We start from the raw sequence: 57671 nt of genomic DNA on the forward strand, positions 1-57671 counted from the left end.
GGAATTATTTTTTAAGAAAAACAATTTACCGGGCATTCACCCGCCAATCCTAGGGAATCCAAGCCTTTCCACGCCATCCGAGTGCGTTAACGAAATCATAATTCACCCCGGGTATCTGAAATTTTATAACATTAGCACGTGACGAAAGTAAATCATAAAATAATTTTATCTTTGCATTCATGAAGGAAGATAATCAGACTATTTTAGACGTTTTCAAAAAAAATAGGGAAAACGGGATGAAAATGTTATTCAAACGTTACTATTCTTCATTAGTCGTTTATGCCCAAGGCAAAATAAAAGACAGGGGAACAGCTGAAGACCTCGTGCAAAATTTTTATTTACGCTTATGGGAAAATGATTATCTAAAATATACCAACCCGACGACATTGGAATCGTATCTTTATTCTTCTATCCGGAATGCTTGTTACACCTATGGACACCAAAAAGATATATTGAGAGACAGTATTGATTACGAGGGGATTGACGTTGCCATCGAGACGGCTGAAACAATAAATCAAAAAATGGTTGAACAGGTGGAGATCGTCATTCAAAAATTACCGAAACAAACTCAAGAGGTCGTGAGGTGTATCTTGATGCGCAACATGAAATACCAAGAAACGGCGAACGAATTAAATATTTCGCTAAACACGGTCAAAACATTATTGAAAAACGGCATGCGTTTTCTAAGAGAGGAATTGAGGAAAAATCAGGAAATGTTGCTTCTATTCATGTTATGGCAAAACACGAATGCTCTACCTGACTCATTGCAAAATAACCTGTTAGCAGATTAAAAATCTATTATTCGAATATTATTTTCATTTTTTTTCAAAAAAAATATTTTTTGATTCACCCGTTTTTACTTTTCCCCAGTCTTCTTTATGAAGCAGGTTCATAAAAATAACATTATGGATATAGAAGATTTGATTTACCGTATTTTAGCAGGAGAAGCGACAGAAGAGGAGCGTGACGAAGTAAAGAAGTGGCTGGCCGAAAACGAGGAACATCGAGCATTGTACAGGGATATCGAGCGGACATGGTACAAATGTGAATATGCCGGATACTGGCAGGAGGAGACAGAAGCTACATGGATGACGTTGAAAACGAAACATCAATCCCGTCAATACAAAAAATGGCTCTGGAGAGGAGGAAGCGTAGCCGCCGCAGTACTTCTCTTATTGGGAATGAGTATATTATTACTTGATGACAAAGAAGAAGAAAAAACAATTGTAGCACAAGTCAAGCAAGCCCCAGATTCCGGAACAGTATTATTGCTTTCTACCGGAGAAAAAATCATATTAGAAGAAAAAACCGACACGATCTGGGTTAACGGTACCGATATTCAAACAAAAGGCAGAACCGTAAGCCGCGGGCAACAGGCGAAAGCTGCAAACTCCGGCGAATTGGTGTACAACGAATTAATCGTACCGATAGGCGGAGCCAATCGGTTATATCTTCCGGACGGTACAATGGTATATCTCAATGCTTCGTCACGTCTGAAATTTCCGATTCAATTTACCGGAGAAAAAAGGGAAGTGATACTAGAGGGGGAAGGATATTTTGAAGTTGCACCTGATACCCATAAACCATTCGTGGTACACACCCCGACAGTGGATGTCAAGGTATTGGGAACCTGTTTCAACATCATGGCATACGCGACCGATCCCCGGACGGAAGTAACCCTGGTTTCAGGGAAAGTAGATGTGAATACAGGGGTATACCGGGAAGTATTACAACCGGCACAGCAATTCGTGCTGGATAATGCCAGCCAACAACACGAGGTGAAAGAGGTAGATGTATCTACCTACATCGGCTGGAAAGAGGGGGTGTTAAATTTCAAGGCCATGCCGTTGGAAGAATTGTGCAAGCGTCTGGGTCGCTGGTATAATATCGGATTCCAATTTACCCGGGAGGACATGAAACACTTGAAGTTCACGGGAGCTGTCAGGAAAGACTATGATATCGGGTATATCCTGACCATGCTAGAGGCAATGACGGACGTGACTTTCAAACAAGAAGGGGATCAAGTTATAGTGAATAAGAAATAATAAAAATATCCCTCGGGGAAATTAATACCGGATGATGTATTGGATCCACGATTCCGGCATCGTTTCTCCCCGGGAACATTGATTAATTAATTACAAATGTATGAAAAAGAAAGATGTTTTATGGCTTATTTCTTTGAAAAATAAGCCGAGAGGAAAATTATTTTGTTTTTCGTTTCTAGTTACGCTGTGCTTGTTTTCGACAAACGTGACGGCCCAGCAAAAAATCACGATGAATTTGGGTAAAACAACTTTAGGTGTTGTTTTGGAAGAAATTCAAAAACAGACGGGTAAAACGGTGTTATTCAACGACGACCGCATCAACTTGAAACACGAAGTAACCGTGAACGTAAAGGACAGCAGCCTGGAAGATCTACTCAGGCAAGTATTGGAAGGAAGCGGTATGACTTTTTGGCTGCTGGATGATAATATCGTGCTCGTACCCAAACCCAAAGAGGCTAAAAAAATTCAGTTTGTCACGATTTCCGGGCTGGTTGTAGACCAAGAGGGTATACCAATACCGGGGGTGACCATCATGGCGAAAGGAACCTCGCAGGGGGCAAGCTCTCGTGTCGACGGGACATTCAGTTTTAACGTCGAGAATAAAGACTCCCTTGTAATATGTGCCTCGTTCGTGGGAATGAAAAAAAAGGAGATTCCTTATACCGGTCAATCCCACTTGAAAATTATTCTCGAAGAAGATGTCGAAAAACTGGAAGAGGTGGTTGTAACCGGTTATCAAACCATATCCAAGGAACGGAGCACGGGAGCTTTTGACGTGGTGAAAAGCGAGATCATCAGCAAATCGCACGCGTCGGATCTATCCACGGCCTTGCAAGGAGCTACCGCCGGATTGCATGGAACGGAAAATGAAGACGGGAGCGTTGACTATACCGTACGAGGCATATCGTCACTTTACGCTAATGTCCAACCCTTGGTAGTGGTCGATGGATTCCCGGTCACCAACGGTTTCAAGGATATTAACCCGAATGACGTGGAGTCGGTGACCGTGTTGAAAGATGCCGCCGCCGCATCCATCTGGGGAGCCCGCGCCGCAAACGGGGTGATCGTGGTGACAACTCGTCAAGGCAAGCATGAAACATTTACCGTGGAAGTAAACGCCATGGTTAATATAGGGCGTAAACTGGATTTATCTACCGCACTGACAACTGCATCCTCGGAAGATCAGGTGTATTACGAACGCCTGGCCATGGAAAAAGGTTGGCTCATGCCCACACCTGATGCATTGCCGAATCTATCCTACCCGACAAGTCTGGCCAAAGAGTATATCTATGACTACATGAACAATCTCATTTCAGAGGATAAAATGAACGCGGGATTAGAGAATTTGGCAAAACAGAATAACCGGAAACAAATCAAAAAATACCTGTTGCAACAACCGATCACGCAACAATATAACGTTAGTATCTCCAATTCGACGAAGCATGCTAGGAATTATTTTTCCGCCATGTACGAAAACGTGAAAGGGAGTCTAATCCGGAATAAGACAGAACGTTGGCGGGTCAATTTCAACACCACCTCTTCCGTTTTCAACTGGCTGGATTTCTCCGCAGGAATAAACGTACATTATTCGAATGCCGATTATAGCGGTCCTACCCTGTCGGAAATCAACTCTCTTTCCCCTTACGAGATGATCGTGAACGAGGATGGCAGTTACGCCACACAACTAATGAAAAATCGAAAACAACTGGAGAAAATAGGAGAAGGAGTCTTGCCGTATGACGACTGGAGTTACAACATTCTACGCGAAGCAAGAGCCCGTGATTACTTGACGGAAACACTGAATACTCGTTTACAGGCAAGCTTGGTGGTAAAATTCTTTCCCGGGGTAAGTTTCGACACGAAGTTTCAGTACGAACTGAATCGCTCGGATCACGATCAGTTGGACTCGGAGGACAGTTATTTTGTCCGGAACACGGTGAACACTTACGTTTCTTACGATCAGACAAACAACGTGGTAAACGCACAATTCATACCCCAAGGGGCTATTTATCGCTCCTCATCGGATAAAATAAAAAATTATACATGGAGAAACCAGTTGAATATCGACCGAGAAATAAGTGACGAACACCAGATCAACGCCATCTTGGGATTTGAACTTTCGCAATTCAAAACAAAAAGTTGTACTGATCCCTATATTTACGGTTTTGATCCCGAAAAGAATATCGCTACCCCTCTTCCTTTCGGGGGATACTCGGGAAACAAAAACGGTCAATCCGTGACAATAACCGATATTTCTGGTAACGGCGTAACAAATTTACAAGGAATGGTTCCCATTTATAATGACTTGAACGAACGTTTTGTTTCCGTTTACGGGAATATCAGCTACACCTATGACCACCGTTTCAGCCTGACGGCTAGCATCCGCAGCGATGCCTCCAACCTGATCACGGACAAGGCTTCTTACCGCTGGGCTCCACTCTGGTCAGTAGGAGGATCGTGGAACCTCCATCGCGAACAATTCATGTATTCCACCGGAGATTGGCTTGACCGTCTGATCGTGCGTTTAACCTACGGGTTCAACGGTAATGTCGAAAAGAGTACTTCCCCCGTAACCCTAGTATCATCCAACCCGGAACCTTCAAAAATAACAAATTTACCCACCACTTCGGTCGTGAACCGAGGCAATCCGAATTTACGCTGGGAGAAAACCTCTACCATAAACGGGGGTATTGATTTTTCATTCTTCTCGAACCGGTTATTCGGAAGTATCGACTGGTACAGCAAACTGGGACGGGATTTAATCGGTGAAGTCCTGTTACCCTCGGTACTGGGAGCAACTTCTCAGAAAATGAATAGCGCGAAAATGTCAAACAAGGGTATCGAAATGGTTTTAGGAACCGACGTGTTCGTCTCTCCAAAAATCAAGTTCACGACAAACATCACGTATGCATACAACAAAAACGAGGTAAAAAAGCTTAATAACAAGATATATAACGCTTCTTTTATCACTAGCGGGGGCTTCGTTGCCCACTATCCCGCACAATCAATATGGGCGGTGAAATACTTGGGTATGGAAGACGGCATCGCTTACGTCGAAGGCACCAACGGACGCAGAGTATCAATGGATAATCATGAACTGATATACAGCGGAAACGCCCTAGAGTATTTACAATACATGGGACCGGCTATTGATCCGCACACGTTGGGTTGGAACCTGAATTTCAGCGGGTACGGATTCAATCTTTCTTTCCTGATATTGGGCAAATTCGGGGGCTTCTTCCGTGCACCCTATTTTAATGATTATATCGACAGTAACGGGAAATATATCGCGAACCGGTTTATCCGCGAGGTGATCAACGGTAGTGACAGGATGCCTTCTTTCCAACCTGCCAACCGGGCACTGAACTCCTACTGGGGCACCAGTGGCGGGTATACCCCGATACTGAATACATTAGTGGAGAGTTCGTCGTCTATCAAATTTAAAGAGATCTCGCTGGAATATAACATGCCCGCCCGGCTGGTGCATAAAATAGGTTTGAAAGGGATGAAACTGTACGGGCAAGTACGAGATCTAGGATGTATATGGACGCGCAATCGTTACGGTTATGATCCGGAATGGCTTCCCGGCACGATGAAACCTTCGACTTCTTTCAAGTTTGGTTTAAACGTCGTTTTGTAAATTAATTTAAAGAAGTTATGAAATCAATTTTTACATACTTGTGTTTATTAGGAGGAGCTTTGTTTTGCAACTCTTGCGAGGATTATTTGTCGGAATTACCGGCCAAAGGAGCGAATCAGCCAGTGAAAAATATAGATCAATTAATCGGTCTGTTGAACAACCCGAAAGTGCACGAATTTGACGCAACCGGTTCTTTCATGACGGACGATACCGGCCTCACTCCGGAATTCTACGATGAAGCTTACACATACTTCAGCGATACCGAGCCGTTCTATTATTACACGTTTGACACGGACAAACTCGCCTCGTTGGCAAGTGATGCGTTATGGACCTCCCTCTACGCGAGCATCTATGATGCCAATCTCATCCTGGAAAATGTTGACGAAGTAGAGGGTACCCCCGATATAAAAGAGCAGATCAAAGCGGAAGCTCATTTCCTGAGAGCCTACTCCTACTGGAGATTGGCCAACCAATACTGTTTGCCTTATTGCGAGAAAAACCTGAGCGAACAAGGATTACCTTTACGCAAAACGACCTACATGGAAGAAGCGATCTCACGCGCTTCCCTGGAAGAGACCTATCGTTTTATCGACAAGGATTTAACAGAAGCGTTGAAAATAAAGATCACAACAACCGATCAACCTTGGCGGGCAAGCCTGCCGACGATCCAGGCTTTTCTATCTCGTTACTACCTGTTCCGAGGCGAATACGAAAAAGCGGTTTCGGCAGCAACCGAAGCGTTGAAAAATTCGGGAAGAGTACAGTTAAAAGATTACAATACAATTTCCGCGGGGATGTCGTTTATACCGGGATTCCTAGAATTCCCGGAGATGGGTAACTACTCGGAAAATCAAGTTGTCATGTGGCAGGAATTTTTCTACGCTAAAACCAGTCTTAACACGAAATTCTGGTATGTACCGAGCGATGAACTGATAGCCTGCTATGACCCGGTCAATGATTTGCGCCGTCGAAAACTGTTTACCTATAATAGCATGCTTCTATTACCGGAAACGGCTAACGGGATTTTTTTAGGATACAATTTTTTCTACTGGCTAACGCCTCAAATTCCCAGCGGCGTAACGATTCAGGAAGTGATGCTGAATAAAGCCGAAGCACTATTACGTCAGGCAAATCCGGACAAGAGCGAAGCCTTGGAATTGTTATATGACTTGCGGAGAAAACGCTATGATGCCACTTCCGGGGACAATGTCATCCGGGTTGAAGCAGCAACAAACGATGAGGCCCTAAGAAAGGTGCTGGAGGAAAGACGCCGGGAGTTGCCTTTTACACACCGCTGGTTTGATATTCGCCGTTTCTCCGTAAACGAAATCGAGTGGGACGACGTGGAGATCACACGTTCGTTTTACGAGATCGTAGACGGAGCCGTGAATAAATCGCGCAAGGCAACTTACATCTTACCCGCAGGCAGTCGGCGTTATGCCATGCCTATCAACGAGAACGACATATCGGCCTCTCACGGAACAATCAAACAAAATGAATTTTAAAAAAGAAACACATGAGAACAATTAGTATATTAATAATCGTGTTTGCCTTTTTCTCTTGCACAGGGCAAACGAACAAGGGATGGACACTGAACGGCAATCTGGAAGACGTGAAAGAAGGATGGGTTTCCGTGAGCGAATTTAATGGAGACTGGACGATCGTGGACAGCACGAGGATTCAGGACGGGAAATTTCAATTCAAGAATGAATCGATAGATGAAATCAAACAATATTACCTACGCTTTAAAGATCCGGATTTCAAAGAAATATACGTGAAAAATATTCTACCGGTATTCGTTGAAAAAGGAACAGTGGAATTTACCGGAAATATTGAAAAGAATAAATTCACCCTATCCGGAACACCCAACAACGAGGCTTTGAACGACTATAACAGGGTATTTCACACGATATCCAACAGTTTATACAATCTTCTGTACGTGGATGATTCCTGGCGAAAAGATACCATACATGGGCCATATATCGCTCAAGGGAAATACATGATGCTGGCTGAAATCATGCCCAAGTTCCGTTACATTTTTGCCGAAAAATACAAGAACCTGGATTTTAGCCTTGCGATTTATCAGGAAATTTGCATGATGGACCCCAACCTGAAACCCAGCAAAGTGGATTCACTGTTAAGCCTAGTTCCGAGCTCTTTACATTCCTCGCCTTTCTACAGGGACCTTAAAATAAAAGCGGAGAAAATACGTACTCTCGGACAAGGTGCTGTCGCCCCGGATTTTCAATTACCGACTCCCGACGGGCAACAAGTAACCTTATCATCCTATCGGGGCAAATATTTACTATTGGTATTTTGGGCGTCTTGGTGTGGACCATGCCGGGAAGAGATCCCTCACCTGATGGATATACACGAGAAATATCATGCCGATGGCTTGGATATTTTGAGCGTGTCGGTAGACAATAAAAAAGAAGCCTGGGAAAAAGCTCTCGCGGAATCAAATATGCCCTGGACACAGGTTTCCGATTTGAAGGGACTGAAAAGTGCCGTGGCAAAACTTTACGGGGTACAAGGTGTACCCGCAGTTTGGTTGATCAATGCGGATGGAAAAATCGTGGCACACAACATTCGTGGAGAGCAATTGGATACGATGCTAAAAGAGATTTTTGGCCACGAATAAACGGAAATACAGAAATGCAGAATGAGGCTCTTTCGAAGCCTCATTCCCATTTCTAACAAATCTAGTTATTTCAAATAACCTTGGTTACTTTTTTCTTCATAATGACATTCACCTCGGGCAACATTACCGGACCGTAAATTGCATCCTTGCTCTCTACCTTCTGACCGTGAACAACCTTAACATCTGTTCCCATTTTCTCTTGTTCTGCTAACGCGCACACGATTCTCTCTGCCTTACAATGGCTCAAACTACGTCCGCCTAAAAATAACGTGAAAGCGGCAATGCAAATTATTATAATATATTTCATCATCTTATTTATACTTTAAAAATTAAACTAACTATTTTCTTTAACTCTTGTTGTTGTCCTTTATCGACAATACAAAAGTACGACACTTCCGGCCGCTGGTAAAATTATTCCCGTTAGATTTTAGTTGTCAGAAGGTTAAATATATGTTAGGTAAAAAAAGGAGAATTATTTTTTAAGAAAAAACAAATCCCCATGCATTCACCCGCCCATCCTGAGAAATCCAAGCCATTCCACGATTACCGAGTGCGTTAACGAAATCATAATTCACCCCGGGAATCTAAAATTTTATAACAAATCGGGATTGATAAATTATCCTTAAAGGGATACATTTTATCGTTTTAAGGACACCATAATTTAATAGAAAAAATTACACCTGTCTTACAGAGTAAATACATCCAAACGCTTGGTATAAACTACATTTTTTAGTGCCTGTTGCCCTACTTTTAGGCCACATCCAGGCGACCTAGCCGCCACTTAGCCGCCACCTAACCGCCACCTAACCGCCATTTTAGTAGGTGATAAGCTTTTTTAACGCTTACAAGAAATCGGTATCCTGGATTATAAAAGGAATTATTAACAGATTATTCCAATACCACGAGACAGTTTATCCCTTATTCATCTCCTGTTTATCTCCCGTTTTACACCTTCCGTCCCCGGTGAAATACATATTACATTTTACCACAACAAAACAGCGTGTAGCAAATGCCGATTCTAGCCATTCGCTACACGCTGTAATATCTATCCTCGCACCGTGTTTATTTACACGGGCATCTGTTATCGTACTTCCGAACCCGGTTTCACTTCCTTGTCAGGAGTCACGAAAGAGAGAGAACCATCGGCATTCTCGGCCATCAGGATCATTCCCTGTGACACGATACCTTTCAGGGGTTTCGGTTCGAGGTTTACCAACACGCTGACCTGACGTCCGATCACCTCTTCCGGCGTGTAATGCTCGGCGATACCCGAAACAATGGTACGCTCGTCAATACCTGTATCAACGGTCAGTTTCATTAATTTTTTCGTTTTAGCCACTTTCTCGGCAGCAATGATCTTACCCACGCGAATATCCATTTTCATGAAATCCTCGTACTGGATATTCTCCTTGGCGGGAGCGGCTTTCACGGACGCAAGCTCGTTCGCTTTCTTGGTTGCCAGTAATTTATCAACCTGTGCTTGTATCGTGGCATCCTCGATCTTCTCGAACAACAAGCCGGCTTCACCCAATTCATGCCCGGCAGCAATCACGTGGTCACCCAATTTCGCCCAGTCGATCACGTCAATATTCATAAATTCACGTAATTTTTGGGAAGAGAAGGGCATGAACGGTTCCATTAACGTGGAAAGATTCGCGGAAATCTGCAAACAGATATTCAGTATCGTCTTCACCCGTCCCTCGTCGGTCTTGATCACTTTCCAAGGTTCGGTATCAGCCAAATATTTATTCCCCAAACGAGCCAGATTCATGGCCTCTTTCAAAGCATCTCGGAAATGGAAAGTATCCAAGCTTTTCTCTACCCGCTCGACAATCTGTGGGATTTCAGCCAAAACTTCCTTGTCGTAATCGGTCAATTCACCTCGTTCCGGTACCCGGTTGGCAAAATATTTTTGCGTCAACACCAATGTACGGTTGATGAAATTGCCATATATAGCCACCAATTCACTATTATTGCGGGTCTGGAAATCTTTCCAAGTAAAATCATTATCCTTGGTTTCTGGAGCGTTTGCCGTCAACACGTAGCGTAATACGTCCTGTTTACCGGGGAATTCCACCAAATACTCGTGCAACCATACCGCCCAATTGCGGGAAGTGGAAATTTTATCCCCTTCGAGGTTCAAGAATTCGTTCGCTGGCACGTTGTCCGGAACGATATACGATCCCTCGGCTTTCAACATGGCCGGGAAGATGATGCAATGGAACACGATATTGTCTTTCCCAATAAAGTGAATCATCCGGGTTTCGGGATCTTTCCAGTATTTTTCCCACTCGGGGGTCAGGTCCTTGGTCGCGGAGATATACCCGATAGGGGCATCGAACCAGACGTAAAGTACTTTCCCCTCGGCTCCCTCGATCGGCACGGGTACCCCCCAATCCAGATCACGAGTCACCGCGCGGGGCTGCAACCCGTTGTCCAACCACGATTTACATTGCCCATAAACGTTCGGTTTCCATTCTTTATGTTCTTCCAGGATCCATTCCTTCAACCAGCCTTCGTACTGATCCAACGGCAGATACCAGTGTTTTGTCTCTTTCAGTTCCGGTTTGTTACCCGTGATAGCCGATACCGGATTGATCAGGTCGGTAGCGTTCAAACTCGTACCACAAGCCTCGCACTGATCCCCGTATGCCCGTTCGTTCCCGCAATGAGGACACGTACCGATGATATAACGGTCAGCAAGGAACTGCCCGGCTTTCTCGTCATAAAACTGCATCGAGGTTTTCTCGATAAATTTCCCCGCATCATACAATTTTTTGAAGAAAGCGGAAGATAATTCATGATGCGTCTTCGAGCTTGTCCGGGAATAGATATCAAACGAAATTCCCAGTTCCTCGAAAGAATCCTTGATAATCTTGTGATAACGATCGACAATATCTTGCGGGGTCACACCCTCTTTTTGCGCCTTAATCGTGATCGGCACCCCGTGTTCATCCGATCCCCCGATAAATGCCACATCCTCACCCTTTTTTCTCAGATATCTCACGTAAATATCGGCAGGCACGTAAACACCCGCCAAATGACCGATATGCACGGGTCCATTCGCGTAAGGCAAAGCCGTGGTAATCAAATTTCTCTTGAACTTACTCATATATCCAGTTTATAAACTTTATCAACTTTATGAATTACAGGGTGCAAAGTTAGAAAAATATTAACGATCTCCATTTTCAAAATCCCAAATTATTACATTTTCAAATTAAAACGTTACCTTCGTACAATAATAAAAAACTTCGCTGTTATGTTACGACCGATATACCTGCAACCGGGAGATAAAGTGGCATTGATCTCTCCCTCAGGCATTGCAACAAAAGAACAACTGGACGCAGCCTGTTCGCTCCTGACCTCGTGGGAGCTTGAACCCGTCCCCGGGCAACATGTTCTTTCCGAGCACGGGAGACTGGCCGGCACGGATGAAGAACGACTGCAAGATTTACAAACAGCTTTGGACGCCGAGGACACCCGGGCGATCTGGTGCATGGCAGGAGACTACGGCATGTTGCGCATCGTGGAAGAGGCGGATTATTCCAAGTTTCAAGGAAACCCCAAATGGGTGATCGGCATGAATGACATCACGGTGTTGCACTCCAAACTCCATTCACTCGGTATCGAGAGTTTACACGCGTTCATGCCCTCCGGCTCCCCGCGTTTCACTCCGGAAGTTGCCAGTCAGTTACGGAATTTCCTTTTCGGCATTATCTCCTCGTATGCCGTTCCCGCACACCCGTACAATCGCCCGGGAATAGCGGAAGCGGAAATGATCGGGGGTATGCTCCAATGGGTTCACAACTTGCATGACACTTGTATCGAACGTAATACCCGCGGGACGATTCTTTTCATCGAGGACCCGTCTAACGACTTGTACGAGATCGACAAGAGCGTGAAATGCATGAAATACGCCGGAAAATTCCAACACCTGGCGGGATTGATCGTCGGGGAATTCGGACAGGATGCCGCCCCGGAATTCAAAGAGGAAGTGTACAGCTTGATCCACAACGCCGTGGAAGATTACACGTATCCCGTGTGCTTCGGGCTTCCGGCCGGACACGTGCGGAATAATTTTCCCCTGATCCTAGGCGCAAACGTGGAACTGGTGGTTCATACCAAGGGAGCGGAACTACGATTCCCGTGATCACGTACAAGTCATGAATAAAACGTTATTGGTAATACTATTTTTAATACAAACTTCAATGAACAACCTTGTTTATCCGGCCAAGCTGGACACACTATACCAGGCAATTGATCATCGCCAGTCACAAAACGGGCAACCGTTAATCGGCATCTCCGCCAACTTTGAAAACGGGAATTCCTGTATCGAACACTCTTACGTGATCTCGATCCTGCAAGCGGGAGCCATTCCCGTGTTACTCCCCGTACATAATGATATCGAAACTCTTCGGAATACCGTAGAGCAACTTGACGGACTGATGCTTACCGGAGGCGGGGATATCAATCCCCTGTACGGGAATGAAGAACCTCTTCCCCCACTCGGAGGTATTGATGCCGCTCGGGATCAATTCGACTTCACGCTGGTCAAACTGGCTGCCGATCGACAAATTCCCATTTTCGGAATCTGCCGTGGACACCAGATTATTAACATGGCTTTCGGGGGAACCAATTATCAGGATATTTATTCCCAGAACGAACAACAATTGCTGAAACACAGTCAATCCATCAGTCGGGAATACGGTTCTCACACGGTGAACGTGGAAAAAAACACCGTGCTTCACTCCGTACTTGGCACGGATTCCCTGATCGTGAATTCCTTCCACCACCAGGCGATCAAGGAAGTAGCTCCCGGATTCCGGGTAAGCGCCACTTCTCCCGACGGGATCGTGGAAGCCATGGAAGGTATGCCCGGCCACCGCATATTCAGCGTGCAATGGCACCCGGAGAAAATGGCTGTGCGCCCCGACGAACAGATGATGAAGCTATTCCATTATTTTGTCGACGAGGCCGCCCTGTTCAAGAAAGCGAAGGAAATTCACCGCTATAGCCTGATCATAGATTCCCATTGCGACACACCGATGAAATTCACCGAAGGCTTCAATTTCGGACAACGCCACGAGGATGTCAAGGTCGATCTCCCGAAGATGCAGGAAGGACGGGAAGATGCCGTTTTCATGGTCGCCTATCTTCACCAAGAAGCCCGGGATGAAGCATCTTCACAAGCCGCAACACAAAAGGCCGTGGATATTCTATTCCAGATCACGGAACAAGTTAAACTCAACGGATCACAGGTCGGGATTGCTTACAACGCGGATGATCTGATATACCTGAAAAATGCCGGAAAAAAGGCGATCTTTCTCGCTATCGAGAACGGTTACGCCATAGGTAAAGACCTCGGGAATCTCTCCATGTTTAAAGATATAGGGATCAACTACATCACCTTATGTCACAACGGTAGTAACGACATCTGCGATTCGGCTAAAGGAGAAGCCGAACATGACGGATTAAGTCCTTTCGGCCGGGAAGTCGTGAAAGAAATGAACCGTCTGGGGATTGTTATCGACATATCGCATGCCAGCGAAAAAACGGTACAGGATGTGCTGGAACTTAGCAACGCACCGATTATAGCCTCGCACTCTTCCGCTCGGGCTCTATGTGATCACCCGAGAAATCTCACGGACCAACAGATCCAAGCCATCGCGGCCAAGGGGGGAGTCGTGCAAGTCTGTCTCTACAACTGGTTCCTCAGTAAACAACCTAACCCGACGATCCTGGACGCCGTGGCTCACATCAACCATATCGTGCAACTTGTCGGCATTGACCACGTGGGGATAGGCACCGACTTTGACGGTGACGACACCGAAAAACTAATCGGTTGCCGGGCTGCCAACGAGGTGATTAACCTCACGGTCGAACTTCTCCGGCAAGGCTACACGGCAGAGGAGTTGCACAAACTATGGGGAGATAATTTGTTGAGGGTATTGAACACGGTGCAAAACGCTTAATATTTTAATCCTCCAGCTTTTCCCATTTCACGGCATCAGCAACCACAGCAATAAAGTCCCGTCCCAACTCATCATAATCAGAGAGGGTGACGGAGACTTCTCCCTCGGGGAGATCGAATTCCCCTAGAGAGACCCATCCCACCCACTGTCTAGGCTGAAAGAATCGGTCCAAATCAACACTGATCTGTTCCTTACCATTTACAGATTCTACAGTGTAATGATAAATCACACCATTCTGCACCCCGAGTTGCCTTAGTCCATCAATATTATACCTTGATACTCTCGCTAATACCCGGTATTTCCCTCCCATTTTCAATTCAGTACGCCAAGTTGCCGTGTAATCCCCTTTACCAAAACCTTTAAAATAACCACTACGCACAGAATCTCCATAATAAAAAATATCAACGGAAGGAGTCCAACGTGATGGGGTCGATCCCATAATAGCCCTAGGTTTAAGCGGTTTTTCAAACCACTTCTGGAACCATGTACGATTAGCATCCTTTATACTAAATCCCTCATCTTTGTCATCCACGATTATTTCTCCATCAGCCAAGTCGAACTCGGAAGGATCTATATCCCGCCATATACAATCTACCGCTTCCATTCCCTTGATTTCTTCCTCATGCCGAATCACATCAAAATTAAACAATCGAGGTTCGTTAGCCGAAAGTCCGGTATAAAACGCACTACTCGCAAAATTCTTTATTACTTCAACGACCAAATAAAACGATTTAGCCTCTCCCGGTTCTAAATAACACGAGTAATGTTTCAGAACTTCTTCTTCTCCCAATACTCCCCTGAAATTTACAGAAACCACCCCTCCCGTTTTTCCCTTATTCATCACCTTGCCTTTTAATTCAATCCATTCCGTAGGATTAAAAAAATCCTCCATCTTATGTATTTCTACTATTCCTGCCGGATAATGATTCTCGCACAAATCCTTTACTTTAAAAAACTGACGATGTTCCGTATACAACCAATCATCTAATATTTCTTTTAAACACAACTCTTTCCCCAAATATGAGCTCATTTCCTGCTCAAAAACATCCATACTAACCAATCCTTGCAAAGGATGTAAAACATCGGTTAAAGCAACAAAAAAAGTATCCAAGGGGATTCTTTCAGAGATTCGATCAACCAATTCCAGTTCTTTCAATAAATAAGAATTATAAAGAATATCTTGACGCATTCGATTATCCCGAAAAAGTGCATACAGACTTTTTCCCGACAAACACTCATAAGGTAATCTACTATCCCTACGGTGCTGTTCCATCGGAGGAAAATAAGAAACCGATTCTATATACTGTCCCCTGTTTAACGCTACTCGGTCAAACAAATACCCCACGAACGGGTACTCCTCCGATTGAATCCAGACTCCGGACTCTTCCAATAATCCAAAAACTCGAAAAGGATTCAATCGCCTAGAAGCGTAAGGAGAGGTTACAGATCGCCCCATCCCTAACAGAGGATGGAGATTAAACGATATTTTGTAAGGAGAATTAAAACATCCCATTAAACAATCAAATATATATTCAGACTTAGCCATCTTGCGTGTTTCGTCTTTAAATCCGTTCGCCACTAAACCGAACCCTTTTTCTTGAAGAAACACCATACCCGGCTCTACCATTCCTGTTAATATCTTCCCTTGCCATGCATCTGTGGTAAACGAGAGAGGTACTTCCATAAAGAACAGTGTTCGAGTATCTTTTTCGTACCAATCCCGATCTGTCCAACCATAAGGCTTGTTCGGGTAAATCCATCTTGACAAATAAGCATGAATACCGTTTCCACGAACGCCTCCCACTTCCCGAAGCGGATTCCCACGAGTTTTAAACGTGTAAAAACGCATATTCAAGTCCGGTATCCGTTGTTCATGTAATTCGTAATTTCCTCCACATAATGATATGCCGGATAAAGGATTAGAAGGTTTAAAAAAACAAGAGTCTTTCCGGCGTTCAGCTTTTCCCTGCGAACACAAAACCTTTTGTCCAGCGTGAAGTACGGTCAACTGAAAGCGAGTAAAATCCCGTCCCGTGTAAGCAGGTATCTCAGGATTTACAGGGGGAATTGCCACGGGATACCAAGCACAAGCCGGGGTCAGCAATATATAATCATCCCCCACGAAAGCACTTCGCCGTCCGGTAGGGAAAAAATAATTTCCCTGAAAAGAATCCTCGTAGATACTGTCACTTAAATGCAAATCCGAGAACCGTTCATCAATCCGACCACGATATCGCACCTGTAAACGCACTGAATCTTTTTCTCCTAAAGCGTAATCTATTTCAACGACCTGACCTGCACGATGAAAAGGGATCTCTTTCCCTGCCACCAATAATGTCTCTATGTGCAATCCCGGGTTTAAAAACAAAATCAATTTATCTAAAACTTTGCAATTGGGATTGTATAGTGTCAAATCACTACAAGAGGAAAGTATATCCCCTGTTTGTTGCAATACAATTTCATGCCGAGAGACCCGAGAACATGTTTCACTCCAATAATGGCGAAAGCTATCCCGATAAACAGAACGTATTTCCCGAACCGATAAATAACTCTTTTCTATCGCATACATACTGACAAATGCCGACAAGATCAATAAAAATCCCACCAAAGAATAAACTTTCACCCGGGAAGAGGAATTGGGGATTCGTCTCATTCCCCAGACACTTAACAACAAACACCCAAAACCTAACAAAAAATAACAACTGCGATGCAACAAGTAGTTACTCAATCCCACATGTCCCGTTACATCCGAGAATAAATTAGGTAAACCACCCCCTAAAAAATCAAAAGTCCCGTGCCATTTGTAAGGTAACCAGACTATAGACAAGACCCATAATCCCAATAAAAAAATCAGAACAAAAAAACGACAGCGGATCAGTCGTGCCAAACACAAGCTCAATCCCGTCATAAACAGAAAAGAAGGAATACTTAAAGTCAACACATAAAACAAATAAAACCCGAATCTATACGGGGCGACACATCCCATATGTACAAAAAGGAGACACGACAATATTACAACAATATTCACAGATACAAACAATACCAGATTTCCCAATATCTTACTCCACGTATATATCATATTACCCAATGGACGAACAAAGATACATTCCATTTCCCCCCTCACTTGTTCTCGACGAGGGAAATCCGTCATCATCAATATAACGAACAACGATTGTACCACACTAAACAAGTAAGCGTTCATCAACGGTACGGAACAAGGCAGGGCACTTGCCTCCCAACTAGTATTATAATTTTGCCAGTATACATGACATAGCGTGATTCCCACCAAGGAAACGACAACAAATAATTGAAATTCCCAACGCCGACTTTGTTGTTTCACCTCATAAAGGGTAACACACGCTATATCATGAAAACACATAATAAATATTTTTATCCTATTAACAAATCGAATAATCTTTCCTTGAATAAAAAACGAAGTTCTCTAAATACTTCCAATTACACGCAATCTCCTCATTTAAATACACAAATGCCTCCGCACTTCTTACAATTAAATTAATAATCCACATTTCTATACGCCCATCCAACCGTTGTATACAAAACCGATAAGGACCTGCTTGTTCCCTCTGAACATCTATCAGTACATACCTACCAATTGTTGTAAGATCCGTTATTCCTAATAATGGATCTTCTACCCAGACTTTTACAATTTTATCTTCTCCACTTCCATCCCAAAAAATACCTACAAGATCAAAACTAACCGTTTCTCCTTCTGTAGCATATATAGCAGATGATTGGGCCATAGACATGGAGATATTTCCCACAAACAATAACAAAAAAAATCCAACAATAGTCAACACCTTTTTCATGATCGTAAAATTTAAATTAGTAAATAAAATAACAAACCCCGATATTATTTTACAATAATAAATAATAAATAGAACAAAAGCAACTCTATTTTATCATATTTTTATAAAATAAAAGTAGGTCTATTTTTTGTTTTACAGAATAACAAAATTCTCTCTTTTAATTACAAATTCTTATCTTTGCTCTTTAATAATTTCTTTCACTAATAAAAAATGAATTTTGAGGTAATTCACAATATACTAGCTTCTCATTTACCTGGAAGACAAGCTCATCTACGCATGTCCCCTTCGCCCGTTCTACTTGAAAATCAAAATATTCACAACCACCTTCCTGTCAAAAGTGCAGTTATGATGCTCCTTATCCCTTACCAAGAGGGGATTGCTATTCCTTTCATCAAGCGAACAAATGTGGGGAAATACCACGGGGGACAAATCGCTCTGCCAGGAGGAAAGATGGAAACAAGCGATAAAGACAGCCGGGAAACTGCTTTACGGGAATGCAACGAAGAAATTGGAGTATCACCCGATAAAGTAACCATTTTAGGGAGGCTAAGTGATGTATACATTCCATTAAGTAACTTTAATATAACTCCTTTTGTTGGAACTATCCCGGAAATACCTAATTTTGTACTCTCAAAAAATGAGGTCGAGAAAGTGATTATCATCCCGTTAAACGATTTGCTTGACAACCGGAATAAGACGAGTCAAACATTATACAGGCTGGATCAGAAAATCGTAGCCCCGGGTTACAAGATCGGGGACAATTTCATCTGGGGAGCCACGGCCATGATGATCGCGGAATTGGAAGCATTGATTAAAAACGAGTTATAACGATTGATCGGAATGAAGAACAGATTCTGGATACATACTCTTCTCCTGCTACTTGCCTGCACGGCCTGTAATTTTTCCTCAACGCGGGAAAAGTACAAAATGCTAGCCGATGAAGTATGGGAACGGGATAGTAATTACAGATTCGAGTTCGACATCACGCAACCCGGTCGTTACCTCATGAGTACCTGCGTCCGCCACACGACCGACTACAAACAACGAAATATCAGTTGTTACCTGACGATTTCTTACCGGGGTTCGGAGTTAAACTCCATTAACACGGATGTCCTCATGGCCGATGAAAACGGGCAATGGATCGGGCAAGGACTTGGAGGACTGAAAACTGTCGTCCAGCCAATCAAGGAGATATTCCATTTCGATTCCACGGGCATTTACACCGTGGAAGTCAGGCACCGGATGAAAGATAAACAACTGAAAGGTATTAAGAACATTGGAATAAAAATAACACATGGCGAAAAATAAACTGGCAAAGTTTGCCGAAATGAAAATATTGACAAACGTTTTTCAACCCACCCACGAGGAGGTATTCCGCACGGATTACAAGCTCAAAGGGAAATGGGGAGAACAGGTTTTCGGCAACCATCACCCGATCGTTCTAGAGGTAGGATGTGGAAAAGGCGAGTACTCCGTGGGCCTGGGAGAACTCTACCCGGAAAAGAACTTTATCGGGCTTGACATCAAAGGTGCCCGTATGTGGACAGGTGCAAAAGCGGCCTTGGAAAAAGGAATGCAAAACGTGATATTCCTACGCACTCATGCCGAGGTATTGGAGTCGATTTTCGCTCCCGGAGAGATTTCCGAGATTTGGATCACGTTCCCCGACCCGCAAATGGCAAAAGCCCGCAAACGCCTCACGGGAACCCGCTTCCTTTCCCTCTACAAAAAATTAATGAAAGAGAACGGGCTTATTCACTTGAAAACGGACAGTCCTTTTCTTTACCAATACACGGCCGAGTTGATTAAACGAAACCAACTCCCGGTAAATGTAAACACGGACGATCTTTACGGTTCGGGAATAGAAGACAAGATTCTAGGTATCAAAACATTCTACGAACAACAATGGTTGTCCCGCGGAAAAACGATCAAGTACCTGCAATTTTCCCTTGCCGGATCAGACCAACTCGTAGAACCCGACATCGACATCGAGAAGGATGATTATCACAGCGAAGCACGTTTCATGGCGAAACAATTGAAAATTGAAAATGAAAAGCGGCATGGACTTGAACGATAAGGAACAACTTGCAACTTGCAAACCTGTAACCTGTAACTCGCCGAAGGCGAATCCCCGGGTATTAATGGCCATGAGCGGTGGCATCGACAGTACGGTAGCAGCCATGTTACTACAAGATCAGGGGTACGAATTGGTTGGGGTCACTTACCGGGTGTATGACCAGATCTCGCAGGCCTGCATGGAGAAAGAGAAGGGATGTTGCAGCGTGAACGCCATTTTCGAGGCAAAGCACATGGCCCAACAAATGGGATTCGAACACCATATCCTTGATATACGCCAAGATTTTAAAGATTTAGTGATTCGGAATTTCATCGACGAATACTTGCAAGGACACACGCCCAATCCTTGTGTACTTTGCAATTCCACCATCAAATGGGGAAAATTGATCGAAATGGCAGACGAACTGGGATGTGATTACATCGCCACCGGGCATTACGCCCGTATCGGTCAACAAGACGGACGCTATTTCTTGCGCAAGGGAGTAGACGAGACCAAAGACCAGACTTATTTCCTGTGGACTTTAACACAAGAAAACTTGGCCCGGACCCTATTCCCCCTGGGAGAATTGACAAAAAACGAAGTCAGGCAAATCGCCCTCGCCAAAGGGCACGAGAAGTTATCCAAGAAAACCGAAAGTCAGGAAATATGTTTTATCCCCGATAACGACTATCGTACCTTCTTAGCCGAAAACGTGGAGAATTTCGCCACGACATACGGTCCCGGTCTATTCGTCGACACATCCGGCAAGCGCTTGGGCGAACACCGGGGTTTTCCGAATTACACGATCGGGCAACGCAAAGGATTAGGAATTGCCCTCGGACATCCCATGTTCGTGGTAGCCATCGACCCGACAAAGAACGAGGTCGTGCTGGGAACCCGCGAAGAACTGACAGGCTCGATGTTCCGGGCAAAAGATATCAACTTAATGAAATACGCCACCCTACCCGACGGCTTCGAAGTTAACGCCAAAATCCGTTATCGTAACCGGGGTGCGCAAGCCTCCGTCTATCACGAAGGCGACCTGTTGCGAGTAGAATTCCACGAGGGCATGGATTCAATCACCCCGGGCCAAAGTGCCGTTCTTTACGAAGGTTCAGATGTTGTAGGAGGAGGAATTATCATTTAGCTTATAGCAACCATATTTTAAATATCACCCTTTTCCCTATCATCATCCGGAAATTTAACAACGTGAAAAGGTGCTACCAATTGCAACATTGGAACACCCTTTTTATATCTTTGTGAAATGCAAACTAATAAAGAAAAATAACCGCATCTATGGTGTAGTTATTGATGCATTATCAATAATTAAACAGAAACGCAATGACAAAAGAAGAAGCATATATTTTATTAAGTTTCCATTCTTGTAGAAACAATGATATAGAAAATGAGAAATGGGAAAATGGATTTCTTGGTTCACTTCGTCCATTTCAAGGGAAACTATATGAGTGTAATTTTATTGAGATAATGGAATGTCTTAAAGTTCTTGCGGATGATTTTATGAAGCCAACAATCAATCAAGCCCTATTAAGCGATGTGTATAGCATTATACATTTAGGCAGGAGATGGATTGACAGAGCTGATTTTGTTACACAAGAGCAGCAAAAGCAAATCATAAAATGGGTTGATATGATACAAGATTGTTTCTACTACCTATTAGAAGGAGATGTTGATACTGCGTTTCTTGAATATGAATATAAAATTGATAACAAGGAAAGCTAACCCCTAAACGGTGTTCCTTTCCAACCCATTAGTAACTATTAAAGCATATCCATATTATCACAAAAAAATAAGCCCAGCATCCCCTTCAACAAGGATATACCGGGCTTACGCTCCGTATACTTGCGAATAGCGAGGTTGATTATCTACTCAATTTATATTCTATAATCTTTGTCAAAACCTCCCGAAGCGTTCCCCCCATCGCCCGTACCATCTTCGGCACGAAACTGTTGGAGGTCATTCCCGGCGTGGTATTCACTTCAAGCATGAAAATCTCGTCATCCCGCACGATATAATCCACCCGGATAATCCCGTCGCACCGCAGGATATCGTATATCATGGAAGACAACGTCTTGATCCGATTCGTCAACTCGGGAGAAATCCGGGCAGGGATAATCTCATCGGACATCTTGGGATCATACTTTGCCTCGAAATCAAAAAACTCTTTCTTCGGGATCACCTCGGCGATCGGCATGGCAAAATTCATATCCCCGGCTTTCACCACCCCACAAGTCAATTCCGTACCGTTGATAAACGTCTCGATCAGCACCTCGTGACAAAGGGCAAAAGCCTTCTGAAGAGCCTCTTCCAGTTGGGCAGCCTCTTTTACCTTTGTCACCCCGAAACTCGATCCCTCGGCATTCGGCTTCACGAAACACGGTAACCCTACCTCTTCGATAATCTCGTTCACGTCATATTCCATTCCTCGTATCAGCATCACGGCATTCGCCACGTTCACCCCATAACTCTTCAAGTAAGTATTACATGTGTGCTTGTCAAAAGTCAACGCGGAAGCCAACACGTTGCATCCCCCGTACGGGACCCCCATCATATCAAGGTATCCCTGCAACAACCCGTTCTCGCCAGGGTTCCCGTGTATTGTGATGTAAGCGAAATCAAACATGATCTTCTCGCCGTCACGGGTAAAGGAGAAATCATTCTTGTCAACAGGATATTTCTCGTCCCCGATTTCAACATGCCAATCCCGTCCTTTCAAAATAAGAAGATATTTATTGTAGCGTGTCTCGTCTACCTGATCGTATATATTTTTTCCTGATTGCATGGACACCCCGTACTCGGAAGAGTTCCCACCGGCTATAATCGCAACATTTTTCATTTTCTTGTATTCTACATTAAATATGTCTAAATAACACCTGCGCGAATATAAATAATTACCACCATATTATTTCGCCTCTTCAAAAATATTCACGCCTATATCTCACGGGACAATATCACTCTTCTTGCCTCCCCGAAAAGATGACTCAATCCCATTAATTCCCGAAATACACCCCTTATTCCGGCCCAACAACAGATCAGTCAAAAAACATCCCTATATTGCCGAAAAGTCAAAAACAAACTCCATTTAGTTTTATTCCCAAATTTGTTTCTAAATCCCCCTTTTTTGTCCTATTTTTGCCAATACAAGAAGTGTATGAACATGCCAGCATATCGCATGCAGACAAAACAAAGGGACAAATGAATGAAAGTGAAGCAATTACCCACGAGGACGACAATTTATCGCCCGAGGAGGAAATATCCCAACTAATAGATAAACAATACCTGTTCACGGAAAGTATATACGCGCACTTACCGATAGGGATAGAAATCTATGACTCGAAAGGAGTCCTGCGTGCGATAAACGATCACGCCTTGCGCATGTACGGGGTTGATGACCGGAATTCGGTGATAAACCATGTAAATCTCTACAACAGTCCCTACGTTAATGCAGAATTATTGGGGAAAATACAGCGAGGGGAGGAAATTGCCTTGGAATTTGAATACGATTTCGACAAAATAAACAGCAAGGCATACTTCACTACTCACAACCAGAACACCATGATTTACGGAGTCCAGATCGTTGCCATACGCAACAAGAAGGGAACCTTGATCGGGCACATATTGCTTGCCAATGACGTGACGAACATGAAAGAAACGGAATTTCGCACGGAAGAAAGCAAGAAAAATCTGGAAATGGCCATGGATGCCTCCAACATGTCTTCCTGGGTATATGATGTACATAAAAAAGAACTCAGTCCGTTGTATGGCACCCCGATCGTGAAAGCCCCCATGACACTAGAAACCTTACTGGAAAACGTACACCCGCAAGACCGTACTCCCTTGCAACAACAGTTCTCACAATTAGTCGATAAAGAAATCCAACTGGGTCAAATCACGATTCGTTACTATAACGAACAAGAGCAACAGTACCGTTACTACGAGAGCAGGATGCGCTTATCTTCCGAACATCTGGGAAAATTATTGATCATCGGAACAGAACTGGACGTGACGAAAAAAATCCAGATGGCAAAAGAAGCACAGGACTTGATCGCAAAACGAGAACTGGCCATGCGGGTCAGCAACATCGTCCACTGGGATTTTGACGTGCGGACTCAAAAATTCAAAGCCTACAATGACCCGATCAACGATTACGTCAGTGACAAACTCGTGACCGTCGAAGAATACATGAACACCATACATCCCGAAGACCGTTCCGCCTCTTACGATGCCATACAATCTATGCTATCGGGGAGCGATATCACGATTGACTTCACCTGTCGCTTGCAAACGAAACACGATGATTCATGGCAATACAATAATATCATCGGCGTTCCTTTCGAGAGGGACGAAGAGGGAAATATCATACGATTCACAGGATTCAGGCAAAATATCTCCAAACTTCACAAGTTGAACGAGGAACTTGAGGAAAGAAATTACAAAATGCAACTCACGTTCAAAACAGTCGGGATGTCCTACTGGGATTTTGACGCACCAAACAGACTGTTTCGGGCATTCAATGACCCGGTAAATGATTTCGATCCGGAAAAAAACATCACTCCCGAAGAATACCTGAACACGGCTCACCCCGATGACCTAGATTGTATCCACAAGAATCTGAATCACATGATCGAGGGTACCGATAAAGATTTCAACTTCAAATACCGTTCCAAGACCAAATGGGATAAAGACTGGCAAACATGGCTGGTTACCGGTATCCAGGTCGAAAGAAACAAAAAAGGACGTGTTATCCGGTATACCGGAATCAAATACAACAACACGGAATGGGAAAATGTCACCCGTGAACTGAAAGAGTTAAAAGAGAAAGCGGAACTTTCCGACAAGCTTAAATCAGCCTTTCTGGCCAATATGAGCCACGAAATTCGTACCCCGTTGAACGCGATTGTCGGTTTCTCAGAACTTATGGCAAGTTGCGATGACCCGGACGAGAAGAACGAGTATCTGGGCATCATTCAATCCAATAATGAATTACTGTTACGCCTGATCAATGATATTCTCGACCTCTCCAAAATCGAGGCAGGTATCCTCGAACGCAAACGGGAGAAATTCAACATGCCAAAAATTGCCAACGAACTGTATGCCATGATTCTACAAAAGATCACCAACCCGGATATCGAGTTCCGATTGGACAACTCCGGTCCGGACTGCTGCGTATTTTTGGATCGAAACCGCTTGAAACAAGTATGGATGAATTTCCTTACCAACGCGGTAAAATGCACGAAATCAGGATATATAAAAATGGGATATTCTATTGAAAGAGAGGGCATCCGCATATACGTAGAAGATTCCGGAGTCGGCATTCCCAAAGAACTACAAAACAGATTATTCGGTCGCTTCCAAAAACTCAATGAATTCGCACAAGGAACGGGACTCGGACTAGCTATTTCCAAGGCGATCATCGAAGGTGCGGGAGGAGAAATCGGATGTACTTCAGTTCCCGGCTCCGGGTCAACTTTCTGGGCATGGATTCCCTGCGAAATGCACCTGCACGAAGAGATCGCGGCAACCATACCACAAACCCCGAAACAACAAATATCCCTGAATGGGATCAACGAAAAGGACCTAAAAATTCTACTTGCCGAAGATAATGACAGTAACTATTTATTAGTACAACATATTCTCAAAAACTACGACCTCACGCGGGTGTTAACCGGTGCGGATGCCGTCAACAAAATTCGTGACGAGCATTTCGACATCGTTCTCATGGACATGAAAATGCCCGTCATGGGAGGATTGGAAGCAACTCGTAAAATTCGGGAATTCGACACGGCAATCCCGATCATCGCCCTTACGGCTAACGCATTCGATACCGACAAGATCAGCGCAATTGATGCAGGATGTAACGCATTCCTGACCAAACCTTTAAAGAAAAGCGAATTACTAGAAATCTTCGCCACGAAATGGTAAGTAACATGTAAATAAGAGGAGAGTGTTCTCTAAAATACCAAAAAGAGCGTGCAAATTGACGAAACCTTTATATTTTTGCAAGCTTAAAAAATGATAACATGGCAAAAGTAAACGATCTCACGCAAGGAAGTATCAGTCAAGGAATATGGAGCATGGCTATTCCCTTGATTACCGCCTCTTTCGTCCAAATGGCTTATAGCATGACCGACATGATCTGGCTGGGGCATCTGGGTAGCGAAAGCGTGGCTGCCGTGGGTGTTGCAGGCTTTTTCACGTGGTTAGGCAACGCTCTTTCGTTTATCAGCAAAGTGGGAGCCGAAGTCACGATCTCGCAATCCCTCGGCGCGCGTGCCGGGAAAAGAGCCCGGGCGTATGCCAACCAATCTGCCATGTTGTCATCAATCATCGCTTTGGGATACGCCTGCTTTATTTTCGTGGCCGCCCCCATGCTAGTCGGGTTATTCCACCTTGAAGACAAAATATCGGAATTAGCCGTCATGTACATGCGTCTGATCACCCCCGGACTGTTCTTCACATTCAACAACAATACGTACAGCGGGCTATACAACGGACAGGGCAACAGCAAAACGCCCCTAAAGATCGTGGCTACCGGACTTGTGTTTAACATCATCCTCGACCCGTTACTGATATATGGTTACAGTTTCGTTCCAGCCATGGGAAGCGCGGGAGCTGCTATCGCCACCACGTTTTCCCAACTTGTCGTATTCACGATTTTCATTTGGAACCTTTATTTCCGTAATTCATCCATCGGAAAACTATATTTTATCACCCGTCTAAGGACTCGTTTCGTAAAACACATCTGCTCGCTCGGTTTACCCGTGAGCATGCAAAGCGCCCTATTTGCCATGTTCTCGCTAACACTGGCAACCGTGGCCGCCCAATGGGGACACATCGGAGTGGCCGTACAAAGCGTGGGGGCACAGATAGAGGCCATTACCTGGATGACGGCAGCCGGATTCTCGACAGCCCTAGCTGCCTTTACCGGGCAGAACTTCGGGGCTCGCAACCTATCTCGTATCCGCCTGGGATACCACTACACGCTGAAACTCGCCGGGGGTATAGCTCTTATCGCTTGTCTAGCCTTCCTCTTCCTCAGCAAAGAGATTTTCAGCGTGTTCATCAACGAACCGCAAACCCTAACCGCCGGAAGCGCATACCTGAAAATTCTCGCTATTTCACAAATATTCTCGGCTATCGAACAGGTGACCGCCGGGGCCTTTAACGGCTGCGGACGCACCACCCCTCCCGCTATCGTGGGGATTATCCTCACGGGGGCACGTATCCCGCTGGCCTATTACCTGGTAACCTTCCCGTCACTCGGACTAAACGGAATCTGGTGGAGTATCTCCCTTTCCAGCGTACTGAAAGGTATCGTGCTGGCTATCTGGTATCAATCTTTCCAGAAACGTCTTCAAAGCGGGCTATACAAACCTGTCGGAATCATTGGAAAAATGCATGCCGTGGCCAGTCGCCTCTGGCAGCAATTTAATTGAAATCTGAAAGCAAAAAACAAGTATCAGTAAAAATCTCTTTCCATTCCCGAAAAAATAATATTGATTCATTACAGAATTTTTTCTGTAATTTTTCGGCATAAAGATTGTTGATGTAAAAAATAAGGCTTACATTTGACGGCGTAAAAAAGCAACAAATCGCCTTAAAAGGAACGTATAACAATAAAAAAATTACAGAAATGAAAGTAACAGTTGTAGGAGCAGGAAACGTTGGTGCTACATGCGCTAATTGCATCGCTGAAAAAGACATCGTGAATGAAGTTGTCCTTCTGGACATCAAAGAAGGTGTTGCTGAAGGGAAATCATTGGATATGTGGCAAACCGCCCCGATCAATCTTTATGACACCCGCATTAAAGGCGTGACCAACGATTACGAAGCTACCAATAATTCAGAAGTTGTGGTAATCACTTCCGGTCTTCCTCGTAAACCGGGTATGAGCCGTGATGACTTAATTGCAACAAATGCCGGCATTGTAAAATCAGTAACCGAAAATATTATCAAACATTCTCCGAACGCCAAGATCATCATCGTATCCAACCCGCTCGACGTAATGTGCTACTGCGCTTACTTGACCGCCAAGATTGATTCCAGCCGTGTATTCGGTATGGCAGGTATCCTGGATACCGCTCGTTACAGAGCTTTCCTGGCTGAGGCATTGAATGTTTCCCCGAAAGACATCCAAGCTCTATTATTAGGTGGACACGGAGACACGATGGTTCCGCTTCCAAGATATACCACGGTTTCAGGTATTCCGGTAACGGACTTGATTGACGAGGCAACTTTACACGCTATCATCGAAAGAACAAAAGTGGGAGGTGGAGAACTCGTTAAATTAATGGGTACTTCAGCATGGTACGCCCCGGGTGCAGCTGCAGCCCAAATGGTAGAGGCTATCGTATGCAACCACAGAAGAGTATTCCCGGTATGCGCTTTATTGAACGGAGAATACGGAATGAACAACATCTATCTGGGAGTTCCGGTAATCTTAGGCAAGAACGGTATCGAGAAAATCATCGAGGTTAAACTTGACAAGGACGAAAAAGAATTACTGGCTCAATCAGCAAAAGCTGTAAAATCAGTAATGGACGTACTTGATAACATGAATTTATTTTAACTAACAATAGTACTTCACGATCATTCTGTTAGAAAACCGTTCCGGGGCGCCGGAACGGTTTTTACTTTTATAAAAGGACCTCTCCCTCATCAACTTGAGTTAACCAATCCTTTTCAAACAGAAATAAGTTTAAACAGCACATGTTCAAGCGACATTCGTCACGAACAAAGACGAGTCAACTCGTCTTTGTCTTGTCTTTATCTTGTCTATGTCTCGCCTTTAATGCCTGATCACGGCCTTAAAACTACCTGAACACGATTCATTCACACAAACACGACTTACCATCCCGGATTCTGTTCCAACTTGGCGTCGATATTAGCATCAATCGCTTTCTGCGGGATCGGGAATAATTTCCACTCGATCTTTCCCGTGTACACCGGGTAATCTGCGATATAGTAAGCATGAGCCCGCAGCTGATCTTCCAACACGGAACCCTGCATACGCAGCAACGTACACCACCTTCTCTCCTCCAAGAATAATTCTCTCGCCCGCTCGTCAAGAATAAAAGCCAAGGATATATCCCCTTCTGTAGCCAGACGAGTACATTGGGCACGTTTACGCAACTGGTTAATATCATTTGCCGCATTTCCCGGATCACCCATCCGGAAATAAGCCTCCGCCCGGAGCAAGTAAGTCTCGGACAAACGGCAAGCGTATTCATCCCGGAACGTGTTGGTGCGATTCCCCCCGAATACCAAATCCTCGTAGCCCCAATCATCCACGGGTGCGAATTTCGTCCAGATCGGGTAGCAGTGATCCATGTTCGCCTCATCAAGCATATCCTTCGTCACCAACTTACCATACATGCTATGTTTAGTATCAATACACACTAATTCCCGTCGGATATTCGCTTTGGAATTACGCATGTCATTCGCGAAATCACCCGCCCAGATACCCTCGATCATATACTCGGTCGGGGCATTAAAGGATACTCCCCGTCCTCCCACGTAAGCGCAAAGATTACCACCGGGATACACTTTCTCGTCAATATTCGTGTTCCAAGGCCCGTATCCCGCATTGGCTTCCGCATACTCGCTCTTCCAACGCATTTCTCTCATCACGGGTGAAAAACTCCCGGCGTAAGGCAAGAAATGATTTCCTCCGAAATCGTGCCACACGTTCACATCATTCTGCAACGTCCACAAGGCCTCCGTGTTCCCTTCCGCACGATCCAGATTTCCCCGCTGGAAAAGATCAAAAAACACATCCCCGTCCGGGTAATAAGCCTCGACCCCGTTCACTGTTTCGCCTCCCGGTTGCGATCTAGTACCAAACCGTTCCATCATCAAAGAATGAAGCTCGGTCACTTTCGTCGCGCACGTAACGGCTTGTCGCAACAACTCCCTGTCATCCCCCAACTCGGTAGCCAAAGCCAGATAAGCCTCGGCCAGAAAATGATAAGCCGCCCCTTTACCCACGTACCCGGCCTCACCCGAATAGTCCGGCAGGGTATCCGCCGCATTCGTCAAATCCTCTATCGCAAAACGATAAGTCTCCTCCCGGCTCATCCGGGTAAAATCATACCGGGGTTCCTGATAAAACTTTGTCACCAACGGGACTCCACCAAACACCTCGGCTAAAGTCAGGTAAGCAAATCCCCGGAAGAAATGCGCCTGAGCCCGGACTTCCGCCCGGTCATTCTCGCTATCCCAGTTCAATTCCTTAACTTCCGTTCCCTCCAACGTCTGATTGGCATAACTCACCAACTGGTAATAAGCCTCGTAAATCTTATTCACCTCGCTCTTGTCCGTGGACCACGAGGAGAAATTCGACAACCCGTTACCGCTTGAACGCCAATTCGGGGTATCAAACAAATCGGCTCCCGCCCCTTTCAGGAAAACATCATTCTGTAACCAATAACGGGCGTGAGCATACATATTCGTCACGCAAGCTTTCACCTGATCCACGGTTTTGAAAGCGTCTTCCGCCGTGTAAAACGTATCGGGATGCTCTTCCAGAAAAAGATCGTCATTACACCCGGAAAGTCCCATTGTCAAGGCGGCAAAAACCACCGCAATATATCTTCTAGTCTTTATCATCGCTTTACAAATTTAAAATGTCAAGTTAACACCGAATGAATACATGGCTGCCAAGGGATAACCGTAACTTCCTCCCAGAGTTTGTTTGATTTCCGGATCACCCCCGACCCAATTGGTTATCGTGAATACATTCTTGGCCGCAAAAAAAACTTTCAACCCGCTTATCGCCAAACGACTTAACCAATCCTGATGAAAGGTGTACGAAAGACTTAAATCCTGCAAACGCACGAAACCATAACTCTGTAACGGGGTGAAACGACTATCGGCATAATCCACGCGGGGATACTTGTTACTCTTGTTCTCGGGGGTCCACCAACCGTGATCCAAATTATTGTCCCACACGGTTCCGGTGGCTGTCTGATAGGCATACGTGTTCTGACTCATCCCGTAACCGTTACCCCCGAAAACCCCGGTAAACAAGAAATAAAGTTCCCAATCTTTATATTTTAAAGTACTACTTAAACTCATGCGGAAATTCTCCTTGTTATATCCCAGTATAGTCCGGTCATCCGCCGTGATCTTTCCATCGGTACTCCCGTCCAGATTGGCAAACTTCACGTCACCGGGAGCGGCATTATTAGCCTCGATATATTCCGTGTCCTCTTCCTGCACGATACCAATTGACTTGTACCCGTAGATCGCACCCAACGACTTCCCGATAAACAAACTGTTGGAGATATCATCTTTCCCGTCACCGTACAAATCTTTCAATTTATTCCGGTTCATATAAAAAGTAACCGACGTCGTCCAATCCCATCCTCGTCTCATCACATTACGCGTGGTCAGCGTTGCCTCCAGTCCCCAGTTATTGATCTGTCCCATCGTTGCTTTCATTGATGTCAACCCGTTATTCATCACGGGTAACAAACGATCGAATATCTGATCGGTCGTCTTCGAGAAATAACCGTCGAACTCCAAATATATCCGGCTACCGAGCAATCCAAGGTCAAACCCGTAATTGAACGCCTCGGTGGTCTCCCACCCCAGATCGGGATTCCCCAATTTATCATACCGCTGTCCCCAACTGATCGTTGATTCGTTTCCGAAAGGATAACCGATACCTCCCTGCTGCCCCAGTTTGATCTGCGACAAAGTCATGTACGGGTCCAACGACTGGTTCCCGTTCTTCCCCCACGATCCTTTCAGTTTCAAATAATCAATAAACGACACCCGCTCCATGAAACGTTCGTTCGACACAGTCCAAGCCACCCCGACCGCGGGGAATATCCCCCATTTCGAATTCACGCCAAATACCGACGAACCATCCCGACGGACAGAAACACTCAAATGATACGTCTCATTATAATTATAGCTGATTCGACCGAGATAACCGATATTATTATGCTTTTTCTTATCTATATTCGTTATTTTCTGCGTCTTCGCGTACACCAGACCGTCTGCCCCCAACACAGTATTTCCCTGATCCGAAAAATCACTTCCCGTCATCTTCCGGTAGTCATACAATTTGGAATCTCTCGTGTACACATATGTTGCATCAATAAAATGCTTACCGAACTGCCGGTTGAAGTTCACGATATGGTCCATCACCCAATACGTATTCTTCGTACGGGCACTATAACCGTTCGCCTTACTCAGAAACCCGGACAAGGCAGACGCGGAATACCGATCTTCGGAAGTTCCTTCGGCCACGAAATATCCCTCGTGTTCGAAATAATCCCGCTCTACATTTTCCCATGAATAAGCCGCATTCAGCCGATAACTCAACCCTTTCAACCACGGGCATTTCACCAGCACATGCCCCTTCATCAAAGTTGTAGCGTAGGTATCATGGTCATCCACCGTGCCACTATTCACCAACCACAAGGGATTCGTTAACCCACCACCAAGTTCCCTAGGGTATTTCTCCAACTCCCCGTTCGGACGCTTGGCCCGACCGTAAGGAGTCAGACGCAAAGCCTGTACCAGATTGTAAGTCGTCGGCCCCGAATAATCATTATACGTGTAATTCATTTGTGCCCCCACTTGCAACCAAGAGGCAACATCACTCTGCAAACGGAGTGACAAGGCTTCCCGTTTATAATCGTCACCGATAATCACGCCCTCCTGATCCACGTGCGACGCGGATAAAAAATAATTCAGGTTTTTTGATGCCCCGGAAACCGAAGCCGAATAACTCTGCATCAACCCGACACGACTGATATAATCCAACCAATCGGTAGTCACTCCGTTCTTATAATTCTCCAGCTCGAAACCACTCATCCACGAAGAAGGATCAGCATCTTCAGCCAACTTCTGAGAAGCATTGATCTTTTTGATATAGTCTTCCGGGCTCAACAAATCGGGACGATTAGCCATTTCTGACAACGTCCAGGATGCATTAAAACTCAGAACAGGTTTTCCCATTTTCCCTTGCTTCGTGGTGATCATCACGACTCCATTCGCGGCCTGAGAACCGTAAGCAGCCAGAGAAGTAGCATCCTTCAACACGCTCATACTTTCGATGATATTAGGATCTATATCCCGCAAGCTTCCCATAAAGATCACGCCATCCATAACAATCAAGGGATTGGAACTCGTACCCTTGATCGATTTCTGTCCCCGAACCTGCATGGACGGGGCTTGTCCCGCTCCTTGTTGTTGGGACACGGTAATTCCCGTCACTGTTCCCCGCAACGCATCCATTGAATTCGTGTTCGGCAACAAAGCCAACGGGGATTCCGCCGTGTTGATCACGCTCACCGAACCCGTGAAATTCTTCCGGGCCACGGAACCATATCCCACGACAACCACTTCATCCAACTCCTCGTTTTCCACTTGCAGCCGGACATTCCGTACCCCCTCTCTCTTCAGAACAATCTCCCGGGTCACGTAACCGATAAAAGATACTTGAATAGTGGCTCCCGCTTTCACCGTTATCTTGTAATTCCCCAAGGTATCCGTCACGTTACCATTTGTAGTACCTTTTTCAAGAACCAAGGCTCCAATGACCGGCTCTCCCTGCTCGTCGATCACCCGACCGGATATCTTCCACTCCGCAACACGTGTCGAATCCGCTTCCCCGGCAACACTTTTAAAAACGCTTCCTACCAGACATAGGCAGCCAAGTAGCAATATCCTGCACACTTTAGCTCCCTTCTTTGTTGAAAAATCAAAATCATTCATCTTTATACTATTTACCAATGTATTATTCTCTTGCAAGAACTCACGCCTTTCTCTTGGCTCGCAAGAAATACACCAAAACAAACATCACTTAATACCCTACTGATTTTCAATATCAAAATTTAACCCTAACCGAAACACGCCTCTGAAAATCGTGGAATTTTTACACACTTCAAGCAACAAAATTCCACACTCCACAAGTCCTCCACGACCTTTTCCCGGCAAGAACAACAAACACGAAATAAAATAATTTCCATTTTTATTGATTAATTAAAAAATAGACTTTAACTTTGCATCACAAAGAACTTTTAGACTATGGAAAATAAAGAAGCGCTCAACACATTGCACGACATCAAGAATCTCATGGAAAAATCCACGAAATTCCTGTCTATTAGCGGCATTTCATCTATCCTAGTGGGCCTGTACGCCTGTATTGGAACAAGTTTGGCTTACTTCATACTAGAAAAACAGACGTTTCCCGACACGTTCCTCCACATACCATTATTAAACGTTGCGACCTCCTATCAACTCACGTTAATCTGCCTGATCGCTTTAGGAGTTTTAGCCCTTTCGCTCCTCACGGCTGTCACGATGAGTTACCGCAAAGCGAAAAAGGTCAGCAGGAATATCTTCAAAGACAAATCCGTGTATCGTTTGCTCTGGAATTTCTTTCTCCCGTTATTGACCGGGGGGATTCTTTGTTTCTCTTTAATATGGCACCAACATTACGGGTTAACCTCCTCGATCATGCTTATATTCTACGGCTTATCCCTTGTCAATTGCTCCAAGTACACGTACTCGGACATTCGTTACCTGGGATATGCTGAAATACTGTTAGGACTGATTGATAGTTTCGTGGTCACCCATGCCCTCTTGTTCTGGGTCATCGGGTTCGGACTGCTTCACATCGTGGCAGGCATATACTTTTATTATAAAGTGGAACGTCAACAAGACTAGCAACAAGTAGCTCACGATCCATGAAAGAATTCCTCGAAAATATAAACAAGGCTTTTGAAAGCAAGGCGCGACTGGGAATCATGTCGATATTGATCGTTAACGAATCGGTAGACTTCGTCACGCTCAAAAACTTGCTTGATCTCACGGACGGGAATCTTGCCAGCCACACCAGGAGCCTTGAAGAACTCGGGTACATCCAATGCCAGAAACAATTCATCGGACGTCGCCCGAACACGACCTTCTCCGTTACCCCCAAGGGTCGGGAAGCCTTCACGAAGCACCTCAATGCCCTCGAAGAATTTTTAAAGAATCAGAATCTCTAATTATTTTTTTACCCTTTACACTTTGAAATACAAAGTTCTTTTTAAAATGCAACTTAATACAAGATATCATGAATGAACAAACAGCAACACCGCAAAAAGAGAACAATTCCCGGAAAGGTCTTAATAAACAAGACACGCTAGTTCTCAAAATTATCCTTATCGCATTTTTAATCGCTCTCTCTTTTATTCCCATGAGCATGATCCGAGGGCTGATTTCCGAAAGAGAACAGACAGCTAACGAGGCTGCCAAAGAAGTACAACAGAAATGGAGCGGTTCGCAAACGCTTGTCGGCCCCGTCTTAACCATCCCTTACAAATATCAGGATGAAAAAGGAGAAACCCAGAACGGCTACATCAATTACCTGCCCGAAAACCTCCATATTTCCGGCAACATTAACACCCAAGAGCTAAAACGAGGATTATATGAAATCGTGGTATACAACTCCACCCTGGAACTCAAGGGGACATTCTCGATCAAAGATTTAATAGGAAACGATATCCCGATAAACAATCTTTTATTCGAGCAGACCACCCTCAACATCGGGCTCAGTGACTTACGCGGGATCAACGAACAGGCCACCCTGGAATGGAACGGGCAGAAAATAGACTTCACTCCCGGCGTGGATTCCCACAGTATTGTCTCTTCGGGCATATCCACCAAAATCACTCCCCAACAGCTATTAACAAATGATTCGGTCGTGCACTTTATCGTGAAACTCAAACTAAAAGGTTCTGAATCCATGCAGTTCGCACCACTCGGAAAAACAACCCGAATACAACTCACCTCTAATTGCAAAACTCCCAGTTTTACCGGGGCCTTCTTACCCTCGGAACGGGAAGTTTCCAACGACGGTTTTTCAAGTCAATGGGAGATATTGGAATTTAACCGGAATTACTCTCAAATCATAAAAGGAACACACCGCCAAATAAACACGCCAGACGGTTACACCATACTCGACTCCGGCCTCCGGTATGCGAGTGAAGCCATCGCGCAATCCAGTTTTGGCGTAAACCTCTTGTTCCCGGTCGATCAATACCAAAAATCCATGCGATCCGCTAAATACGCGTTTCTTATTATTATCCTTACTTTCGTGGTCAGTTTCTTTGTCGAAATTTTCCAAAAGAAAAACATCCACCCCGTGCAATACTTGCTTATCGGACTGGCATTATGCCTGTTCTACACGCTGTTGGTATCCACGTCCGAGCATATCGGTTTCACCCCGGCATACATCATATCCGCACTCATGACCACCTCGCTTATCACGTTCTACATGATCGGCATATTGAAAATCAAGAAAACCGCCTTTACTATCGGTGGACTCCTGGCCTGCCTGTACGCTTACATTTTCTTCCTGATTCAACTGGAAACTTACGCCCTTTTGGTAGGAAGCATCGGATTATTCGTCATCCTGGCTATCATCATGTATTTCTCGCAAAAAATAAACTGGTATAATAACTAATTGCAATTGAAGATGAAATAGTAATCCTATTCTCCCTCTATTTAATGAGGTGCTGAAGAAGTTCTATTATCTTGAACTACCACCCCTACCCCCTCCTTACACAGGAGGGGAAACCGCTTGGTTATCACCTCTCCCCCCCCCACGAAGGGGTCAACACTCACTAAGCCACCTCTATGCAAGGGAGCTTCACTCACGAACTACCCCTCTTCCCGTGCAAGGAGGAGCTTCACTCACTAACTAACCCTCCCCCTGTGTAAGGGGGAGCCGGAGGGGGTAGTTGTTTACCACAAAACCAACCTTTTCAACAGACTCGTTTATAGAGGCTGAATTAAAATACTCTTTCATCCCAAATTATAAACTCTAAAACAATACACCATGAAAAAATTATGGCTCTACAATCTACTCCTCACCTTCGCGTTGTTAATCGTATTCCTCGTTATTTTATACACGATCGGGATATACACCAACATTATCGGCCACTATCTGGCAATCTGCATATCCGTAATTACTGGAATCCAAACCGGAGTCAATACACTTTTAGGCATACTAAAAATAAAACAACATACCCCGTGTACGACCCTCCTCGGCATTCTCTCCATTCTATTTTCCTCCGTGACAACACTCTACACGTGGAATTGTATCTTCATTCAATGTTAAACGTCACGAACCGGACACGCAAAAACATCTTATTCCCGAAATATCAAAAGAGACTTTCGCCCCCGTTTTACGGAAAAACTTTGTTCTTCATGACAATTCCTTTTCGAAATTAACATGCCGCTTTTTTTGGATTTCGTCGAAAATGCGTATGTTTGTGCAAACTTTTAAATATGGAGATAAAGATTCCGATAGAGGTGGTTGAACTGGAAGACAACAGCTTTCACATCATTATTACCTTACAAATCGGTAGTATTGAGGGAGATTTTATTATAGACACGGGAGCATCCGTAACCGTCATAGATAAACTTACACCGTTTACTTATGAACCGTTGGATGATGTTTCCGAAATTAACTCCGGGGGTGTGTGCGGAGAGATCAATGAAGTTCAACTGGTGAATATCAAGGCCCTGCAAATCGGCGGCCACACGATAGAGGACATACACGCGGCAGTCATAGACCTGCAATACGTGAATTCACTATACGACAAACACCTGCAACGCAGGGTCGCCGGATTACTGGGAAGTGACTTTCTGGTGAAGCATGAAGCTGTCATTGATTATGGAAATAAGGAGTTAACATTAAAAGTATCTGCCTAATTGTATAGCAATTTTGAAAAAATTGTTATACTTTTGCGCACTAAATATGTGTTAAAAGAAGAATGTAAGCTTAAGTAATTATAAATTCATTAAAACAGATGCAGAATAAAGGAGCGATTACACTACTCGCTGTTGCTTTGGCATTGGTGAGTCTTTATCAGTTGTTTTTTACTTATAAAACCAACCAGGTAGAGAACGCGGCGAAAGAGTTCGCCAACGGTAACCCTATTAAAGAGAAAGAGTATTTAGATTCGGTTGCGAACCAACCCGTTTACAATTTCCTGGGTTTAGCCAAATTCACTTACAAGGAATGTAAGGAATTAGAGTTGAACCTCGGTTTGGACTTGAAGGGTGGTATGAACGTGACCATGGAAGTTGATGTGGTAGACGTTGTCAAGAGCTTGGCAAACCACAGCACGGATCCCGCTTTCAACCAAGCGATCGAGGAAGCCGTGAAAATGAGAGTTTCCAGCCCGAAAGACTTCGTGACTCTTTTCGGTGAGGCATTCGAAAAAATCGCACCGGGAGCACAACTGGCATCCCCGGCTATCTTCGGAACTCACGAGTTGAAAGAAAAAATCAAAGTTGGAGCCTCCAACAAAGAAGTTCTTGACGTGATCCGTAAAGAAGCTGACGGGGCTATCGACAACACGTTTAACATCTTGCGTACTCGTATCGACCGTTTTGGAGTTGCACAACCGAATATCCGTAAAGCTGATATCTCCGGTAGAATCATCATCGAGTTACCGGGTATCAAAGAACCGCAACGTGTAAGAGAGTTGTTGCAAGGAACTGCTGCATTGGAATTCTACGAAACATTCGATAACGCAAAACAACTGGATGCTAACGAGAAACCATTCATTTCTTATCTCTCGGAAGCAGACCAAAAATTAAAAGAAGTTCTTGACGCGCAAGCAGCTCAAGCCGCCCAGTTAGAAAGCACGGAAACTACCACCCAAACGGAAACAACCGTGAAAGAAGAAGATAAAGAATCAGCAATCCTAGACGCGATCAAGGGAGAATCAGATTCTTTGAAAACTTCTACAAACATGGCAGAGTTCCAAAAAGAACACCCGCTTCTTGCCGTGTTATCCCCGAACATGACCCAACAGGGACAACCCATCGGAGGGTCCACCATCGGATATGCTAACGTAAAAGATACTTCTAAAATAAACGCGTACCTGAGATTACCGCAAGTAAAAGCGGCGTTCCCGCGTAACGCCCGTCTATTATGGGAAATGAAAGCCGTGAACGGGATGGTTCCTTTACACGCTATCAAGATTACCACCCGTAACGGGAAAGCTCCTCTTGAAGGTGACGCCGTGATCGACGCCAGACAAGACTACGATCAACAAGGCCGCCCCGTAGTATCCATGCAAATGAATAGTGAAGGGACTAAAACTTGGGCTCGCTTAACGAAAGACAATATCGGACGTTGTATCGCCATCGTGCTTGACGGCATGGTAGCTTCTTCCCCGAACGTGAACGACGAAATCAAGGGTGGTAGCTCTCAGATTTCCGGACGTTTCGACGTGAAAGAGGCTGGTGACTTGGCAAACATTTTGAAATCCGGTAAATTACCCGCCCCCGCACGTATCATCGCTGACGAGGTTGTGGGAGCATCTTTGGGACAAGAAGCCATCCAATCCGGTATGTGGTCATTCATCATCGCGTTCGTGCTGGTGTTGGCTTACATGCTATTCTTCTACAGTAAGAGTGCCGGTTTGGCTGCTGATATCGCCTTGCTTGCCAACTTGTTCTTCTTGTTCGGTATCTTGGCTTCCATCGGGGCTGTATTGACCTTACCCGGTATCGCCGGTATCGTGTTGACCATGGGTATGGCTGTCGACGCCAACGTGTTGATCTACGAACGTATCCAAGAGGAAATCAGAGCCGGAAAGGGATTAAAACTTGCTATCAAGGAAGGTTACAGTAATGCTTATTCTGCCATCATCGACGGTCAGTTAACAACCTTATTAACCGGATTTATCCTGTACTATTTCGGAGAAGGTCCGATCAAAGGTTTCGCAACTACGTTGATCATCGGTATCCTTTCCTCTCTGTTCACTGCTATCTTCATCACTCGTTTGATTCTTGAAAGAGCAGCATCCAAGAGCGATAACGTAACTTTCACCACTCCGTTAACCGCAAACTGGTTAAGAAATACCAAATTCCCCTTCTTGCAAAAACGCAAGATCAGTTACACGATCTCAGGTATCATCATCATCCTCTGTTTCGCATCTTTGTTCACCAGAGGTTTGGATAAAGGTATCGACTTCGTGGGAGGTAGAACTTATACCGTAACTTTCGCCCAAGACGTACAAGTTGGAGATGTTGCCGAGAAATTGGCAGAAGTTTACGGAAGCGCTCCTGAAGTAAAAACTGTCGGAACGGCAAATAACGTGAAGATTACCACGAAATATAGAATCGAGGAAAGCGGTGCAGATGTTGATGCTAACGTGGACTCTTTATTATACGTGGGATTACAGGAAATTCTTCCTGCCGGAACGGATTACGAGACCTTCCGTAGCGTACACCTGCAACAAACTCAGAAGATCGGTCCTGCCGTGGCTGAAGACATGACGAGAGCTGCCGTTTGGTCGGTATTGTTCGCCTTGATCGGAATCTTCATCTACATCATGGTTCGTTTCTCCAAATGGCAATATGGTGCAGGTGCCGTTGTCGGGTTAGCTCATAACACGATCATCGTAATCGGTGCATTCTCTCTATTCGCCGGATTGTTACCCTTCTCGCTTGAAGTTGACCAGTCATTCATCGCCGCGGTACTGACCGTTGTGGGTTACACCATCAATGATACCGTGGTTGTATTCGACCGTATCCGTGAGTACCGGAAACTCTACCCGAAACGAGATGACGAACAAGTTGTTAACGATGCATTGAACTCCACGTTACGCCGTACGTTCAGTACTTCATTATCAACTATTGTCGTGTTGTTAGCGATATTCATCTTCGGTGGTGCATCTATCAAGGGATTCATCTTCGCCTTGTTAGTTGGTATCGTTGTCGGTACATACTCATCACTGTTCATCGCAACCCCTGTATCATTCGACTTGACCAGAGCGTTCAAGAAAAATGCAGGAGAAAAGAAATAATCAAAAATTTCATCTATACGAAAACAGCCCGATCGCAAATCGGGCTGTTTTCATTTCAATGATAAAACTTATTCTTACATTGCTTTCAATTCCCAGAAAACGTTTTTGAAGCACTAAACCGTACAAATAACAAGCGAACCTAAAAATCTCTCGATTTTTCAACAATATTCCTTATATCTAAAAAAGGAAATAGGAATTCATCACAATCGGACTCGTTTTAGTTACAAAATGAAAGTAAAAATGATTCAACTATATTAAAGTTGCAATTTAATTGGTTTTATAACAATAAATATTCTACTTTTGTAACGCAGAAAGTATCAACAGGATTATCGAACAATAACAAGTATGTCAAAGCGTCAGATTAGAATCTGTTTAGGGAGTTCTTGTTTCTCGCGAGGAAATAACACAAACCTCGGAGCGATAAAGAAATATCTGAGTGAAAATAACTTGGAGGCTGAGATTGATTTCTGTGGACATTTATGTGAGGAATTGTGCAGTAAAGGTCCCATTATCCGGATCGACGATAAAGTGTACGAAGAAGTGAATCTCTCTCGTTTATATAAAATCTTACAAGAAGAGTTTCCATGCAACTAAGACCTATCTACACGGAACCGGACAATTGTCAGGATTGTTATAAATGTATTCGGGAATGTCCCGTGAAAGCAATCCGAATGGAGAACAACCAAGCCTCCATTATCGAAGACCGTTGTATCTATTGCGGACATTGCACGCAAGTATGCCCGACGGGTGCTAAAAAGATCAGAGACGGGTTGACTCGTGCGAAACTGACGTTGACGCAGAACCCGAAAGTGATTTTATCACTAGCTCCCTCGTACGTCAGTGAATTCGAGGGAATTCATTCCAGCGTGTTGATAGCTGCCATCAAACGACTCGGATTTACAAGTGTATCGGAAACGGCATTGGGCGCGGAAATCGTCACGGATCGCACGGAAAAATTCCTCGAAGAAGCCGAAAACGGTATTTACATCTCCTCGGCCTGCCCGGTCGTGGTCGAATATATCCGCAAATACTCCCCGAATCACGTGCGTTTTATCACACCGATCATTTCCCCGATGCTGGCTCACGCCAAGATACTGAAACAACTGTACGGGGAAGACGTGAAAATCGTGTTCGCCGGACCATGTATCTGCAAAAAACTGGAAGCGGACTATTTCAATCATCTGGTCGACGTGGTGATCACGTTCACGGATCTAAAAAAATGGTTCGAACAATCGGATATCAACTTGAAACAGATCGCCCCCGGACAACCGGAAGCTCATTTTGTCCCCTATCGTTCGGGACTAGGAGCCTACTACCCGATCGAAGGCGGTATGTTGAAAGGCATGCAAGAGAATAAAAAACGCATACACCACATGGCGTTTTCGGAACTTTCAACCGTGAAGGATGTGCTGAAAGAACTGGATGCTCACCGGCAAGAGGATTCCATATTTTTGGAACTGTTAGCTTGCAAGGGCGGTTGCATCAATGGCCCCGCCAAGTTAAGCCACATCTCCCCGGCCTTGAAAAGATACGAGATTATACACCAATCCGAATTGGGAAATCCCAAGGACGATTTCAAAAATATAGACTTACAAATATTATTCTGCAAAGATCCCCACGTGCAGGATCACTCTTACACGGAAGAAGAGATCAAACAGGCTATGGCCGTCGTGGGCAAGACGGGACCGGAAGACGAGCTGAATTGCAGCGGTTGCGGTTATGACACTTGTCGTGATTTCGCCATTGCCATGCTCGAAGGACGGGCCGAAGAAAACATGTGCGTGTCGTACATGAGAAAAATCGCTCATGATAAAGCCACCGTACTTCTTCAAAAGATCCCGGCCGGGGTGTTACTGGTCAATTCCGAGTTGAAGGTCGTGGACATGAACCAATCTTGCGCCACCTTCATGGGAGAGGATATTGCCGCTATTTACGAGGTTGACCCCGGCTTGAACGGTGTACCGTTGAAAAATATCTGTTCATACGAAGACCTGTTCCGGGCCGTGTTGACGACCGGTAAGGAAATCATCGAACGACAGGTGCGGGAAGACAATCATACATGGATTATTTCGATCTACAATATACAACCTCACCGGTTGGTTTTCGGGTTACTGCAAGACCTTCAGGAACCTTACGTCCGTAAGGAATGGATGCTTGAAAAGACCCAGGAAGTTATCAAGAAACACATGGAAACGGTTCAACAAGTAGCCTGCCTACTCGGTGAAAATGCGGCATTCACAGACGCCACGTTACGCACCGTGATGGAAGTCTACAAAAAAGATGACCAAAAGAAACCACTTTAATTTCATTTGTTTTGAGGAATAACGGTAATTTCATCGAGGTAGACTTCTTCCAGAAGAATAAAGCGGGCAATGTTGTCTGCGGGGATTGTTTCATGTCTCAAAAACTGAAAGGAGAAGGACGCGTGATCAGCGTGTTGTCAGACGGTTTGGGTAGCGGGATCAAAGCCTGCGTGTTATCCACCATGACGGCAACCATGGCCATGAACTTCACGGCTATGAACGAAAGTATCCTACGCACGTCAACTTCGATCATGAACACGCTACCGAAAGATATGGTACGCAAAATCAGTTACTCGACTTTCTGTATCTGCGACATTGATTGTTTCGGTAACGTGAAAATCATCGAATATGAAACACCATCCTATTACCTCTACCGGAACGGGCGTTTCGTCAGCATATCCAAAGAGAAAATTCCGGTGGAACGGAAGGATCTTGAAAACACTTGTTTGTGGATTTCCGAATTCACGCTGGAAAAAGAAGATCGGATTATCTTCTTCAGCGACGGGGTGAGCCAATCCGGGATGGGATCGGTAAAAATGCCTTTCGGCTGGGAAGACGGGGCAAAAGAGTATATTGCCAATCTGGTAAATCAATATAACGACATATCCGCCAAGGAATTGGCGCACAAGATCGTGAACCAGGCAGAAAAAAACGATGGTTATTCCTTGAAAGACGACACGAGTTGTTGCGTCATCTACATGCGAAAACCTCGTAACCTGTTGGTTTGCACGGGACCTCCATATGACGAGAAGAACGATAAATACCTGGCTAACCGGGTACGGGAATTCCAAGGGAAAAAAATACTCTGCGGGGGGACCACGGCAACCATTATCTCCCGCGAACTGGGAGCAAAAATGGAAGTCGACATGAATATCGTGGACAAGGAACTCCCTCCCATTTCAAAAATGGAAGGTGTGGATCTCGTCACGGAAGGTATTCTGACGCTAGGTAAGGTTGAACGCATCCTGACCGCGGGTGATATCGACCGCCACCGGGAAGCCGGACCGGCCGAAATGATGGTCAAGATGTTATTGAATAGTGATAAAATCACGTTACTCGTGGGAACCCGTATCAACACGGCGCACCAAGATCCCAATCTCCCGGTGGAGTTGGAGATTCGGAGGAACGTGGTAAAAAAAATTAAATATTTATTGGAGACAAAGTATTTGAAAGATGTAGAGATTCAGTATATTTAGGGGACAAAAATTAACAACAAAACCAACTCTCAACACTATGAAAAAAGTAAATTTGAAAATATGCGTAGGTACCATGTGCTACGTGATGGGTGGCGCTGAATTGAGAGACGCAGTTGAATCTCTTCCCCAAAATATCCTCGAACATCTAAACGTGAGCTACTCTCCATGTCTGGAATGTGGAAAAGGCGAGCAAGCTCCTCCATTTATCGAAATAAATGGAAAACGAATTGCAGGTGTAAGTAAAAATAGTTTAATACAAATAGTTAAAGAGGAAATAAGAAATGTTGTATGACAATTTTGCAATGCTCACGAAACGCGAGCTACTGATTAGAATTGTAAAACTTTTAAAAGAGAAAGATCTAGTTAACGGCGTGAAATACATTCCAGTGGAAATGCGCCCTAAAAATAAACGACCGATCAAATGTTGCGTGCACAAGGATCGCTACATCTTGAAACATAAGATTATATCTATCTTAGGTTTCGAGATCACAGACGAGGAAATCGACCTGATCCCGCTGTCCGAGTTTGCACAGAAAGCACTTGACAACAAGAACACGAAAGAAAACATCCTTTCCGTGGTGCACGAGGCTTGTAGTGCTTGCATGCAATCCCAGTATTTCGTAACCAACATGTGTCGCGGTTGTGAGGGACGTCCTTGTTTGATGAACTGCCCGAAAGCGGCTATTTCTTTCAAGGGAGGAAAAGCTTGCATCACGCAAGAAGATTGCGTGGGTTGCGGGCTGTGTTCCAAGGTTTGTCCTTACCACGCGATCGTGTTCACCCCCGTACCTTGCGAGGATGTTTGCCCGGTAAAGGCCATCACGAAAGGGGAAGACGGAACCGAGCATATTGACAAGGACAAATGTATATATTGCGGAAAATGTATGCAAACCTGTCCCTATGGTGCTATCATGGAACGCTCCAAGGTGATCGACGTGTACAAGAGCATCTCCAACCCGGACAAGAAGATCGTGGCCATCCCGGCCCCGGCTATCTACGGCCAGTTCAACGCTACTCCCGGACAAATCCTTGCCGCCATCAAAGCGATAGGGTTCGACGAGGTGGTAGAAGTTGCCCTGGGAGCTGAAGATACATCCCGGAATGAAGCCGCTGAATTCTTGGAACGCATGCACGAGGGTAAACCCTTCATGACAACTTCCTGCTGTCCCGCGTACGTGGGCTGGGTAGACAAACATGCTCCCATGGTGAAACCTTTCGTGTCCGACACCCGCAGCCCGATGGTTTACGCGGCCCGCCGGGTAAAAGAACAATACCCGGATGCCGAAGTCGTATTTATCGGCCCGTGTCTGGCGAAACGTTACGAGGCTGAAATGTACGTTCCGGAAGTTGACTACGTAATGAGTTTCGAAGAACTTGGTGCCTTCATGGTAGCCTACGACATCAACCCGGAGACCTGCGAGGAGTTGCCCTTGAACCCGGAAGTGACAAAATTCGCCCGCGGTTACGCCCAGGCAGGAGGAGTTCGTAACGCCATTGTCGAAGCTGTCGGCAACGGTTACACGACTCTTTCGATCGAGGGACTTGACAAGAAGAACCAAACTTTACTGAAGACGATGGTGAAAAAACCGGAAGCCCAGTTTGTCGAAGTCATGGCTTGTGACGGAGGCTGCGTGAACGGTCCTTGTTCGCTGGCGCCATTAACATTGGCAAAACGACAGATAAAGAAAGCGTTAGAAAAATAAAAATTATTCATTGTTACAACAATACAATTTATTTATATATTTGCACCATAAATAAAGATGAAATGATGAGAACAGCCCAGTTTAACAGATTCTTTTTTGTATCTGCTTTTTTTCCGAAAAGCAACGGGGCTTTATATGAATAATTTTTTACCAATATAAAAGAAGCCCCGAATTTCGGGGCTTTTTTATTTTACACGAATTTACAGGATGACAAGAAACTATACACGATTTAGCAGCCGATTTTACTTCTACTTTTTTACCCGAACAAGTAGCTGGAGGCTCCGTGTATAGTTGTGAAATCAAGCAAGTACTATCATATCCCCCGGCCTGAAACCGGGGGATTTTTTATTGCACAAAATAATGAATAAGATGAACAGAATAGCCATTCAAGGAGGAACAGGAAGTTTTCACGAACAAGCAGCCCGCCTTTTCTACGGGAATCACATCGAGGTGCTGCCATGTAACACTTTCGAAGAATTGTTTACCAGCATGAACGAGGGTAAAGCCCCCGGGGCCGTCATGGCCATCGAGAACAGCATTGCCGGGGATTTGTTGCCTAATTACGCCTTATTACATAAATACAAGAAACAGGTAAAAGGAGAAATCATCCTGCCCATCCATCAAAATTTAATGGCTCTACCCGGCCAGAGAATAGAGGATATCACGGAAGTCCGTTCACATTACATGGCCATCGCCCAAACACGGGAATTCTTCAAGGCCTACCCCTCGATCCTGTTAACGGAATCGGAAGATACAGCATGGAGCGCAAAAGAGATTGCAGATAAGAAATTGTCGCGTACCGGAACGATTGCTTCCTCTTACGCCGCACAATTATATCACTTAGAGATCTTACGGGAGAATATCGAAACGAACCGACAGAATTATACCCGCTTTCTGGTTCTGGATGACCGGATTCAAGTTAAAGAGACGGATATAAACAAAGTATCCTTATGCTTCACACTCGTAAACGAGCCGGGAAGTCTGGCACGAGTACTCTCGTCGTTATCTGCCGGGAATCTGAACGTAACCAAAATCCAGACGCTACCGATCACGGGCAAACCCTGGCAATACCTTTTTTACCTGGCTCTTGAATTCAAAAGCCGCGGGCAGTATCAAACCACCCTGCAAACCGTCCGTCCTTACTTGCAAGAAATATATATCATGGGAGAATATAAAACCTATACAATATGATCATAAAACCAGCAAACAGGATGAATCACATCCGGGAATATTACTTCTCCGAAAAAACACGTGAAATCGAGCGACTAAATCAATCCGGCCTACCCGTTATCAACCTGGGTATCGGCTCTCCCGATCTGGCTCCCGATCCGTGGGTTATCGAACAACTGAGAGACGAGATTTTAACCCCCGATTGTCACTCCTACCAGAACTATAAAGGAATACCGGAACTCCGGGAAGCTTTCGCCTCGTGGTACCGGGACTATTATCACGTAACATTAAACCCGGAAACCGAGATTCAATTATTAACGGGATCGAAAGAAGGGGTATTACTCGTCTCGCTGGCCCTCTTGAATCCCGGCGACAAGGTCCTTGTCCCCGACCCCGGATACCCGACTTACTCGTCAGCGACACGATTGGCAGAGGCACACACCTTGTATTACAATCTCCGGGAAGAAACGGGTTGGATGCCAAACTTCGAAGACTTGGAGAAAATGGATTTAAGTGGGGTCAAAATGATGTGGACGAACTACCCGAACATGCCCACCGGGGCAGCCGCGAGCGTCGACATATATCAAAAACTGGTAGACTTCGGGAACAGACACGATATATTGATATGCAATGATAACCCGTACAGCTTCATTTTAACGGGCAAACCCCTGAGTATTCTCAACATCAAAGGTGCCAAAAACTGCTGCATAGAACTCAATTCCATGAGTAAAACCTTCAACATGGCCGGTTGGCGAATCGGGATGATCGCCGGAAACAAAGAAATCATTTCGAACGTGCTAAAAGTTAAAAGCAACATGGATTCCGGCATGTTTCGTCCCCTTCAGCTAGCCGCGACCCAAGCCCTGACCTTAGGCAAAGAATGGATCGACCACTTGAACCGGGAATACCGGGAACGGCAAAAACTGGCAGAAAAGGTTTTCCGCTCGCTCGGCGTGACATTCAAAGAAAACTCCTGCGGTCTATTCCTGTGGGGAAAAGTCGGGCGCCAATGGCAAAGCGGGAAAGAGCTTTCCGATCACTTGTTGCATCGAGCACGAGTTTTTGTCACCCCCGGCTTCATTTTCGGGAGCAACGGGAACTCATACGTGAGGATTTCCCTGTGCGCCAACCAAGACACGTTCAAAGAAGTCATCGAACGAATTGAACGACACCTTGATATTCACCCCCTTTCCTATAAAACAAATTAGAATAACCATAAAATCACGAACTATGAATCTTGATGTAAAAAATGTCCGGGAATGGGATTTATTCCCGGTTGAACAAAATCCCCTGATCATCGCGGGACCTTGCAGTGCAGAGAATGAAAAACAATTGCTAGAAACAGCCCGAGCGCTAAAGAACAACGGGATCCACGTTCTCCGGGCCGGAATATGGAAGCCAAGAACTCGCCCCAATTGCTTTGAAGGCGTTGGCACGCAAGGTCTGGAATGGATGCGGGCAGCACGCCGGGAATTAGGGATAAAGATTTCCACCGAAGTCGCCAACGTGAAACACGTGTACGAATCCCTGAAAGCAAACGTCGATTTACTCTGGATCGGAGCGAGAACCAGCGCCAACCCGTTTGCCATGCAAGAGATTGCCGACGCGTTGAAAGGAACTGATATCCCCGTGTTGGTAAAGAACCCAGTCAACCCGGATATGCAACTCTGGCTCGGTGCTTTAGAGCGTCTGAACTTGGCCGGACTCAAAAGAATCGGGGCCATTCACCGGGGATTCTCCCCTTACGGGAAATACAAATACCGCAACATGCCTTTATGGCAAATCCCGATCGAAATCAAACGCAACTACCCGGACATGCTTATGATTTGCGATCCGAGCCATATTTCGGGGGAAAGGGAATACGTACGAGAAATCTCTCAACAAGCCATTAACCTGGGATTCGACGGCTTGATCATAGAATCGCATATCTGTCCCGACGTCGCGCTAAGCGACTCGCAACAGCAATTGACCCCCCTGGCGTTAAAAGAGATGTTGTCCCGTCTAGTTATCCCCGACAGGAGCAACACCTGTTTCCAAGAGAACATCGAAGAACTCCGGGCATATATTGATGAAATCGACACGGAACTTCTAGATATACTAGCCCGACGAATGAAAATATGCGAGAAAATCGGTGATTACAAGAAACGGAATCACCTCACGATCCTGCAAACCGGCCGTTGGAATGATTTGCTGGAAAAAATATTCCAACAAGGACAGGCAAACGGTCTGGAACACGACTTCTTGCAACAGGTTTACCAAATAATACACCAAGCTTCTATCGACAAACAGACTCGCGTCATGGGAAATTAAAATAAACACAGCAATATGAATGAAATTATCGTACAAGGCTCCCGGATCATTGTAGACAACACGTTACAAGAACTGGAATCATATCTTCCCGAAGGGAAAAAAGTAATCATTATCACGGAAGAACAAATTATCCGCCATTACCCGACCCCGGGCAAATATCCCGTCATCAGCATCACCGGGGGAGAAGAGAACAAGACCTTACAGACCATTCACGAACTCACCTCCCGCTTGCTTGAACTGGAAGCCGACCGGGATACATTCTTACTCGGAATAGGCGGCGGTATCGTGTGCGACATCACGGGCTTCATCGCCTCTATTTACATGCGGGGATGTTCATTCGGCCTGGTCCCGACCACGCTACTGGCTCAAGTCGATGCCGGAATCGGCGGCAAGAACGGGGTAAACTACAACGGGTATAAAAACATTCTGGGAGTCATCCGCCAACCCGAATTCGTTTTTTGCGCGATAAACATGCTCTCCACGCTCCCTCGACAAATATTCCTGGCCGGATTCTCGGAGATCGTGAAAGTTGCCGTTCTAGCCGATCCCCGGTTATTCGCCTACCTGGAACTACACGCGGAAATGGCTAGGATTCAGGAACCGCGGATATTGGAAACCATCATTTATAACGCGATAAAAATAAAAGCCGCTATCGTAAACCAAGATGAAAAGGAAAAAGGAACACGCCGTCTGTTAAACTTGGGTCACACGTTTGCCCACGCGATAGAGAAAAATTCACACCTATCGCACGGGGAAGCGGTAAGTATCGGTTTATGCATGATCTCCCGCCACTCCTGTCAACAAGGACTTTTACCACAAGAAGACTTATCCCGCATCAAACGCTTGCTGGAAAGATTCGCCCTCCCCACCCGGACTGACATACCCGAAGCCACACTACGGGAAACCATCCGGAAAGATAAAAAACGGGAAGGATCATTCCTGTATTGGATTGTTCCTCTCCGCATCGGGACCTGCGAGATTCAAAAGATAAAACTGGATTTCCCCGAACATATCACCCTCATCGGTTTCATGGGATCGGGTAAGACAACCGTGGGCACCCTCTTGGCCACCCGTCTACGACAAGCATTCCGGGATACGGATAGCGTGTTAGAAAAGCAACACGGTAAAAGTATCCGGGAGATATTTCCTGAAATCGGAGAACCCGCGTTTCGTGTTCGGGAAAAGGCCGTACTTGAAAAGTTGCTTGCATCGGACACGCCTTCCGTTATCGCTTGTGGCGGCGGTATCATTCTCGACGAGTCAAACCGTAAATTACTAAAAGAGAAAAGCATCGTCGTGTGGCTGCAAGCCGACCCCGCGGACTGCGTGAAACGCCTCGATATATCCAGTCGTCCCCTCCTCGCTCAAAGCCATCACCCGGGGGAAACGGCCAAAACAATCTTCGAAAAGAGAGTCAAATATTACGCGGAAACAGCCAGCCTGTCTATCGCCTGTGAAACATTATCTCCCACTAAAATATGCAACCTGATATATGAAAAAATTAATCACGAACTCTGAAATAAAAGGCGTTATCGAAGCTCCCGCCTCCAAGAGCATAGCCCAAAGAGCGATCATCGCCGCCCTGTTAGCTAGAGGGAAAACAAGCATAAAACACCTGACCCCGTGCGATGACACGCTAGCCGCGTTAAACATCGCGCGACAGGCGGGATGCCACATTACACATGTAGGGAATGACCACGAAATTAATTCCCCCGGGGCCGGTAATCTCACCCTTCCCGATGAAATTTCCTGCGGGGAATCGGGCTTACTTGCCCGCGTGATGATCCCGATCGCCTCCCTCGACGGCAAAGACAAACGAATCACGGGCCACGGAACCCTCCTCGCCCGCCCCGTGGATACAGTCCTACCCCCCTTATCCCAACTCGGCGTGACCATTCAATCTCCCCACGGTCATCTACCACTCACCCTGAAAGGACCACTAAAAGGCGGAAAAGAAATCCAACTGGACGGTAGTCTCAGTTCTCAATTCCTGACTGGCCTGTTAATGGCACTTCCTTTAGCCCCGGAAGACAGTAGCATTCGGGTAAATCATTTAAAAAGCAAGCCCTACATCGACCTGACCATCGACCTATTATCATCCTTCGGCATCGAAATATCACGAGAAGACGATACCCTGTTCACGATCCGGGGCCGACAGGCTTACCAACCTTGTACTTACACGATAGAGGGTGACTGGAGCGGGGCCTCCTGCCTGTTGGTCGCCGGGGCCATTGCCGGAGAAATCACGATAAAAGGACTCGACATTCACACCCGCCAAGCGGATGTCGCCATTTTAAAAGTCCTCGAAATGGCAGGAATCCCCGTCTCGATTCAACCGGACTCCCCCTACCACTCCATTTCCGTGCACAAAAGTCCAATCAGAAATTTCAATTTCGACGCTACCGAATGCCCCGATCTATTCCCCGCCCTCACGACTCTCGCCGCCCGTGCAGAAGGCACAAGTACCATCAAAGGAATACACCGCCTCCTCCACAAAGAAAGCGACCGGGCAACCGTCCTGCAAGAAGAATTCCAGAAACTAGGGATACAAATTACCACGCGAGAAGACCTGATGATCGTGACTGGAAGAACCCTATCGGGCAACGCGACTCTCCACTCCCACCAAGATCATCGCGTCGCCATGGCCCTCGCGACCGTGGCACTACGTGCCAAAGGCCCCCTTCAACTGGAAGACGAATTATCAGTAAACAAATCATTCCCCGACTTTTGGGATACACTCGATCAACTCAAGACGAAATGATTCCTGTCAAAACACAAGAAAAGAGGGAGGAAAGTCTTTTTTCTAACTTCCTCCCTCCCTTTCAAATGATACAACACTCTTTTACTTCACCATGGCATGACGATACCCTTTCGTCTTGTTCCATCCCCCGCGGGTGAAATCCGGGATCGCCACCGGGGCACTGTTATTCTCCAACGAGAGAGCCGTCAACTCACCCAGACAACACCATTCCGCCAGGTCATAAACATCCATGTCCAACGGCAGCCCGTTCCGCAAGCAATACACCAGACGATAGTCCATGATAAAATCCATCCCCCCGTGCCCGCCGACTTTCTTGGCTTGCTCCTCCAGTTCCACCTGGATCGGGTGCTTGTATTTCTCCATCAAAGCCTTCTTCACATCCTCCGGCACGAAACCGTGAGAATTCAGATTCTCGTGATCGGGCATCACGTCCTCTGAAACCTGCGTCGGCTTCAAGGCATATCCCGAAACCGGGTATTTATTGGCAAATCCCTTCGTTCCCGTCAACTGGTACATCCGGCTATACGGACGGGGAGACACCACGTCATGCTGAATCTGTATGGTCTTCCCGTTCTCCGTGCGGATCAAGGTTATCGTGTGATCACCGTTCTTGAAATCTTTCACTTCCTCCCCGGTTTTATTCTTCAGGTATTCGGGAGCGGAAACCGCCTTGGTATCCATGCTCACCAGGTAATTCATCTTGTCGCCCCGGTGAATATCGAGCAACTGGCAAGCCGGGCCCATGCCGTGCGTGGCGTAAACATCCCCCCGGTGCTTCCGGTTGTAATCCATGCGCCAGTCATTCCAGTAATAAGGCCAGAACTCCTCCAGGTTATGAATATAAGAACCTTCCACGTGCAACACCTCGCCGAACACCCCCTGCTGGGCCATGTTCAACGTCGTCAGTTCAAAGAAATCGTACACGCAATTTTCCAGCATCATGCAATGCAACTGCTTCTTCTCGGCCAGGTTAATCAACGCCCAGATCTCCTCCAGGTTCATGGCCGCGGGCACCTCTATCGCCACGTGCTTCCCGTGCTCCATCGCGTAAAGAGCCATCGGCGCGTGATGCAACCAATCCGTCGCGATATAAACCAGGTTAATATCATCCCGTTCGCAAAGCCGCTTCCACGCGTCCTCGCTTCCCGAATACCCGGCAGCCGCGGGCACTCCCGCCTTTACCAGCATCGCTTGACACTTCTCCACCTGTTCCGGGCGGATATCACACAAGGCAACCACTTTCGTACCCGGGATATGCGTGAATCTCTCCACCGCGCCGGGTCCTCGCATACCCAAGCCGATAAACCCCACCCGCACCGTATCCAGTTTCGGGGTCACCAGGTTCAACACGTCCTTCTGCCCCGCCGGACGTTCGGGTACAGGAACTTCAATCACCGCGCTCTTCTTAGCCTCCTTGTCAGCCCCACCCCCCGCGCACGAGCCAAACATCCCGCCCAAGATAGCCGCCACGACAAACATAAACATCATCTTCTTCATAAATTGTCAAAATTAGTTTCACAATATGTTGAATAATAACACAACACGTTCCATGTTATTCAAGCCTTAAAAATAATAACAAAAAACAAAAATCCCATGACATCGCGCCATTATTCTTTCAAAATCCCCCTACCACGGGCCGTTTTCTCGTCAAAATTTATTATATTTGTGAAAATGCATAAAATTACCTGTCATGAACACGAGTCAAAAATCTTACGTGGAAATTTACCAATCGCTGCACCCCGTTGCCAAACAACTAGTTGAAATATTCGCTTACGCTTGTTGCCCGCTAGACTACTTCGACTTATACGTTGCCGTGAGAGAAACGGATCGTTCGATAAACAGTACCAAATACAACCGGGCGCTCAACTCGCTCTGTCAAAGACTCCAAGCGTTACAGTTCACGAAACACGATTTCACGCGAGTATACACGCTCGATCCCGAATTTTCCCTGCACGTCCTCGTCGAGCTAGAGAAAGACAATCGTGACCTGGAAGACGAGATTCCCCATTCGCTATTCTGGAACAAAATCAACCGCACCGGGAAAAACACGCGCGAAGCCCTGATCCGCTACTGCCAGGAAAAAACGCTACCTGATCCCGCCGCACTCGTCGAGGAAAACAACTACGCGGGCAAATTATTGCCCGTAGCCATCCACGTGGAAGCATTCAACGGCATCGAAAAAATATTACCCCCCGACGACCTCGTTAAAGAGGTTTGCAACGGCGTGCTCCGGCGCGTGGAAGCGATGATCCCTCCCCGCTTCATAGACTCGTGGTTCGAGAGATTCTCCGCGCTACACGCCGACAATTCATCTTACCAGGGCACCCTGCGAGAATACCACGACCTTTACTCGTTTCTAACGACGGGTCACCGGGAGAAATTACCCGCCCCCGGGAGTTTCTACACCCGGGCAGGTTATTATCTCGAAGCGACGAGCGAACTTTACGAGGGAGATATTTATCACTCCATCGTGCACTTCAACCGCGGGATCGAGCGTGAATCCGTGAAACTATACGGCACCAGGCCCCATTTCCCGCTATTCGACTACGCCTACACCGTGGCCCTGTTGAGTGATCACGAGTACGCGGATTCCTGGCACTATCAACGTCTCGAGAGAAAAAGAACCCTCGATCGAAGTCCCCATTTGCTATCGCGTCTCCTCCTTGCCATAACCCGAAAAGACGACCCGCGAAGCGTGAAATGGATTCTCGACACGAAACCCGCGCCAGAACCCGACTCGATCACGGGCATGCTCGTGAACACGATCCTGCGGAAATACGACATGAGTCCCCCGAAAGACATGAAACGCGACAAAACCCTCCTCAAACGGCTTGCCGGCACGGGTTGGAAACTCGTCCTCCTGGAATGTTACGCCACTCACCCCGACACGCGACTCGAATACGAGAACTTGAGCCGGGAACTGGGCAAGACGGCACTCATCACCCGCGAGTTCCCGAATTACAACACGTGAAAAAGAGGGAGAACAACAAGTTCACTTTCCCCCTCCCCTCGCCCTTGACAGGCGCACGAAAATAATCATAAAATCACATTTTTCACCCCCTCGAACATACCGATTTTCCCGTCCCGTGTGACGGGAAAAATCAGGTTACAACCCGTGTATCACGATCGCGGTCGAACAATGACGCTTCTTCGCGTCACGGGCGAAAGCGTAGACAATGACAGAATCAAAATCCCACTGCACCGGCAACGTCTTTACCGTGGTACCACTTTCCGAGCGCGTTCTTAAAGGCACTATCGTGCAGAACTCATTTTTCATGTCAAAAATCCCGGCAAAAAGTTCATCATCCGGGTTCATTTTCGCGCCTTCAAAACCCACTTCCTGTTCAAAAGAAAGCGAACGTCCTTCCGCGGTTACCGTCACGGTTACTTCGGGCGGGTAGAGAGTCCCGTGACTCAACACGAGAGCGGAAAAATTCACCACCACTTCTTTCTTTTCGGCATCCCATGAAACGTTCTTACGGTTATAGTGTACGAAATTATTATACACCGCCGAGGGTCCGGAACATTTACCGACCTTCAACCCGATAGACGTGATCGGGTCAAACATACTCGACAACCGGCCAAGAGTTCCCATGATGTTTTGCTGTGCAACCTGGGCGTCCGTCGCCTCGCCAGACGGGCCATTCCCCTTCCGTCGCATATAGCAATTCGAGCCTACCATGTAATAGACCACATCCCCGAGAGCATTCTGGATACCGGTTATTAATGAAAGTAAAATCTTTGGCATAAACACATTATTTTAACGATTATAACAAATTTACGAAGTACTCTCCCCTATAACGGGGTTACAAAGTTCGTGCTTTACTTTGATCGTCATACACGGGTGATGATTGAAGTTACACGTTGACGCGTTTATCACACCTTTCGGCTATTCACCAAAACGAGCCATCATAGCTGTTTTTTGAATCACTCACAAGGTATGAATATAATTTCAAATAAAAAATAAATCCTGATGTATTTTATATAATTTAGCACAAATTACCACACTTAAATCATTATGCATCAGACATATATCGTTAAAAAAGAAATACTAAACTAATATAATACAAGCATCCGGACTACATTTCTACTACAAAAAGACTACAAAAAACTGCATATTTGTAGTCTTTTTCCCGTATTTTTAGTAATATTGTAGTGATAACAATTTTCAATCCACTCGTAATTACAGGAATAAGCACGACAACACGCTTATTAACAAGCCCAAGCATCAATTTAAAAGAAATACCATGCCCAAGATTATATTAAAAAATAATTCATCTCAAAAGAAGCCAAAAAGAGGCCAAGAATTAAACGAGGAGGAGAAAAAGAAAATTATTAATAAAACGAGAGCACAACAACGTGTTAAAATGGTAAATCACGTGTGGACCGCTCTAGGACCACTTGGACTGCAACAAACCTGGAACGAGGAAGCGGCACGCAAAGGGAAAAAAGGAAAAAACCTTTTCATGGAACAAACGTTTTTCGCTTATGACCCCGACCTACATATCGGTATGTTTAACGCCATGCACTTCTCGACCGGAAAACTATTACGCTTGCGTAACCCGTTTCTAGTAAACAACGAAGACGGGAGTTACACGCTCGCGTGGCAAGTTAACGCCGAAGGTCACGTGGCGTTTCTTGACGACAGTTTGCGCGTGATCGTTATCCGGGAAAGCAATCCCGATATTTTCATAGAAATTCATAATCTTGACACTAGAAGAGAGAACGGGCAAGTCACGTTTAAACTCCCGGAAAAGAAAAACCTTACCGGTCTCGTCCACCTGTACGCTTTTTTCACCTCCAACGACGGGGTAAACTTTTCGCCCGATGATTATTTTGTCCTGGGACATCATCATGTAAAATAAAAAAATCATCCTTCTCCTCACGACCACTCAACGTCGCCCGCGTGTAAAATCATAGACTGGCGTCTAATCACGTGTTAAACATCCTGCCCCCCGGAATCTCACTTCTCGTCGATAAAAACACCCCGTTCGTCGAGGGAAAACCCCTTAACATCTAATTTAATTGTTCTCGTTTACAACGTGTTATATATTTGTATAACACAAAAAAAGAAATCAACATGAACAAACGAATAAACATTGCAACCATCCTTTTTATAATCATTCCGTCCTTAGTGGGTTTCTCTCAGGAGAAGCCCACTTCTTCCTGGAACTTGAAGGATTGTATTGATTACG

Annotated in this window: 43 protein-coding genes (1 of these 43 only partly in view); 34 read left to right on the plus strand and 9 right to left on the minus strand. The window is 45.5% G+C overall.

Translation table 11 applies throughout. The annotated features are described in order from the left end of the window. Positions 1-236: 236 nt before the first annotated feature. From DWW52_RS06615 to DWW52_RS06635, 5 genes are all read left to right on the plus strand, one after another. Positions 237-791 carry a sigma-70 family RNA polymerase sigma factor gene (locus tag DWW52_RS06615; RefSeq protein WP_158582511.1) on the plus strand — a complete coding sequence of 185 codons (555 nt, stop codon included), beginning with the start codon at positions 237-239 and terminating at the stop codon, positions 789-791. Between the two features lie 114 nt (positions 792-905). After that, positions 906-2045: a FecR domain-containing protein gene (locus DWW52_RS06620; RefSeq protein WP_158582512.1), complete on the plus strand. Its 1140-nt coding sequence runs from the start codon at positions 906-908 to the stop codon at positions 2043-2045. A 100-nt stretch (positions 2046-2145) separates the two neighbouring features. Beyond that, on the plus strand, positions 2146-5685 hold the full coding sequence (locus DWW52_RS06625; RefSeq protein WP_118714677.1) for a SusC/RagA family TonB-linked outer membrane protein: 3540 nt from the start codon (positions 2146-2148) through the stop codon (positions 5683-5685). A gap of 17 nt (positions 5686-5702) precedes the next feature. Further along, positions 5703-7190 carry a RagB/SusD family nutrient uptake outer membrane protein gene (locus tag DWW52_RS06630; protein WP_118714678.1) on the plus strand — a complete coding sequence of 496 codons (1488 nt, stop codon included), beginning with the start codon at positions 5703-5705 and terminating at the stop codon, positions 7188-7190. 11 nt (positions 7191-7201) lie between these two features. Then, positions 7202-8326 (plus strand): TlpA disulfide reductase family protein, encoded by a 1125-nt coding sequence (locus tag DWW52_RS06635; RefSeq protein WP_118714679.1) that lies wholly within the window; start codon positions 7202-7204, stop codon positions 8324-8326. Between the two features lie 70 nt (positions 8327-8396). Here DWW52_RS06635 and DWW52_RS06640 read toward each other — a convergent pair whose 3' ends face one another. After that, the gene (locus DWW52_RS06640) at positions 8397-8636 is read right to left on the minus strand and encodes a hypothetical protein (RefSeq protein ID WP_118714680.1); all 240 of its coding nucleotides are present in this window, start codon (positions 8634-8636) and stop codon (positions 8397-8399) included. Positions 8637-9407: 771 nt separating this feature from the next. After that, positions 9408-11438, minus strand: coding sequence for a methionine--tRNA ligase (gene metG, locus DWW52_RS06645; RefSeq protein ID WP_118714681.1), 2031 nt, complete (start codon positions 11436-11438; stop codon positions 9408-9410). 147 nt (positions 11439-11585) lie between these two features. Here metG and DWW52_RS06650 point away from each other — a divergent pair, with 147 nt between their 5' ends. Next, the gene (locus DWW52_RS06650) at positions 11586-12476 is read left to right on the plus strand and encodes an LD-carboxypeptidase (protein ID WP_118714682.1); all 891 of its coding nucleotides are present in this window, start codon (positions 11586-11588) and stop codon (positions 12474-12476) included. 58 nt (positions 12477-12534) lie between these two features. Then, positions 12535-14298: a gamma-glutamyl-gamma-aminobutyrate hydrolase family protein gene (locus DWW52_RS06655; RefSeq protein WP_199691963.1), complete on the plus strand. Its 1764-nt coding sequence runs from the start codon at positions 12535-12537 to the stop codon at positions 14296-14298. A 4-nt stretch (positions 14299-14302) separates the two neighbouring features. On the opposite strand, the gene DWW52_RS06660 is transcribed toward DWW52_RS06655, so the two are convergent. Together DWW52_RS06660 and DWW52_RS06665 are read right to left on the minus strand one after the other, a co-directional pair. Then, positions 14303-17677, minus strand: coding sequence for a hypothetical protein (locus DWW52_RS06660; RefSeq protein ID WP_118714684.1), 3375 nt, complete (start codon positions 17675-17677; stop codon positions 14303-14305). Positions 17678-17696: 19 nt separating this feature from the next. Next, complete coding sequence (locus tag DWW52_RS06665; RefSeq protein ID WP_118714685.1) at positions 17697-18125, minus strand: hypothetical protein; 429 nt, start codon at positions 18123-18125, stop codon at positions 17697-17699. A gap of 345 nt (positions 18126-18470) precedes the next feature. Between DWW52_RS06665 and DWW52_RS06670 the strand changes: the two genes are divergently transcribed. The 5 genes from DWW52_RS06670 (at position 18471) to DWW52_RS06690 (ending at position 21921) form a co-directional block, all read left to right on the plus strand. After that, the gene (locus DWW52_RS06670) at positions 18471-18953 is read left to right on the plus strand and encodes a CoA pyrophosphatase (protein ID WP_233556740.1); all 483 of its coding nucleotides are present in this window, start codon (positions 18471-18473) and stop codon (positions 18951-18953) included. Positions 18954-18965: 12 nt separating this feature from the next. Then, a complete protein-coding gene (locus DWW52_RS06675) occupies positions 18966-19433 on the plus strand; it encodes a gliding motility lipoprotein GldH (protein ID WP_118714687.1) in 468 nt (155 codons plus the stop codon). After that, positions 19420-20202, plus strand: a complete 783-nt coding sequence (gene trmB / locus DWW52_RS06680) for a tRNA (guanosine(46)-N7)-methyltransferase TrmB (RefSeq protein WP_118714688.1) — start codon at positions 19420-19422, stop codon at positions 20200-20202. Before DWW52_RS06675 ends, trmB begins: the two co-directional genes overlap by 14 nt. Further along, positions 20186-21328: a tRNA 2-thiouridine(34) synthase MnmA gene (gene mnmA, locus DWW52_RS06685; RefSeq protein ID WP_233556742.1), complete on the plus strand. Its 1143-nt coding sequence runs from the start codon at positions 20186-20188 to the stop codon at positions 21326-21328. The genes trmB and mnmA overlap by 17 nt, the downstream gene beginning before the upstream one ends. A gap of 194 nt (positions 21329-21522) precedes the next feature. Further along, positions 21523-21921 carry a hypothetical protein gene (locus DWW52_RS06690; protein WP_118714689.1) on the plus strand — a complete coding sequence of 133 codons (399 nt, stop codon included), beginning with the start codon at positions 21523-21525 and terminating at the stop codon, positions 21919-21921. 139 nt (positions 21922-22060) lie between these two features. Here DWW52_RS06690 and DWW52_RS06695 read toward each other — a convergent pair whose 3' ends face one another. After that, positions 22061-23035 carry a D-alanine--D-alanine ligase gene (locus tag DWW52_RS06695; protein ID WP_118714690.1) on the minus strand — a complete coding sequence of 325 codons (975 nt, stop codon included), beginning with the start codon at positions 23033-23035 and terminating at the stop codon, positions 22061-22063. 359 nt (positions 23036-23394) lie between these two features. On the opposite strand from DWW52_RS06695, the gene DWW52_RS06700 reads away from it, so the two are divergent. From DWW52_RS06700 to mdh, 3 genes are all read left to right on the plus strand, one after another. Then, positions 23395-26121, plus strand: coding sequence for a PAS domain-containing hybrid sensor histidine kinase/response regulator (locus DWW52_RS06700; protein ID WP_118714691.1), 2727 nt, complete (start codon positions 23395-23397; stop codon positions 26119-26121). 98 nt (positions 26122-26219) lie between these two features. Then, the gene (locus DWW52_RS06705; protein ID WP_118714692.1) at positions 26220-27635 is read left to right on the plus strand and encodes an MATE family efflux transporter; all 1416 of its coding nucleotides are present in this window, start codon (positions 26220-26222) and stop codon (positions 27633-27635) included. A gap of 197 nt (positions 27636-27832) precedes the next feature. Further along, positions 27833-28768 carry a malate dehydrogenase gene (mdh, locus tag DWW52_RS06710; RefSeq protein ID WP_118714693.1) on the plus strand — a complete coding sequence of 312 codons (936 nt, stop codon included), beginning with the start codon at positions 27833-27835 and terminating at the stop codon, positions 28766-28768. A gap of 278 nt (positions 28769-29046) precedes the next feature. Here the strand turns inward: mdh and DWW52_RS06715 are convergent, their stop codons facing one another. Both DWW52_RS06715 and DWW52_RS06720 read right to left on the minus strand, forming a co-directional pair. After that, complete coding sequence (locus DWW52_RS06715) at positions 29047-30807, minus strand: RagB/SusD family nutrient uptake outer membrane protein (RefSeq protein WP_233556744.1); 1761 nt, start codon at positions 30805-30807, stop codon at positions 29047-29049. A 12-nt stretch (positions 30808-30819) separates the two neighbouring features. Then, positions 30820-33930, minus strand: a complete 3111-nt coding sequence (locus DWW52_RS06720; protein ID WP_118714694.1) for a TonB-dependent receptor — start codon at positions 33928-33930, stop codon at positions 30820-30822. A 312-nt stretch (positions 33931-34242) separates the two neighbouring features. Here DWW52_RS06720 and DWW52_RS06725 point away from each other — a divergent pair, with 312 nt between their 5' ends. The 16 genes from DWW52_RS06725 (at position 34243) to aroA (ending at position 52476) form a co-directional block, all read left to right on the plus strand. Beyond that, complete coding sequence (locus DWW52_RS06725; protein WP_118714695.1) at positions 34243-34884, plus strand: hypothetical protein; 642 nt, start codon at positions 34243-34245, stop codon at positions 34882-34884. Positions 34885-34904: 20 nt separating this feature from the next. Next, positions 34905-35207: a transcriptional regulator gene (locus DWW52_RS06730; RefSeq protein ID WP_118714696.1), complete on the plus strand. Its 303-nt coding sequence runs from the start codon at positions 34905-34907 to the stop codon at positions 35205-35207. A 68-nt stretch (positions 35208-35275) separates the two neighbouring features. Next, positions 35276-36667, plus strand: a complete 1392-nt coding sequence (creD, locus tag DWW52_RS06735; protein ID WP_118714697.1) for a cell envelope integrity protein CreD — start codon at positions 35276-35278, stop codon at positions 36665-36667. A 375-nt stretch (positions 36668-37042) separates the two neighbouring features. Further along, a complete protein-coding gene (locus tag DWW52_RS20940) occupies positions 37043-37324 on the plus strand; it encodes a hypothetical protein (RefSeq protein WP_148315340.1) in 282 nt (93 codons plus the stop codon). A 170-nt stretch (positions 37325-37494) separates the two neighbouring features. Then, a complete protein-coding gene (locus tag DWW52_RS06740) occupies positions 37495-37920 on the plus strand; it encodes a retropepsin-like aspartic protease (RefSeq protein ID WP_118714698.1) in 426 nt (141 codons plus the stop codon). A 98-nt stretch (positions 37921-38018) separates the two neighbouring features. After that, on the plus strand, positions 38019-41033 hold the full coding sequence (secDF, locus tag DWW52_RS06745) for a protein translocase subunit SecDF (protein ID WP_118714699.1): 3015 nt from the start codon (positions 38019-38021) through the stop codon (positions 41031-41033). Positions 41034-41378: 345 nt separating this feature from the next. Beyond that, a complete protein-coding gene (locus DWW52_RS06750; protein ID WP_018338306.1) occupies positions 41379-41627 on the plus strand; it encodes a (2Fe-2S) ferredoxin domain-containing protein in 249 nt (82 codons plus the stop codon). Next, positions 41618-43336 carry a [Fe-Fe] hydrogenase large subunit C-terminal domain-containing protein gene (locus tag DWW52_RS06755; RefSeq protein ID WP_118714700.1) on the plus strand — a complete coding sequence of 573 codons (1719 nt, stop codon included), beginning with the start codon at positions 41618-41620 and terminating at the stop codon, positions 43334-43336. The genes DWW52_RS06750 and DWW52_RS06755 overlap by 10 nt, the downstream gene beginning before the upstream one ends. Before the next feature lie 11 nt (positions 43337-43347). Beyond that, positions 43348-44532, plus strand: coding sequence for a SpoIIE family protein phosphatase (locus tag DWW52_RS06760; RefSeq protein WP_118714701.1), 1185 nt, complete (start codon positions 43348-43350; stop codon positions 44530-44532). 37 nt (positions 44533-44569) lie between these two features. After that, entirely contained in the window at positions 44570-44824 is a 255-nt protein-coding gene (locus tag DWW52_RS06765; RefSeq protein ID WP_118714702.1) for a hypothetical protein, read from the plus strand. Between the two features lie 10 nt (positions 44825-44834). After that, on the plus strand, positions 44835-46235 hold the full coding sequence (locus DWW52_RS06770; protein ID WP_233556775.1) for a monomeric [FeFe] hydrogenase: 1401 nt from the start codon (positions 44835-44837) through the stop codon (positions 46233-46235). A gap of 369 nt (positions 46236-46604) precedes the next feature. Beyond that, positions 46605-47426 carry a prephenate dehydratase gene (locus DWW52_RS06775; RefSeq protein ID WP_118714984.1) on the plus strand — a complete coding sequence of 274 codons (822 nt, stop codon included), beginning with the start codon at positions 46605-46607 and terminating at the stop codon, positions 47424-47426. Further along, on the plus strand, positions 47423-48613 hold the full coding sequence (locus DWW52_RS06780; RefSeq protein ID WP_118714704.1) for a pyridoxal phosphate-dependent aminotransferase: 1191 nt from the start codon (positions 47423-47425) through the stop codon (positions 48611-48613). The genes DWW52_RS06775 and DWW52_RS06780 overlap by 4 nt, the downstream gene beginning before the upstream one ends. Before the next feature lie 22 nt (positions 48614-48635). After that, complete coding sequence (locus tag DWW52_RS06785) at positions 48636-49715, plus strand: bifunctional 3-deoxy-7-phosphoheptulonate synthase/chorismate mutase type II (RefSeq protein ID WP_118714705.1); 1080 nt, start codon at positions 48636-48638, stop codon at positions 49713-49715. A gap of 15 nt (positions 49716-49730) precedes the next feature. Next, entirely contained in the window at positions 49731-51233 is a 1503-nt protein-coding gene (gene aroB / locus DWW52_RS06790) for a 3-dehydroquinate synthase (protein ID WP_118714706.1), read from the plus strand. Continuing rightward, on the plus strand, positions 51208-52476 hold the full coding sequence (gene aroA / locus DWW52_RS06795) for a 3-phosphoshikimate 1-carboxyvinyltransferase (protein ID WP_118714707.1): 1269 nt from the start codon (positions 51208-51210) through the stop codon (positions 52474-52476). Before aroB ends, aroA begins: the two co-directional genes overlap by 26 nt. Positions 52477-52557: 81 nt before the next feature. Here aroA and DWW52_RS06800 read toward each other — a convergent pair whose 3' ends face one another. Continuing rightward, positions 52558-53925, minus strand: coding sequence for a Gfo/Idh/MocA family protein (locus tag DWW52_RS06800; RefSeq protein WP_118714985.1), 1368 nt, complete (start codon positions 53923-53925; stop codon positions 52558-52560). A gap of 241 nt (positions 53926-54166) precedes the next feature. On the opposite strand from DWW52_RS06800, the gene DWW52_RS06805 reads away from it, so the two are divergent. Continuing rightward, positions 54167-55447, plus strand: a complete 1281-nt coding sequence (locus tag DWW52_RS06805) for a hypothetical protein (protein WP_118714708.1) — start codon at positions 54167-54169, stop codon at positions 55445-55447. A gap of 135 nt (positions 55448-55582) precedes the next feature. On the opposite strand, the gene DWW52_RS06810 is transcribed toward DWW52_RS06805, so the two are convergent. Then, complete coding sequence (locus tag DWW52_RS06810; protein WP_118714709.1) at positions 55583-56224, minus strand: hypothetical protein; 642 nt, start codon at positions 56222-56224, stop codon at positions 55583-55585. Between the two features lie 499 nt (positions 56225-56723). Here DWW52_RS06810 and DWW52_RS06815 point away from each other — a divergent pair, with 499 nt between their 5' ends. Then, the gene (locus tag DWW52_RS06815; RefSeq protein WP_118714710.1) at positions 56724-57341 is read left to right on the plus strand and encodes a hypothetical protein; all 618 of its coding nucleotides are present in this window, start codon (positions 56724-56726) and stop codon (positions 57339-57341) included. A 215-nt stretch (positions 57342-57556) separates the two neighbouring features. Further along, positions 57557-57671, plus strand: partial view of a TolC family protein gene (locus DWW52_RS06820; RefSeq protein ID WP_118714711.1) — the start only. It continues 1217 nt past the right edge of the window; 115 of the gene's 1332 nt are visible here — the first part of the coding sequence; it begins with the start codon at positions 57557-57559; its stop codon lies beyond the right edge, outside the window.

The organism is Odoribacter sp. AF15-53, from assembly GCF_003479425.1.
Classification (GTDB): Bacteria; Bacteroidota; Bacteroidia; order Bacteroidales; family Marinifilaceae; genus Butyricimonas.

Bases quoted from the DNA above. Each gene is read 5' to 3' on its own strand.
- DWW52_RS06615 (WP_158582511.1), top strand. From the start codon at position 237: ATGAAAATGTTATTCAAACGTTACTATTCTTCATTAGTCGTTTATGCC.
- DWW52_RS06620 (WP_158582512.1), top strand. From the start codon at position 906: ATGGATATAGAAGATTTGATTTACCGTATTTTAGCAGGAGAAGCGACA.
- DWW52_RS06625 (WP_118714677.1), top strand. From the start codon at position 2,146: ATGAAAAAGAAAGATGTTTTATGGCTTATTTCTTTGAAAAATAAGCCG.
- DWW52_RS06630 (WP_118714678.1), top strand. From the start codon at position 5,703: ATGAAATCAATTTTTACATACTTGTGTTTATTAGGAGGAGCTTTGTTT.
- DWW52_RS06635 (WP_118714679.1), top strand. From the start codon at position 7,202: ATGAGAACAATTAGTATATTAATAATCGTGTTTGCCTTTTTCTCTTGC.
- DWW52_RS06640 (WP_118714680.1), bottom strand. From the start codon at position 8,636: ATGATGAAATATATTATAATAATTTGCATTGCCGCTTTCACGTTATTT.
- metG (WP_118714681.1), bottom strand. From the start codon at position 11,438: ATGAGTAAGTTCAAGAGAAATTTGATTACCACGGCTTTGCCTTACGCG.
- DWW52_RS06650 (WP_118714682.1), top strand. From the start codon at position 11,586: ATGTTACGACCGATATACCTGCAACCGGGAGATAAAGTGGCATTGATC.
- DWW52_RS06655 (WP_199691963.1), top strand. From the start codon at position 12,535: ATGAACAACCTTGTTTATCCGGCCAAGCTGGACACACTATACCAGGCA.
- DWW52_RS06660 (WP_118714684.1), bottom strand. From the start codon at position 17,677: ATGTGTTTTCATGATATAGCGTGTGTTACCCTTTATGAGGTGAAACAA.
- DWW52_RS06665 (WP_118714685.1), bottom strand. From the start codon at position 18,125: ATGAAAAAGGTGTTGACTATTGTTGGATTTTTTTTGTTATTGTTTGTG.
- DWW52_RS06670 (WP_233556740.1), top strand. From the start codon at position 18,471: ATGATGCTCCTTATCCCTTACCAAGAGGGGATTGCTATTCCTTTCATC.
- DWW52_RS06675 (WP_118714687.1), top strand. From the start codon at position 18,966: ATGAAGAACAGATTCTGGATACATACTCTTCTCCTGCTACTTGCCTGC.
- trmB (WP_118714688.1), top strand. From the start codon at position 19,420: ATGGCGAAAAATAAACTGGCAAAGTTTGCCGAAATGAAAATATTGACA.
- mnmA (WP_233556742.1), top strand. From the start codon at position 20,186: ATGGACTTGAACGATAAGGAACAACTTGCAACTTGCAAACCTGTAACC.
- DWW52_RS06690 (WP_118714689.1), top strand. From the start codon at position 21,523: ATGACAAAAGAAGAAGCATATATTTTATTAAGTTTCCATTCTTGTAGA.
- DWW52_RS06695 (WP_118714690.1), bottom strand. From the start codon at position 23,035: ATGAAAAATGTTGCGATTATAGCCGGTGGGAACTCTTCCGAGTACGGG.
- DWW52_RS06700 (WP_118714691.1), top strand. From the start codon at position 23,395: ATGAATGAAAGTGAAGCAATTACCCACGAGGACGACAATTTATCGCCC.
- DWW52_RS06705 (WP_118714692.1), top strand. From the start codon at position 26,220: ATGGCAAAAGTAAACGATCTCACGCAAGGAAGTATCAGTCAAGGAATA.
- mdh (WP_118714693.1), top strand. From the start codon at position 27,833: ATGAAAGTAACAGTTGTAGGAGCAGGAAACGTTGGTGCTACATGCGCT.
- DWW52_RS06715 (WP_233556744.1), bottom strand. From the start codon at position 30,807: ATGATAAAGACTAGAAGATATATTGCGGTGGTTTTTGCCGCCTTGACA.
- DWW52_RS06720 (WP_118714694.1), bottom strand. From the start codon at position 33,930: ATGAATGATTTTGATTTTTCAACAAAGAAGGGAGCTAAAGTGTGCAGG.
- DWW52_RS06725 (WP_118714695.1), top strand. From the start codon at position 34,243: ATGGAAAATAAAGAAGCGCTCAACACATTGCACGACATCAAGAATCTC.
- DWW52_RS06730 (WP_118714696.1), top strand. From the start codon at position 34,905: ATGAAAGAATTCCTCGAAAATATAAACAAGGCTTTTGAAAGCAAGGCG.
- creD (WP_118714697.1), top strand. From the start codon at position 35,276: ATGAATGAACAAACAGCAACACCGCAAAAAGAGAACAATTCCCGGAAA.
- DWW52_RS20940 (WP_148315340.1), top strand. From the start codon at position 37,043: ATGAAAAAATTATGGCTCTACAATCTACTCCTCACCTTCGCGTTGTTA.
- DWW52_RS06740 (WP_118714698.1), top strand. From the start codon at position 37,495: ATGGAGATAAAGATTCCGATAGAGGTGGTTGAACTGGAAGACAACAGC.
- secDF (WP_118714699.1), top strand. From the start codon at position 38,019: ATGCAGAATAAAGGAGCGATTACACTACTCGCTGTTGCTTTGGCATTG.
- DWW52_RS06750 (WP_018338306.1), top strand. From the start codon at position 41,379: ATGTCAAAGCGTCAGATTAGAATCTGTTTAGGGAGTTCTTGTTTCTCG.
- DWW52_RS06755 (WP_118714700.1), top strand. From the start codon at position 41,618: ATGCAACTAAGACCTATCTACACGGAACCGGACAATTGTCAGGATTGT.
- DWW52_RS06765 (WP_118714702.1), top strand. From the start codon at position 44,570: ATGAAAAAAGTAAATTTGAAAATATGCGTAGGTACCATGTGCTACGTG.
- DWW52_RS06770 (WP_233556775.1), top strand. From the start codon at position 44,835: ATGCTCACGAAACGCGAGCTACTGATTAGAATTGTAAAACTTTTAAAA.
- DWW52_RS06775 (WP_118714984.1), top strand. From the start codon at position 46,605: ATGAACAGAATAGCCATTCAAGGAGGAACAGGAAGTTTTCACGAACAA.
- DWW52_RS06780 (WP_118714704.1), top strand. From the start codon at position 47,423: ATGATCATAAAACCAGCAAACAGGATGAATCACATCCGGGAATATTAC.
- DWW52_RS06785 (WP_118714705.1), top strand. From the start codon at position 48,636: ATGAATCTTGATGTAAAAAATGTCCGGGAATGGGATTTATTCCCGGTT.
- aroB (WP_118714706.1), top strand. From the start codon at position 49,731: ATGAATGAAATTATCGTACAAGGCTCCCGGATCATTGTAGACAACACG.
- aroA (WP_118714707.1), top strand. From the start codon at position 51,208: ATGAAAAAATTAATCACGAACTCTGAAATAAAAGGCGTTATCGAAGCT.
- DWW52_RS06800 (WP_118714985.1), bottom strand. From the start codon at position 53,925: ATGTTTGGCTCGTGCGCGGGGGGTGGGGCTGACAAGGAGGCTAAGAAG.
- DWW52_RS06805 (WP_118714708.1), top strand. From the start codon at position 54,167: ATGAACACGAGTCAAAAATCTTACGTGGAAATTTACCAATCGCTGCAC.
- DWW52_RS06810 (WP_118714709.1), bottom strand. From the start codon at position 56,224: ATGCCAAAGATTTTACTTTCATTAATAACCGGTATCCAGAATGCTCTC.
- DWW52_RS06815 (WP_118714710.1), top strand. From the start codon at position 56,724: ATGCCCAAGATTATATTAAAAAATAATTCATCTCAAAAGAAGCCAAAA.